Genomic DNA, 44,196 nt, shown 5'->3' on the forward strand with positions numbered 1-44,196 from the left:
GATGGAGGGACTCGAACCCACGACCTGCTGATTACAAATCAGCTGCTCTAGCCAGCTGAGCTACATCGGCTTTTGTTGTATAACAACTCCCTTTTTTAGTAAAGGTGCGCGAATGTACTAAGTTTTGGAATAATTACAAATAAATATTTTATTTTTTTGATATTATTATTTTTATGCATCTAATGATCTAGTATTTATCGGAATTTATATTGTTGGTAATATGCAGATAATAAAGTATTTAAACACCTTTCAAAGTTTAAATCACTTTAAACTGTGTCACATAGTCATTATCAATATCTTTAAAGCTATTGGTACAATATACATGGTCTATGGTTTCTTTTAATGCATCAAAACCATAGTTAAATTGTGCATGTGTAACATATAAAAAAACCTTATTTGCACCTTGAGACTTCAATTCTTGGGCTAAGAATTGAAAGGTTCTTCCTCCGTCTGCCAAATCATCAACTATTAAACAATCTTTCCCTTTAACATTACCCTGAATATAAATTACAGGAACCCCATTTACTCTCACTTTATTAGAAGGTACTAAGTCTGCCTTTAGTTTTTCTGCTATTTCATGCGTTGTCTTATAAGCGCCTGCATCTGGACTTACTAATACTGGATTTCCAATAGTTTTACAGGCTTTTTCTACATATTTAAAATGCGTTATTATATCAGAATTATGTATTAAAGCCAATGAAATAGCACTGTGCGGATGCAATAGAGACACTTTATCAAATTTCATGGTATTGATAAAATTTGTGATTACTTTTAAATCAAAAGATGCCCCTTTATTGAATCTTCTATCAGAACGTTGCCCAATTAAACAGTAGAGGGTTAAGGTGGTGATTGCTGTTTTATTTGTTGTATTTTCGGCATCCCAAGCTTCTTTTATAGCTGCTATTTTGAATAAATCTTCGTAGCTATTCCCTCTAATTTTAATGTCTAAATTCCCAGTATCAAGTATTTTGGCAGTAACCTGACCATCTTTAAAAGTATCTATTTGATAGTTCATCGTTTTATATATTTAAAGGGTTTTATTAATTTGATTTCTTATTTCTTCTAAGTTCGTTTGATTCTTAAATTGGCCGTTTTGATAAATTACTTGTAAAGCTCCTTTCTTTTCTTCTGCAGGAGTTACTTTATCAATTAAAACATATTCCTTATTTTTAATCACTACTTTTACCAATCCTTTAGCTGATTTTTTAACGCCATCATCTGTAATTGGGTCTTTAAAGATTTCTCTTCGTTCTCCATTTACAACAACCGAAGTTGCTTTCATTGCAAACCCAAAAGTATCTCTGGTATTAAATTGATAGGTGAATGAACCGATTCCTAAAACCACGTTTGTAGTTGCAAATCCTTTACTGTAAAGACGTTTGCAAATTTCTTCTGCTCTTTCTGTAGTAATGCTGTCTCCGTAAATAGCACCAATGTGTGGGTTTAAAACTTTAAACCCTTGTGCATTTATAGTCCCTCCAAATAAATCCCAAAGTAACTCTACCACACCTTTGTTTTTAGGCGACTCTGCCCCTGGTGTTTTAGTTTCTCCACAAATGATTTCTACAGGATCTCCACTATCTGGTCTTATCACTAATTTACCATCTCTCGCTAACACTTCTTCTTTTAACTGAGGTAAATATACCGTAAGAACTTTCCATAAATCCCAAGTGTCGCTAACTACAGATAATATACCTGTTGGATAAGTTTCCATTAATTGTCTAAATGTACCTATTTCATCCTCTTTGGTTCCTGCACACATCACAGAGTGTTCCGTAGCATTTACAGAACCAATAACAAAACCTTTTGCATGGTAATAATTGCGTAAGCTAGTAATTACTGGTAAGGTATCTGAACCTAAAAAGACGGTTGCATGTCCCATTCCTGAAGAAACTGCACTTTGCAAACCTCCCATGCCTCTCATAGAAAAATCATGTCCTTGAAAATCAATAAAAGCGATATTTTCTTTATCTGTTTTTAAAGCCCAATTCTTAAAAATTCTTTTATATCGCAATGCTATGGAAGCAGAAGTCATTGGTTGCCAAAGCATTGTTGAGAGTATTGTTTCTAAGAAATTAGTAATCCAATAAAAGTCTTTATTTGTGTTTACAACGGTTAGCATGGGTACACGAACCGGAACTTCTACACCTTCTGGTAATGATTTTGCTTTTATTGGAAGGTATTGTAAATCGTGAAGTTTTTCAAAATGAGTTACATCATATTCTGTACCTAAATACATTGATAATTCTTCTTTGATTTGATTACAAACAATCTCTTTAGGTTTGGAAAAGAAATATTCATTAAAATAATTATGCAACCATTTAAAAACATATTGTTGACCAAAAGATACTACTTTATCACATCCATTTGGAGCGTATTTGTTGCTTCTTGGTGTCCAATTAGAATATACTTCTGTTGTACCTTTCGGATATTGTTGGTGGTGTCCTGTTTTGTATCCGTCTGTTAATAATAGTGCGTTCATCATAATAGTGTTTGCGTAATTATAACACAAACATACATTAGAACAAATTAACCACCAAATATATTTTGTGTTATTTTTACGCTAATTACTTATTATTTTGTTTTTAAGGTATTTATATTTCAAAAATAATTCCTTCCTTTTTAAGTTGGAAGTATCTTTTTTGGTTAAACTGGAATAAATTGGCAGGTCTACCAGAACCTTTCGATACTTTTTCTTCTAGCTCATCCAATACATTTAATCCAATTATTTTCTTTCTGAAGTTACGTCTATCAATAGCTCTACCCGAAAGAGTTGCGTATAGCTTCTCTAAATCAGAAAACGGAAACTTTTTATCTAGTAACTCAAATCCAATAGGTTCATAGGTTATTTTACCTTGTAATCTTTTAATAGCAGCCTCTAAAATCTCTTGGTGGTCAAAAGAAAGATCTGGTAGTTCATTTATAGAAAACCAATGGGCTTGTTCTGCATCTGTAGATGCCATAATTTTAAAAGCATTGGGTCTTACCAATCCAAAATAGGCTATAGACACTACCCTACCTCTTGGATCTCTATCGGGTTTGCCAAATGTGTAAAGTTGTTCTAGGTAATTAATTTGAACTCCTGTTTCTTCAAATAATTCTCTCTCTACAGCTTCTTCTAAAGATTCATCGTTTAAAACAAAACCACCAGGGATTGCCCATTGCCCCTCAAAGGGAGCATACTTTCTTTTTATTAGTAACACAGAAATATTGCCTTCTTCGTACCCAAATACCACTGCGTCTACGGAAAGTTTTATTGATTGCTTGCTCATTATGTGTAGTTTGTACACAAAAATAGGGAATTATAATTAGTTTTCATTTTTATAGATGCTTAGTATACAAATTAAATGCTAGTTTCTTATACTAGTTGTAAAAAAGGATTCACTTCCATTAACCTTTAAAAATCATAAAAATAACATGAAAGATTTGCTTTTGTTCACTTATTCTACAACAAAAAAACACCAAACATTGGTAATACAATGTTTGGTGTTTTAAATAGTTCTATTTTTTTAGTTGGATTATAATCTACTTAAGAGTTCCGCTTTTTTGTTTTCGAATTCGGATTCGCTTAAAATGCCTTTGTCCTTTAAGCCTGCAATTTTCTCTATTTTTATAAAGATATCTTCTTCAAAACTATTCGCATTATTATTGAATGGGGCAACTTCTGGCATTGGTGCTGATTGCTCTACTACCGCTTGTGGTTCTTGGTTGTAATTGGTATTGTTAGGTGCCGCATTTGTATTCTTTAGATGCTCTCCTCCAGAAACAATCGGCAACTGGTTTAAGTCTACATTACCATATTGACTGGTGAAAGATACCGAATACGAACCTCCTTGTTGTTGACCCGTACCTCCTATTTGATGATCTAAAGTATCAAAAACGGTTACTTTACCATTTTCTTGTATGGCCAAACGATTGATTTGAGAAAAAATAGCATAACTGGTATTGTTCTGACTTCCTGTTGAATTCGGAAACCCTAAATCTCCCCACCAATTGCCTGCATTACCAGACATGAATCCGTTTTTTGTATTGGTTTTTGGTAAGGGTTTGTATTGGATGTTTCCTTGATTGATCATGTTTGATAGTTCGTAACATAGGCCATCTACAGTGGCTTTTAATCCGTTGTTAAACATATCGCCTACCATGGTCATTCCGCCCAACATCCATTGGCCTCCACCCCCTAATTCAGGTATGTTAAATTGTGCCATGCTGCCTCCACTTTGCATTAAGGCTTGTGTTAAATCTGTTACTGCGTTTACGCTAATTCCGTAACGATTGGCTACGTTTTGCATATTCTGAAAACTAGCCTCTGTATATATTGAATTCATAGTATTTTATTGTTTTAGTTGAGACTTATCCGATGATAAGATCTGGGGTCAAAGGTAGTCTTTAGTTGCTTGAAACTAGTCTTTTTATGTGAAATGTTTATGATGTTAATACTATCATTTTGTAAAGAAAAAGCAATGGAATTTACCTTGTAGAGTTCTTTAGACTGCTCTTAGAGTAACAAATTTAGAATGAATAGCTTGTTTATGGATAAAAACCCTTCAATTGTACTCTTTAGCACAATGGAAGGGTTTTTGTTATGATTGTTGGTTACCTGTACTATTATCTACTTGTTATCCAAATTTTACACTAGTCATTGTTAGTGAACCTCCTAAAGGATTGTTGTTAAAAATTGAAATATCATCCTTTTTACTTTTTAATCCTAAGGTGTACAATAAGGGCAAATAATGCTCTGGTGTAGGAATGGCTAGGTTAAAAGCTTGGCCTTGCTTTTTAAAGTCAATAAGGTTTTGGTGATTTCCTTCCAAAATCCATTGTTGTATTTTGTTATCTGCTTCTATTGCCCAATCATAACCATAGGTTTGGTTGATTTTTCTAAAGTCTATTCTTCGCAAATTATGAACAATATTACCACTACCAACAATAAGCACACCTTTATCTCTTAGTTTTTTTAATTGTTGTGCTAAGTTGTAATGTTGCTGTGGTGCCATCCTATAATTTAAACTCAATTGAATAACAGGTACATCTGCTTTAGGAAATAGATGTTTAACAACTGTCCAAGCTCCGTGGTCTAATCCCCATTTATCATCTAAATGAACGGATCCTGCTGGATTGATAAATTCTGAGATTTCTTTAGCCAATTCTGGATGTCCAGGTGCTGGATATTGTACTTGGAATAACTCTTTAGAAAATCCGCCAAAATCGTGAATAGTTCTAGGGTTTTGCATGGCTGTAACGAAAGTTCCGTTTGTTTCCCAGTGCGCAGAAACGACAATAATAGCATTGGGTTTGTCTAGTTGCTGCCCTTGCTTTTTAAACTCTCTCACAAACTCATTGTCTTCAATACCATTCATAGGCGAGCCATGTCCTAAAAAAAGGACAGGCATTCGCTTAGAATTGGTAAAAGAATCTGTTATGGTTTCTAATTTATTTAAGGCGGATATCATAGGCAAATGTAATGCGGTTAGTCCTGCTAATTGTAGAAACTTTGTACGCTTCATTTTAAGCGTATAGATGGGTTAAAAATTCTTTAGGAGTGGTTGGTTTTCTGCCTATTAGTTGCTCTAAGGAATTATCGGACATTTCTAATTCACCATTGGCTTGTGCTACCGAGAACGCTGTAAAGATACCAATATACTCTTCAGGTACGCCATACGATTTTAATGTAGCTTGATATTCTTCTGCTGAAGGCGATTGATAATTAATGCTTTTACCTGTAACTTGAGCAATAGTTTCTGCAACTTCTTGGTAAGAAATTGCTTGATGGTTTACTAGTGGATACGTTTTATTTTCGTGCCCATTAGAGGTTAATACCACAGCTGCAGCTTCTGCCAATTCTTGTCTTAATACTAAACTAGATTTCCCCTCTTTTGCTGGTTGCAAAATTATACCTGTTTCTAATACTTGTTCTCCTATAAACATTGGAAGCATATCTAGATAAGTAGCATTTTGTAAAATAGTATAAGTAATACCACTTTCTTTTAGCCAGTTTTCGGTTTTTAAGTGCGAATCTTGTAAAAAAGCAATAGCAGAATTATCTGGTTCTTGGTTTCTCATAAATGACGTATATACCACATGCTTTACTCCTGCTTCTTTGGCTGCATTTACTACATTTAGATGCTGCTCTGCACGGTTTTCTATTTCGCTACTAGAAATAAATAACAATTTATCTACGTCTTTAAAAGCTTCTACCAAAGAATCATAATTGGTGTAATCTCCTATTTTAACGGTAATTCCGTCTGCTTTATAATGGTTTGCTTTTTCCTCACTTCTTGAAAGTACCGAAATATCTGAGGAGCTTACCCCCTTTGCTATTAATTGTTTAACGGTATGTTTACCGAATTCGCCTGTTGCGCCTGTTATTAAAATCATTTTTATTATTATTTATTTTGAACACTATTTCAAAAGTAATACTTTTGCTATATAAAGTATAGTTAGTTACAAATAAATATTACTATACAAAAGTATAGTAAATATATAATAGTTTAATTATGAGTGATTTTAACACAATCTCTGAAGTAAAAAAATGTCCTAAGCAATATGTATTGGCGATTAATGATGCCTTAAACGTAATTAGCGGAAAATGGAAATTGCCGATAATTGCATCGTTATTGTATGGCAATCATAGGTATAAGGATATTAAAGGAAATATTGATAAAATAACGCCAAGAATGCTGTCTAAAGAACTAAAAGAATTAGAACTGAATGGTGTGGTTAAAAGAACCGTTTACGATGATACACCTGTGCGAATTGAATATCATTTAACGGAGTCTGGTAAAAACATTCTAAGTGTTTTAGATGTGATGATAGAATGGGGTTTAATGCATAGAAATGCAGTTGCAAAAACCTTATAAATTATTTATACTCATTATGCCTAACTTGTTTTATGGTAATAGATTTAATTACTATTAAATTATTGGTTAGACATAATGAGTACAAATTGTAAACTATTATGGTAATATTTTAAAACAGAAGTATTTTTATATTCTTACCTGTCCATCACCAAAAACATAGTATTTGTTGGTAACCAGTTGTTTTAATCCTAATGGACCTCTATGATGAAGTTTGTCTGTACTAATTGCTAGTTCTGCACCAACCCCCATTTGACCACCATCTGTAAATCTTGTAGAAGCATTGTGATATACTGCAGCACTATCTACATTTTGCATAAAGTTAATGGCTTCTGTTTTGTTTTCGGTAATGATAGCTGCAGAATGTTTACCTGAAAACTTATTGATAGTATCTATAGCCTCTTGTAAAGTGTCTACTTGGCCAATTACTATTTTTAAAGCTAAAAACTCTTGATACCAGATTTCTGGGTTGCTCACTTTTTCTTTTTGCGAAAGAATATGAGCTACTTGATCATCTACTAGAATTTCTACATTGTGCATTTCTAGTTTTTCTTGAAGCATTTTTAACTTTATTTCGTATTCTGGAAGGTTTTTATTGATTAAAACTTTGTCTAATGCATTACAACCTGAAATTTTATCTGTTTTGGCATTGATAATTACGTTTACGGCTTTGCTCCAATCTGCATGCTCGGAAATGTATAAAAAGTTATTACCTCTACCACTTACTAATACAGCGCAAGTTGCATGGGTTTTTACAAAATTAATTAAACGTTCGCCACCACGAGGTACAATTAAATCTAAAGGTTCTGTTGGGTTTTTTAAAAATTGCTGTGTTTCTTCGCGTTTAAGGTGCAATAGTTTAATCCAATCTTTAGAAAGGCCATTTGCTGTTAACGCTTGGTGCCAACATTTTTCTAAAACCATGTTGCTATGGTAGGCTTCTTTACCCCCTTTTAGTAAAATTTTATTATTGGCTTTAAAGGCCAATACTGCAGCTTCTATGGTAACATCTGGTCTAGATTCGTAGATGATTAGAATGGTACCAAAAGGAGCTGTGGTGTTTACGATATTAAGATTGTTTTTTAAGGTTCTGTTGGATATTTCTTGACCAACAGGATCTTCTTGTTGCATTACTTCCTTTACGGCTGTAATCATTTCATCTATTTTCTTGTTGTTTACAACAAGTCTATCGTAAAGCGCTTGATCTTCTCTTTGAAAAGCCTCTAAGTCTTTTTTGTTTTCTGCAATAATATGCTCACGTTCGTGCTCTAAAATCTCTATCATTGATTTTAAAACCTTGTTTTTTATATCAGTATTTAAAAGTTTCATTTCATTAATTTTTTAGTAATTATTATTCAGCAGTAATAAATTTAGTACCTACATCTTTATCGTTAACGATATCTACAATTACATTATCTTGTTTACCATTAGCTATGTAGGTTGTAATGTTTTTGTTAGCAGTACCTTTGGCTACTTTTAATTTAGATGCCATGCCCCCTCTTCCTTCGCCTTCGGTTTTATTAGAAGATTGCACATACTGCTCTACGTTTTCTGTGGTTTTTACTTCGCTTATAATTTCGGATTCATCGTCGTCTGGATGACCTGTATATAAGCCATCTGTATCGGAAAGAATGATTAATAAATCTGCATCTAGAAGTTCTGCAACCAAACTAGCCAATTCATCATTATCCGAAAACATAGACATTGTTAAGGATACTGCATCATCTTCATTAGCAATTGGTATAATGCCTTCTGATAACAATCCTTCGTAACAGCTTATCATATTTTCGCGGTGTTTGCCCGGATCAAAATCACGTTTTGTGGCTAATATTTGTCCACAACGCATGCCATAATCATGTACTATTTGATAATAATGACGCATCATACGAGGTTGCCCCACAGAAGAATACACTTGTCTTCTGGTAGATTTATCTTTTATCTTTATGTCTCCTAATATTTCTTTACCAGCTATAACAGATCCTGAGGATACTAGTATAACACTGATATCATCTTCGTGTAAAACTGCAATTTGTCTTACCAGTTCTCGTAATACAGGGCCTAATATTCTATTATCTTTATTTGTAAGCACGTTGGTTCCTACTTTTACAACCACACGTTTTATTTGTTGACTCATTATATTTAATTTTCTTTACCTAATTCTATAGCTCTTTCAAACGCAGCATAGGCCGCATTTTTAATTAGTTGATTTACATTATTATCTTCCATAGAGTCTATTGCAGCTCGAGTTGTGCCTCCTTTTGAAGCGACACGATTGATCCACTTTTCTGGTGTTAGGTCTGCTTGGTTAAATAATTCTATGGCCCCCTCAAAGGTGTTGCTTACCAGTATTTTTGAATCGTAGTCTGAGAAGCCCATTTTTAGAGCAGCTTCTAACATAGACTGCATAAAATAAAACACATAAGCAGGACCACTACCAGAAATACCTGTAGAGGCATCGATAAAGTTTTCGGTTTCTACGTGAATTGATGTACCAGTGGTGTCTAATAAATTGCGAACAAGAATAAGTTCTACTTTAGAAACGGCTTTAGATTCTGTATAAGAGGTAACCCCTTTACCTACTTGAGCAGGTAAGTTGGGCATGGTACGGATTACTTTTTTAGAGCCTAATTTTTGTTGGATTGTTTTTATAGTAACCCCAGCCATTAAAGAAACAAAGATTTGCTGATTATTTAACATGGGTTTCATCTGTTCGAACAAATCATCGCTATGATAAGGTTTTACAGCAATAAATACAATGTCTGCTTTGGGTAAACAATCGTCTAAAAGATGATAGGCGTTGAACCTAGGGTCTTTGTTTAAACTCTCTATTTTAATTGAATCGGTATCATATATCATTAACTTATGCTTGCTAAGCAAAGGAGAAGTTGACATACCTTCTGCGTAGGTTAAGCCCATATTACCGGCTCCAATAACTAATACTTTCATTTTTTGTTTTTTTTATACAAATAGGTTACAATCTTTACAATCTTTTACTCTGCCATGGTATGTTTCTCTATACTTATAAAGCGTTTTTATAGACACGCCTAGCATTTGTTTTTTTATGTATGTTACAGAGGTTGTGAGTACTCCCATTTTAGGTGAATACCTACTTTCTATTTTTGTTTGTCTTTTAATAGATACTAGTTTCATTTTATTTTTAACTGGTTTATATGAATGCTTGTTTGTTGTGAACACTGATAGCTCACAACATTTAGAAATGACTTATATATGTAAAAATATAGTGTTGTATTACAAACACTTTTACTTAAATAAGGATAATTTTAAAAGGAGATTAAATGGTAGGAGGAATGAATTTATCCGACTGGTTTCGGAAAACAAGAAAGTTAAAACTGAAAATTCTTTTGTTCTTTTTGTCTTTAAGTTTTTTTACCATCTGGTGCAAAGATAAAATTTAAAAGATAGACTAACAAGAATTGATTGCTTTAATCGGGATTTTAGTCATTTGCTTTTTACGATTAAAAAGACAATAAAAGGGTAATTTACCTGATCCATATCAACTGTAAAGAATTAACTATAAAGCACTTACACCTACTTATTTATCCCTTTATTTACTGTGTATGTGGAGGCAGCAGAACGTGTAATTGGCTTGCCTTAATTGCATAAGGCAATTATTAAGTTCAGGTTTCGATGTTTATTTTAACTGTATGGATTTCTCTGGATTGTTTAGTAGTAAACTTAAACTTACAAGGATTGGGTTTGGTTGTGTAAATTCTGTGTTTGCTTACTGTAAGTGCTTACAAGGTGTTATAATGTACGTGCTTTAGGTAAAACTTTATTCTATTTTAGTTGGCAAAGAGGGAATCCTTTTTAAAAGAAAAGTTGAATTTACTATAGCCAGGATAAATGTATTTTACTTTATAAGAAATTAAAGCATTTTAGGGCGTTGTATTTTTAACTGTTTTCGGGTTGAATAATAAAACTACGCTCGCTAAAGGCAGGAATAGTAGGTGTTGCTTCGTAAAAAAAGTCTAGTTTGTCTTTGTTGTCCATCATACCTAAGCTGTACAGCAATGGTACATAATGATCTGGTGTTGGAGAAGCGAGCTTGCCTAATTTATGACTAGTTAGATAATTGGTTAAGTCTTTAAAGTTTCTAGCTTCGAGTTGTTGTTTTAACCAAGCATCGTACTCTGTTTCCCATCCAAAAATAGAGTAATCTCCTGTTCTCATTTTTTGCATCACTAAGCTTAAATTGTGAATTAACGAACCACTACCAATCACCAAAACGCCTTTTTCTCTTAAAGATTTAAGTTGCTGACCCATGTTAAAATGGTATTCTGGTTGTGCGTTGTAGTTAATACTCATTTGAAATACAGGTACATCAGCAGCTGGAAATAAGTGCATTAACATGGGCCAAGCGCCATGGTCTAATCCCCATTCATCGGTTTCTTCTATTGTGGTGACCAATTTGGTAATTTCTTTGGCAATGTCTGGTGCACCTTGTGCACTATATTTTGGATCGTAATAATGCTCTGGAAAGCCATAGTAATCATAAATCTGTTTTTGCTGCACCGAATTATTAACCATGGTTTTACCATTGGTACACCAATGTGCAGAAACCACCAAGGCTGCTTTTACTTTATAGTTCTGTTTTAATTCCTTTCCTAAATGGTATAATTTCATCCAAAAAGGACGCTCTTCTTTGCTCATAGGAATATCCATAGGATTACCATGAGAAGTAAATAGTACAGGCATTTTTTTAGACTGCTTTGGTAGCTTGTCTGTATATTTTTTAAGGTCTTTTAATCCGTTCATTGTAATAAATGCATCAGTTGTACCAAGTGATAAGCTACCATAAATATAATTGATTTGTTGTAAACCCTTTTCTATTTATGGTAGCATGTTTTGTTTATTGTTTAGGTAAAATAGGTGCTTTTTTAGTACGTCCCCAAACTACAAATACAGCAAGTAACAAGAAAAAGATATTCATGCCAATTAATGATGCTTCTCCTCTTGAAATATGAAAAATACTTGCAACAATCATAAGGGCAATAGTTCCGTATGCAGCAAAAACAGATAGTTTTGGTTGAATTTTAAAAGCAGCTGGTAAAATGATACCTATACCACCAAGAAAATCTACGATTCCTGTAAATGTAAGTAGTCCAGGATTATCCAATGCCCATGGTAGCATTTTTGCTGTTTCTTCTATAGGTTGAAGTAATTTTGCGTATGCTGCCCAAAGTAAGGTTAGCGCAATAAGGCCTTGTGCTATCCAAAGTAAAATGTTTACTGCTTTTGATGTTTTAGAATTTGCTATTGTAGTCATATTTTATATTTTTAAATTAATAGTGCAAATGTCATCCATGCCATATTGTTATGCATTAATGTAGATTAAGAAATTAAAGTGCGTGATTTAGTTGCTGTTTTTTAATTGTTAAATAGTCTAGATTATACTTGTTGGGTTCAGTTCTTAGTGGCTGCACACTTGTTGAAATGCCCGTAAATTTAGAAATGGTTTTTATTTTCTCTGGATTATTTGTTAGCAGTTTTATAGATGCAACACCCAGAAAATCAATTACATGAGCAACGATGTCAAATTTTCTTAAATCGGTATCAAAACCCAATGAATGATTGGCGGCTATGGTGTCTTGTCCTTCGTCTTGCAAAGCATAAGCATTTACCTTATTAAAAAGACCAATTCCGCGTCCTTCTTGTTTTAAGTAGATAACGGCTCCTTCTTTTTGTTCTGATATCAACTTTAAACTGGCTTCAAGTTGCTCACCACAATCGCATTTTAGTGAGGTAAAAACATCACCAGTTATACATTCTGAGTGCACGCGTATAAAAACATCATCTTTTGCCCTTAAATTGCCCATAGAGACGATTAGATGTTCTTTGGAATCTTGTTCACTTTTAAATGAAACAATGTTAAACACACCATATTTAGTGGGTAATTTGGCTGTATTAGAAAACTGTACTTTTTGTTTATGAAATAACATAGTGGTAAATATTAATGTCTATCTATTTAAAATGCTTGGTGCAAAGGTTATTCTTTAAATAGTTTTAGACGTTAATCTATATTAATAAATAAAAGTATAGTGCTTAATCCTTTTTGTTAATCTTGTTTCTTATCGAACTCAAGGTTTCGGGCGTAATGCCAAGATAGGATGCAATCATTTTTTGAGGTACTCGATTGGGTAATTCTGGATAGGTTTGAAGAAAGTATTCATAGCGCTCTCTAGCTGATGCACTCATTAACGATAAAATGCGTCTTTGCATAACACCTATTCTTTTTGTTAGTGCTTCTAAAATTGAATTAAACTCATTCACGTTTTTTTCTGATTGAGAAAAATCACTTACCTCTATAATTACGACTTCTGAGTTTTCAATGGCTTCTATGAAAAGTACTGTTTCATTGTTAAAGGCTTGGGATTCTATATCTGAGGCGATCCAGCCTTCGGATGCAAACATAAAAATGTGTTCTTTTCCTTTTTCATCGATAATATAACTTTTTAAAAGGCCTTTTTTTACATAAAACGCCTTGGCTTGTTTTTGACCGGCACTTTGAAGAACAGCTCCTTTTGAGAACAATCTAGTATTGCTAGTATTTTTAAAAATATCATACATTTATTAAAAAGGGTATCTATTTGTGTACAAGTTTGATATTACTGTTTTGTTAGTTGTTTCAAGTTTCGAATTTAAGAAATTAATATTGAATAAAACATCTGTGCGAATTTTTGTGAGTAGAAATATGGTTTTAAAATTTAGTTTATTTGCCTTTGAAAAGTTTATTACAAAAGAAAGAGGCTACCTGTTGGGTTGCCTCCTACTTTTGATTCTAAGGTTTTCTTACGACCTTGTACTTTTTATTGCATTTGTATTGCTTACCCCACAGCGCTTATTCGCATTGCGTTGGTACTTGATAATTCATATAATTCGGTATTAATTTGTTGATAAAATAAAATTCCTGTTGCCATTATTACGCCCACGGTATTGGGTAACACATTGCTAAACCCTAGATCTACAGTTAGTGTTGTGTCTGCCCCTACTTGCCCTGCTATGGGTATGGCGTTGCTGTAGTTAATTCCGTTGACCGTGTTTTCTGTAGGTTCTACAGGTTCGTACTTTTTTAGGCCTGCATTGTAGGTATAGTTGCTAAGGACTGTACTTACTAAAATGAGTTTAAAGTGCGTGGCGCCTTCTGGCGGTTTTATGTAATTGGAAGCATTAAAATCTGGTACTACCCATGTGGCTATGCTTCTGTTGGCATCTAAGTTAGGTGCTGTGTATTCTGGATAAAAAACCGTGCTTAGTGGTACTTTTTCGTTGAATTCTAGGCCTTCTAAAACTTCTTTGTTGTCTAGAATTTGAAATTCTCTACGCCCACGTAAACCTGTACCCAGGCTGTTGATCCGTTTCATAACTCCGGTAATTCTGCCTGTTATGGTACTGTCTTTAAAGCTTTTAATAATAGAACTAAAGCCAACTCTTAATGCTTTGCCTACGGTAGCAGAAGCCCCAAACTCTGACATGTTTTCTCTTGTTCTTCTGTAATTGGGGTCTGAGTTAATTCTGTTTTTGTCTACACCTCCGGTAGTTTTTACAATACTATTTCCATCTCTTTGATAGAAAGTGAGCCCGCCTAAGGAGCCTTGTAACTTGATAAAGCCTTTTTGCTTTGCCATAATGTTAACGTATTATGACTGCTATGCTTTGGTACACTTTTTAGATTTATATAAGTATTAGAAATCATAGCAATCTGATTCATAAATTGATTTGTATGTATTACAAACCTTAAAAAAACATTAGTCTAATGATATTTTGGATATCCACAATTACTTTATTCTAGTAATTGTTTGGGTGTAAGAAATTTATAGCAATAAAAAGTTTGGCTAAGATAGTATTTATTTTAATACAAACCAAATTTATTTGTTATTTTTTAATCATATTCTTATTTTATTATGATTTTAATTGTTGTTTTGTGATTTTTATTTCTTTTATTTTACGGTATTCGTATTATGGGTTTTAATAGTTTTGACCTGGTGTTTTGGCTTCTGATTTTTTTATTTGGATGGTAAATTCATTCTTGTTTTTTACTTTAAAAAAAGTCTTTGCGTTACTGGCTTTTTTTTGACTTCTTTTTGGGGTGATTTTTGATGCTTTTTTTAGGGTGATTTTGGTGCTTTTTTTGGGGTGATTTTGGGGTAGGCTAAACATGACGTTTATATGACGTTAATATGACGCTGATATGACGCTGATATGGGAGTGGTATTTGGGTGTTTTTTTTAGTGGTGTTTTTGGTGGTGTTTTTTTGTGTTTTTTTGTGTGAAATTTTAGTGGTTTTTGGAGTGATTTATGGGTTTTTTTTTCTTTCTTTTTTTACTTTTTTCCATTGACCTTTTGGCTGCGCTCAGGATACATTCCAATAGTAACGAAAATCTGGAATTTTATTAGTGGTAACCTTTTTTTTAGTGGTTATTTTTATTCATTTACTTTTTTTGCATTGATCCTTCGACTGAGCTCAGGATAGATTCCAAAAGAACCAAAAATATATAGACTTGTCATAGTACAAACTAATGTTTCTGTGAGATTATTTTTACTCTTTACTTTTTTCCATTGATGAAAAAAGTAACAAAAAAATCTAGACTTATTTTAGTTTTCTGAAATTCTACTTTTTATTCCATTATCGCGTCCAGACCGTTGCACTCTTTGGACGCTTGCCATTCCATAAAAATTGAATTTTTACGAAAACGAAAAGTATGTCGGTTTGTGAGGGTTTATTAAGTTTTTTTATTTGCAGGTAATTTTTGCCTTGATTTAGGGACATTTTTATAGTGCTAGGGATTTGTATATTATACCTAAAACAATTGTTTTTTGGTGGTGTTTTTCGTTCTTCTTTACTTTTTTCCATTGAACTTTTGGCTGCGATCAGGGTAAATTCCAATAGTAACAAAAAAATCTAGACTTACTATAATTTCATTGAATTCTACAAGAAATTCCACTACCGTGTACAGATCGTTCCACTTTTTGGACACTTAGCCGTTTCATTTCTTTTGAATTGCTACTGAAATTATAGATATGTCAGTTGTGAGGGTTTATTAAGTTTTTTTATTTGTAGGGGATTTTAACTTGATTTAATGCCATATACATAGTGCTATAGTCTTGAAGATATTATTGTAAAAATTAATGGTTTTTGGTGTGATTATTCTCTTTTATATTGTTTTATTCTTCTTTACTTTTTTCCATTGACCCTTCGACTGCGCTCAGGATAAATTCCAATAGTAACAAAAAAATCTAGACTTACTACAATTTCATTGAATTCTACAAGAAACTCCACTACCGTGTCCAGATCGTTCCACTTTTTGGACACTTAGCCGTTTCATTTCTTTTGAATTACTACTGAAATTATAGGTATGACGGGTTGTTTATTTGTAATTAATTTATATTTTTTTTCTCTTCTTTTCTTTTTTCCATTGATGAAAAAAGTAACAAAAAAATCTAGACTTATTTTAGTTTTCTGAAATTCTACTTTTTATTCCATTATCGCGTCCAAACACCTGGCGCAGGCTGGCCCATTCGCTAAAAATGTCCACTGGACATTTTCTTAACGCTCTGTCCTCTTTGGACGCTTGCCATTCCATAAAAATTGAATTTTTACGAAAACGAAAAGTATGTCGGGTTGTGAGGGTTTATTAAGTTTTTTTATTTGTAGGGGATTTTAACTTGATTTAATGAAATGCATATAGCTATATAAACTTGAAAATATTTTATTGATTAATAATGTTTTATAGGTAGTTTTTTTCTTCTTTACTTTTTTCCATTGACCTTTTGACTGCGCTCAGGATACATACTAAAAGGATTAAAAAAGTAAGACTGATTATAATTGTGAGGATAATTTGGTCTTGAATAGTTTTTACTATGTATATATTATGTTTGTTTTTTTTTAAAGCATAAAAAAAGTCCTACCGAAGCAGGACTAAAGATTTTCATCTACGGCATATAGCCTTATTGTGATAAGATTAAAGATTAGAAATTTTAATCTAAAGTAAAAGTAATAAGATTTTATTAATTATTCATAAAATTTTATTAATTTTATTGTTCTTATTACAAAAATTGCGAAAAAGACATGAATAAAATACTTGGATTAGATCTAGGAACTAACTCTATTGGTTGGGCTTTAATAGATACAGAAAATGATTCTATTTTAGGAATGGGAAGTAGAATTTTCCCTGAAGGTGTTGTTAACTTAGGTGAAGGCGAAGGTAGAGAAACCTCAAAAAATGCTAGCAGAACAGAAGCTAGGGGAGTTAGACGACAAATTTTTAGAAGAAGACTTCGTAAACGTTATTTATTAAAAGAACTAGCAAAACACAACTTATGCCCTATTTCACCTACTTTAGTAAAAGATTGGAATGGAACTGATATTTTTAAAAATGCACTCATAAAGGAGTGGTTTCAATTAAACCCTTATGAATTAAGAGCAAAAGCAATACAAGAAAAAATTTCTTTGATAGAATTGGGTAGAATCTTTTACCACATGATACAAAGAAGAGGTTTTTTAAGTAATAGTAGAAGTGCTGGTGCTGATGTGAAAGAAACGAGCACAATATTTAAAGGAGACGCTAAAATAGGTAAAATAGGAATTAGTGATACATTAAAAAGTATTGAACAAAATAAAACTCTAGGTTCTTTTTTACATAGTATACAGCCCAAAGAAAGTGAACCTTTTTCTGGCGAACTAGAACGTATTAGAAATAGATATACTACAAGACAAATGTATATTGATGAATTTGAAACTATTTGGGAGTTTCAAAAACAATATCATAGTGAGTTAGATTCTAATTTAAAAACAATACTAGGTGGTAGAAAAAAAGATGGTTATAAAGAAGATGGAGTTTTGTTTCACCAAAGACCTTTACGTTCTCAAAAACATTTAGTGGGTTATTGTTCTTTTGAGCCTAAAAAGACAAAGTGCCCTATAAGTGCAATTCCTTTTGAATTGTTTAGAGTTTATCAATGGATAAATACACTTTCTTATGATGTTAATGGAGTTAAACAAAAAATCACAAAAGAAGAGAGAAAGAAAATTATTGACTTATTACTGTCTAAAGAAAAAATTAACTTTAAAGAAATTAGAAAAGTAATTGGTAAATTAGATGGAAGTTATCAGTTTAATTACAAAGACGATGATAAAATAGTAGGATCTCACACTATTAGTAATCTATCGAATAAAAAGTTTTTTGGTAATAAATGGTTTGAATTTTCCGAAAAAGAAAAAGAGAATATTTGGCACGTACTATCTTTCTTTGATGACAGAGAAAAATTAAAAGAATACGCTATAAAACATTGGGGCTTTGATGAAGAAAAGGCCATTAAAATATCTAAGTTTAATTTAAAAGATGGCTATGCTAATTTAAGTAGAAAAGCAATCAATAATATATTACCTTTTTTAGAAAAAGGTTTTATGTATGATATTGCAGTTGGTTTAGCCGGAGTAAGAAATGTATTAGGTAAAAATTGGGATGACCATAAGTATTTTGTATTAGATAATGTACCAGAAATAATACGCTCTAATATTATAGGTGGCTATATAGCACCTTTAAAAAATATGCTAAAAATTGAATTTAATTGTACAGAACAACAATTAAAAAAACTATATCATCATAGTAGTGCTATTGAAACAGCTAGCATACTAGACAAATTACCTGTTGATATAAATTCTGATAGAGAAATACAAAAAATTAAAAACCCTGTTGTTATAACAGCATTGTTTGAAATAAGAAAATTAGTAAACGAAATTATTGATGCTTATGGCAAACCCAATGAAATAAAAGTAGAATTAGCCAGAGATTTAAAAACATCTAAAAAGAATCGTAGAGAAACTAGAAGAAAACAACAGTTTTTAGAGAAAGAAAACGATAGAATAAAAGATGAATTAGAAAAATTAAATCAACGTACTAACCATATCAATATTTTAAAATATAAATTATGGGAAGAATGTAATCATACTTGCCCATTTACCGGTAAAACGATTACTATAAGCCAACTTTTTACAGGAGAAGTACAAATAGAACATATTTTTCCTTGGAGCAGGTCTTTAAATGATAGCTTTACTAATAAAACGCTATGTTTTGCAGATGAAAACAGAGCCAAAGGTAATAGAACACCTTTTGAATTTTATAGTGCACAAGGAGAAAAAAAATGGGAGGCTATAAAATTGCAAGCCTTAAGCTGTTTTAAAGACAAATACCCAAGTTACCCAAATGCTTACAAAAAATTTAAACACTTTGTAAAACAAAAACACGATGAAGATTTTATAAGTAGACAATTAAATGACACTAGATTTATAAGTAAGGAGGCTAAAAATTATTTATCTAAAATATGCTCTAATGTAATGGTAGCACCGGGCCAAATGACAGCTGCTTTAAGGCATCAATGGGGATTAAATAGTATTTTAAACCCGAAAGATGAAACAAAAACAAGAGATGACCACAGACATCATGCCATAGATGCTTTGGTTATGGCTTGTGCAACAAGAAGTCATTTACAAGAATTAAGTAAAAGAAACAGATACCATAAAAACTATGATTTAAAAGATTTTCCTGATCCTTGGCTGAATTTTAGACAAGATGCTGAAAACGCTATAGCACAAATTTTAGTATCTCATAAAAAACATCAAAATTTACTTACAATTAGAACGCATAAAACCAAAAAAAATGGAATAGTTTATAAAAATATTGGTGTTGCTGCAAGAGGGCAATTGCATAAAGAATTTATTTATGGGTTAAGAAAAGCCCCAAACTCACAAAAAGCATTTCATATCAGAAAACCTTTGGAAAGTTTAACCACAGAAAAGCATTTAGACAAGATTGTTGATGATACAATTCGTTTTCTGATATTACAAAGAATTAACAAAATAGGTGGTTTTATTAAAGGAAAAATACCAAAGGAAACTTTTTTTGTAGTTGATGAAAACGGAATAAAGCAACCTCAAATATTTTTACCTAATAGAAATGGTAACCCTGTTCCTATCAAAAAAGTTAGAATTAGAGAAAATATAGGAGGGGCAGAAAAACTAAAAGAAAATATAAATCAGTATGTAAATCCGAGAAATAACCATCACTTGGTGGTTTACTTAAATGAATCTAATTTGTTAAAAAGTAGAATGGTTACTTTTTGGGAAGCAGTTGAAAGAAAAAGAAATTGTGATAATGTAATTCAATTTCCAGTAAAAAGTAAACTTGTTGCAACGATTGCAAAAAATGACATTTTTATTCTTGGAAAACATATAGATGAAATTGACTGGAATGATAACAAAGTATTATCTAAAAATTTATTTAAAGTTCAAAAACTTTCGAAGAAACCAGATTTATCAATGAAAGAAGTTTGCTTTAGAAAAGTGGAAGACTCAAGGCCAGATAAAGAAGCGAGTAAAGATTATGTTTATATTAAAGGTTTTGGGTCCGGAATAACCGGCTGGAAAACATTTAATCCTATTAAAGTAAAAATTAATAGTATTGGAAAAATAGAAAAATTTTAAATACCATTAAAAGTAAAAGTTCTTTGACATACAATTTTCTTACTCTTAAACGACCAAACTACAACTACAAATCTACCAGATTTTTAGCAGCTGGTTTGCAGCAGAGGTTTGATTAAAGATTAGAAAAAACGATATTAGGCACAAAATGCTACCCATTACCAGGCACGTTGTGGTTTGATTAAAGATTAGAAAAAACGATATTGAATCCTTTAGATAATGTTACAACCGATTGTTGTGGTTTGATTAAAGATTAGAAAAAACGATATTTTTCTTTGGTGTTCTTATAGCTGACGGCAGTTGTGGTTTGATTAAAGATTAGAAAAAACGATATCAAAAAAAGGCTTTCAATTGTTCAGTTTGTGTTGTGGTTTGATTAAAGATTAGAAAAAACGATATTATTTCATGATATTATTTATTTAATGTGCAAGTTGTGGTTTGATTAAAGATTAGAAAAAACGATATTCTGGTTTTGGGTTAAGAAACCAAGCTAAAGGTTGTGGTTTGATTAAAGATTAGAAAAAACGATATTTATCTAGATCTGCCAATGCCTCCTGCCTCAGTTGTGGTTTGATTAAAGATTAGAAAAAACGATATTTTTTAAAACCTTTGTCTACTTTAGCTAACAGTTGTGGTTTGATTAAAGATTAGAAAAAACGATATTGGTTTAGGAATTTATGGTTATAAGCGTTATGTTGTGGTTTGATTAAAGATTAGAAAAAACGATATTAAATTATACAATCATCTTTGATAGATCCTAGTTGTGGTTTGATTAAAGATTAGAAAAAACGATATTGTGATTATCGCCATTTTGATAGCCCAGCTTGTTGTGGTTTGATTAAAGATTAGAAAAAACGATATTTGTGCCTGGTAAGTTGTTCTACTTTCATTGTTGTGGTTTGATTAAAGATTAGAAAAAACGATATTTTTAGATGTTGAAACAATAGAAGATGCAATGTTGTGGTTTGATTAAAGATTAGAAAAAACGATATTTAATATAGGTTGGCTTGGTAACGTTAATCAGTTGTGGTTTGATTAAAGATTAGAAAAAACGATATTAAAAATCAGTCAAAAAATATACTACAATTCGTTGTGGTTTGATTAAAGATTAGAAAAAACGATATTAAAACGGAAAAACGATTTAGATCCTGGGCGGTTGTGGTTTGATTAAAGATTAGAAAAAACGATATTAACCATTCAAATTTACAGTTCTATTTTAGGTTGTGGTTTGATTAAAGATTAGAAAAAACGATATTTTCAACATCACCTAAATACGCACTTACTTGTTGTGGTTTGATTAAAGATTAGAAAAAACGATATTTGAGTATACTTTAAATAATTTTAGTGGTTTGTTGTGGTTTGATTAAAGATTAGAAAAAACGATATTCTTGAGCAATTAATTTTGTTTGTGTATCTTGTTGTGGTTTGATTAAAGATTAGAAAAAACGATATTAATAGTATTATTATAATGGTTTTTATGTTGTTGTGGTTTGATTAAAGATTAGAAAAAACGATATTAAATAGAAAAAGAAGATGCTAGGTTGGCGGTTGTGGTTTGATTAAAGATTAGAAAAAACGATATTTTGCTCTAAATCATAAGCACCACCAGCACTGTTGTGGTTTGATTAAAGATTAGAAAAAACGATATTAAAATCTAAAATAAAACAACTGGCAGCTAGTTGTGGTTTGATTAAAGATTAGAAAAAACGATATTAAGGCTATCAAAAAAAAGAAATAGCAGATAGTTGTGGTTTGATTAAAGATTAGAAAAAACGATATTGTGGAGTTTTAGCGGCTTTTGCAGCAATACGTTGTGGTTTGATTAAAGATTAGAAAAAACGATATTTCGAAGGTTCGAATCCTTCAGGGCTCACAGTTGTGGTTTGATTAAAGATTAGAAAAAACGATATTTGCTTTGCGAGTAAGCGAATGCATCAATCTGTTGTGGTTTGATTAAAGATTAGAAAAAACGATATTTATCTTCTTTGTACATATTTTCAGTATTACGTTGTGGTTTGATTAAAGATTAGAAAAAACGATATTTGTAACTTTTGATGCATTAACAATTAATGTGTTGTGGTTTGATTAAAGATTAGAAAAAACGATATTAATCAATTACTCTTTGTTTTGCGTTAATCTGTTGTGGTTTGATTAAAGATTAGAAAAAACGATATTTACAATCTTAATAATTGCTTAAAACAATACGTTGTGGTTTGATTAAAGATTAGAAAAAACGATATTAGGTTCGTAAATCTAAATACTTTATTCCTAGTTGTGGTTTGATTAAAGATTAGAAAAAACGATATTAGATGATGATAACTATGCAAATCACGAAGAGTTGTGGTTTGATTAAAGATTAGAAAAAACGATATTTTTTGAGTATTCAAAACAGCGTCAGAAGCCGTTGTGGTTTGATTAAAGATTAGAAAAAACGATATTTTTTTAGCTACATTTTTAGCATAGGTTTGTGTTGTGGTTTGATTAAAGATTAGAAAAAACGATATTAATGTTTTCGCCTGTTTTAAGACTGGTAAGTTGTGGTTTGATTAAAGATTAGAAAAAACGATATTACGACGGCTAAAAATGAAGAAACGGCTTTGTTGTGGTTTGATTAAAGATTAGAAAAAACGATATTTTTAAATCTACGCACGGAAACAAGATTCATGTTGTGGTTTGATTAAAGATTAGAAAAAACGATATTTATGTAAAACTTGGTTGGACAGCTGTAGTAGTTGTGGTTTGATTAAAGATTAGAAAAAACGATATTTGGTAACTGTTGCTAAACTTTGATCTGGTAGTTGTGGTTTGATTAAAGATTAGAAAAAACGATATTAGTTGTTGTGTTAACTTCTGATTATCATGGTTTTAAAGTATGATATCGTATATAAAAAATGCTTCTTATAAAGACCAAATTGCTTTGTTTGGAGCATTTTTTGTTTTCTATATATATGACAATTTTAATCTGTACGAACCATATTTTATTTTATAGTTAGATTGTTTCTAGACACAATTTCAATAAAAAAATAATAAAATCACTCGAACTGGCATTGTGTAAGTTATTTTTAAAACAATTCTAATTGCATTGGTGGTGGTTCTTTGGGTTCTTCTACTCTACCCCAAAAGTTCATGATATTGCCATATTGTTTGTCTGTTATTCTTAAAATACTAACTTTTCCGTAAGGTGGTAATAAAGCTTTTATTCTTTTTTGGTGAGCGTCTGCAGATTCGCTACTTGCACAATGCCTCATATAAACAGAATATTGCATCATTGTAAAACCATCTTTTAAGAGATTTTTTCTAAATTGTTGTGCATTTCTTCGGTCTTTTTTAGTGTCTGTTGGTAAATCAAAAAATACAAATAACCACATGATCCTATACGCATTTAAATCCATAATTCAGGATATAGAATTTTTCTAGATTTTCCTGAAAAGCATTGCTGTAAAGAATTGGTTGTTCTACTTAATGCCACCATTAAAGGACTTTTTTTATCATCGAAATAGACCGTTTGAGTTAACACGTTTAATAGTTCTAATTTTATGGGAGTAATTAAATCATGTTCGTCATACTTTTTTATAATTTCTAGAACTTTAGCATCTATTAAAGGTCTGTAGGGTTCCATAATGTCATCTGCTAAACAAAAGGCATTGTATTTGTTATGGTGATGAATACCTAATGTATTCAGTAGCCCACTACCTGATAATGCCCTTGCCACTGCTGCCCTTAAAATAATGTAACCATAATTTAAAAAGAGATTTGGATAAGTGCCTTTTCTTTCTCTAGTAAAATTAAAATCAAAAATATTTTTCCAATAATAGGCTGCTGCTACTGCTTCTCTATTATCGCTATCACCACTTAATACTTTTGTTTTATAATGATTTAATGGGGTGTTTGTTTTGCCTTGTTTATTTAAAAGTATTGCCTGATTATCTATTTTATGTTTTATAATTTGTTGCCATAATTGTTTTTTTAATGGCTCTGATGCATTTATTTGGTAGTTGAATAATTCTTGTTGAATATGATGACTTTCTAGGTTTAGCAGCATACTTTGTGGCATGTGTTTATTGTCGCAAAAAATTACACTAACATTATTTGTAGACAATTTGGATAAGGCCGGAATTGAAATATAGGTTTCTTGATTTTCTATAACTATAAAGCCAATATCTTCTATTGGAATTGTGGTTTCTCTACTTGTAGATTTAATTTTTAATTGTTCGTATTGTGTAGTTAATGCACACTTTTTTTCGAAGAAAAGGGTTCTTTTTATCATCTTTTTCTTTAAATATAAGCATTTTAGATGATTTATAAGTGAATATTGGTTTGTGGTTTATCAAAGATTAGGAATAAAAATATACCTACATTTTTTTAAGGATTTTTGTTAATTATAAAGATTAACCAGCAAACCGCAAACTAATTTATAGGGTTTGGTATGGTAAAATTTGGATTAAACTATCTTAATACCTTGGAGTACTGCTTGCAGCACTTGTGTTTGTGTGTGGTTTGTTGTGTGGTTTAGCAAATAAAATTGAATAGAAAGTCTGTGTGGATTTTTTGAAAATTTAATGGAATTTGGTGTTGATTTTAAAGGGGTTATCCCCTAGCCTTTTCCTTAAATTCTGGACAGTCTAATCTAATTTCATTATTTAATAATTCTTTTTGAAGTAAATTACAATAATCTAATTCTTGGTTTTTTTGATAAAACTTGCAAGCATAGCAAGTTCTTTGAACGCTTAAAATTCCGTTTCGGTTTAATTTATAAATCAGTTGACTTAAAGTTGCAAATAGGCTTTCTAATTCTGATGGTGAAAAACCATCAATTTGTTTTTTTAATGGATTTGAATAATTATAAGTTTGGGAAACTATGTCTGATCCTAAATCTGATAATATTATTGAATACCTGCGACTATCGGATGATGAATAGTCTTTTTTAATAAGTTTTTTTTTGTCTAAAATTTTAATAGCATCACTTACTGTTGGTTTGGTAACGTTAAATTCTTTTGCAAGATGACTTACATTGCATAATTCTTGTTTGTGAAAAGCTATGAATATGAGTATCTGAATTTGAATTGGGCTTAAACCAACCTTTTTCGCTTTTTCCCAAAGCAGGATTTTAAATACTTCCGAAACACGTTCCATTCCTGCAACGATTTTACTAGAAATGTCTTTTACTTGTTGTGCTGGGTTAAATGTACTATCATTCATAAAAAAAAGCCTGTCAAAATTTGTTTGACAGGCAAAGTTAGTCATCCTAATTAAATTAATTACAATTTTCTATTTCTATTATAGCATATCCTTTGTTTTGAATTGTAGCAATTATTTCTTTTGTTGCTTGTTCTATATGACACAGGCGACATTGATTTGAGGTCAATTGCCCTGTTTTAAAAGGTTTTGTTTTTAGATAATCTTTCCCGAAATTAAATATGATTTGTTCGTTAGTTATGTTATCCGGAACGAGAATATCAAAATGCATGCTATTGCCATTTTCTATATTTACATAAGTGTCCCAAACGGCTACTTTCATTTTATTGCTTTTTTACTTTATAGGGTAATGAAAAATCTCCACTTGCTACACTAAATACTTCGTAAACACCTAACATGGGTAAATTTTGGTTTGATGTATTTACTTTCATAAATGCAGTAACACCATCAAAACTAAAATCTGTGCTATTGTTGATACGATAGTCTGGAACAACTACTTTTATTGTGTTGTTTTTAGTAGTAACCGGGAATCCTGGTGAATCCATGTACATTGGCATTCCTGGGTTTGTTGGTGGTAAAACAACTGTTTTATCTGCTTTCTTAAATTGTTTAACCGAAAGTCCTCCAGCCACTCTTTTATCTTGGTGAAGTATTACCCAATGTGGATGCCAAATAATACCATCATTATCAAATATTTGATCACTATTTTCGTCCCAAAGAGGCGTATCATCAAAGTCTGGATGAGATGTTAAAGCAAGTGCTACAATGCCTTCTGTTTGATTAAATCCTACATCAGTTGGTTTTAAACTAGTAGGGAACACATATCCTAAAACAGGTGCACCATCAAGTTGTCCTACTTTTGTTGGCGTAGTTTTTCCTGCTGTTCCAGTTACACTTATTTGCCAAATGGTAATTCCTAGATTGGGTTTGTGAGTTACACTAACCTTGTTAATTTGGAAGTCCTTATTTTTATATTGACTTTCTTGAGCATCAGCTATGGTTGTGCTGAATAATACAATTGTTGTAAGTAAAATTATAATTGATTTCATTTCGATTTGTTTTAGAAAGTTAGGATTCCTTTTAAATTAGGATTCCTAACTATTTAATTTAAAAATTAGCCTTTTACATCTGCCAAAGAAGCACCAAAATTGATGTGAAGTGTATTTCCGTTAGGTGTTACCAAAGCTGGCACAGAATTTACTCCGGCATTTTCAGCTTCTATTATTCTACTTCTATCTTCACCTATGTTTACTACTTCTACGTTTTCGGCTCCGATTAAATTGATAATGTCTTGTTCTGCACTTATGCAAATTGGACATGCTGCGTGATAAAAAATTGATTTACTCATGTTATTCTATTTTAATTAATGCATTATTGCATTGCAAATGTAGTAAGGATTCCTAACAATTAAAATATTATTGAATTATTTTTATTGATACTGTGATCAATTTTTTATTTTGAGAATAAAAATAGATGTTGTTTTTTAATGCGGTTCGTTATAATTAAACAAAAAGTTTTGTGAAATTAACCTTGTGTTGTTTAAGCATTTAAGTTGGTAAATACAACACAAACTAAGAAAATACGCTAGGAATTTCTTTAATTGGCTAGAATCAAGCTATTAATTGCACAGGGTGTTGTGTTTAGTTATTTAATTCCGTTAATATCTTTTCTTTATCATTATTCCAAATGGTATAAGTAAATGTTCTTTTATTATGAAAAAACATTTCATCTTCTAATATTGTCGCACTAGATAACACATAAAATACTATACTGAAAAGTTGAAGTAAATTTTTAATGAATGATGTTAAAAATGATGGATTTTCACCAAAGTCGTCAATAACTCTCATTCCAAACGCAAATTTTCCAAATGTTTTACCAGTCAGTGATTCAAAAACCGGATTGGCAATGAACAAAGTCAAAAACGCCAACAAAAATGGATAAATATTTACTTCAGTCAGAATTCTTTCAAGTAATAAAAAGCCACACAAATAAATTCCATAGTCAAACAATTTCGCAAACAGTCTAATCCAAAATCCGTCAATATTTGGGTTTAAAGGAAATTCATAGTTATATTTTTTACCTCTTCTTGTTATTGTTTTATAAGTTTTTACGTTTGATATTCTATTTGTTTTTTTCTTTTTCAGTTCGTTTTTGATTATAAATTTTGACAAATAGTAGACCAAAAAATACAAAAGTATTAGTACTCCAAAAAAGATTACTTCAAATGTATTGTCGGTCGTCATAATTAAACAAAAGGTTATTGTGTAATAAAAGTTGCGTTGTTTAAGTACTTAATTTAATAAATAAAACACAAACTAAGAAAATCCGCTAGGAATTTCTTTAATTTTCTAGAACCAAGCTATTAAATTGCACAGGGTGTTGGTAGTAGTACTTTATTCACGATTGTTTTCTTGAAATGCACTAATAGCACCTAAAGCTTCAAAGACATCATCTTGGTCAGACTTTTTATTCCAACCCTTTTGTGCTAATTCTGCTCTAACTTCACTTTCTTGTTTACCCATTTTAAAAAGATAGATTGTGTATTCAAGAACTTTTTCAGGGATTTTTTCAATCATATAATTCATTGTAATTCCTGCAACTTTGGCTTGAGCCAGAAAGAATGGGAAAATAATTTGAAGAAGCCAAAAAATTAAAAGGCCAATAGCGCCAATATCTAAACTTTTAATTCTTAAACCACGTGCCCAACGAAATCTCATAAATTCTATGAAATTAAATTTTACCATATCGTTCTCAATTGAAGCGATATAATATTGAGTATATAGGCTTGTGAGGAAAAAGATAACCATCATACCTCCAATAATGAACTGAATTGGTCTAAATTTAATATAGTTTGTTTGTTTTAAAACCTGACCAAATAAATAACCAATTCCGATTCCAATTCCAACTTCGTATAAACCTATGAAATAGGTAAATTCAATAGTTAAGAAGCCAATTAAAACTCCAAATAAAACTGCTATTCCTATTCCACCAATTATTGAGAGAATTAAATTCGGTTTTCCAAATTGTTTAGGTTTAGGTAATTTAGAAGGAACTTCGTAATCAGCCCAAGTATTTTGTTTTTCAAATTCAGTTTCTAATTCAATAAGCTTTCCGGTTTCTTTATATTCGGCAGCCAATTTTTTAAAAAGTGCAATGAACAATCCTGTTCTTTTAGAGTTTTTACCAAAATCAAAAAAATTCCCTTCTAATGATTTGCTGTTCACTTCAATTCTTCCAGAGCTATTTTTAGTAACAGTTAATTTTCCAACCAATTTACTAAAGTCGCCTTGACATTTTGCTTCTACAGACTTTTTGTTTTGAAAAACTATTGGCCATTCCAATTTTTCAAATACTTTGATAATTAATGGTATAATTTGATTTTCATTAATTTCTGTTTTGAATGATTCCGAAAATTCAGGTTTGTATTTAAAGCTGTGTTTTCTTTTGATTGTATTGCGTAGATTATCGTATTCTATGTTCATTTCAATATTAATGGCAACAATCTAGTGTATGAAAAGTTGGCGATTTTGAAGTACTAAATTTTCAGCTAAGCACAAAGGGTAATAAGAGCCTAAAGCATTCAATTTATTACTGTTTTGCCTGTTATTTATATACATAGTTGGCCATAGTAATTATTTGTTGGTTGTAAAATTGACTCTTATAAAATCTGATTCATCTGGCGGACCAGCAAGAATCTGAATATACGGTTTTTCTGAAAAGGTCATAATAATAGATGCAAATGTAAAGCCATACCCATCTTGATTGTTTGTATTACAAACGGGATGTTCTTTATTATCTCTAGAGCGTAACGTTTCTTTAATTAAATCATCATCTATATCTAACCTAGAAATCATTCTTTTTTCAACAGCTTTTAATCGCAAATGACTGTTAGACTTAGATTGTTCTAACTCTTCCAATAATTTCGGGTCAAATTTTTCAAATCCTTTTTTTATATCATCATTTACAATTGGGTGATTTGTATGATAAACTGTTCCATTTTTATTCTTTGGATTAAAGCGAACTACTTTATTTGCAGAGGCTTCAAAATCAAAAACTTCTCCTTTAATACCAATGATATAATTCTGCCCTGAAGCGTGATTTACCTCTTGAATAAAGGATAGTAATTCTTCTTTTTCTGTAGAATTAATAATTCTCCTAATTACAAAAGCTACAGGTAGCCCTTTTGAGGAACTCTTTAACTGCAAAATGGTATTTACGCATACACCTATTCCTTGCTCATTCATTCCATTTAAAGCTATTAACCCAGGATGTGTTAGAATTAATTGCTCAGGACGATGTTCTGTTTTGTTTAATCTCATGAGTACTTGAAAACCATCAGTATAATTGTCCAAATCCATGTTTTGTGATATATAAGCAGGGTTACCATTTCTTGCAGGCACACCAACAGCACTGCAATGATGATTTTGATGAAGACTGACTATGTAGACCCAAAATTCGTCTAGCAGATTCAATACCATAATATCATTGAATTTCTGACCTGACCCATCTGCAATTCCTCTAACTTCTTCATATAGTTCTGGGGTCCATTTTTGAATGGATTCCTTAAAATCAGCATATTCAAAAAAATCTTTCAGTACTAGATTAGCATCTTTTCGCAATATAGTAGAGGTGTTATTTTTCCAAGCTTTTATAATTTCGTTAATTTCCTTTTTTAATTCTTTACCATGTTGAAGTCCAAGTTCATAACCACTTCCTGAAAAAGACACCGTCTTTAATATTCTATCAGTTTGTTGTCCATAACACCCTATAGATATAAGTAGTCCTATTACAATTGTTAGTTGTTTCATATTGCTCGTTTTTATTATTGCCAATGTGTATATACACAGAACTTATATCCGTTTATCAACCCTAATAACTAGGTTATGCTGAATACAACTACTAAATTCTATATTGTGCTTTTTTCTTGCTAAATATAAAGATTAACCAGTGAACCGCAAACTTATTTGTGGGGTTTTGGCTTACTTTTAAAAAAATACAGTACTCCCCTATTTTTTTTGTTTTATAGCAATATTGTGGTATTTAGATTCAACAATCCTATATCCCTTTAAATACTGCTTTGGTACACGTGTTTGTGTATGCTTTGTATGGTGGTTTGGCAAATAAAATTTAATAGAAACTATGTAGGGTTTTGTGAGTTAATGGGAATAAGTTTTTGATTTTGTAGGGAGCAAAACATTTAGTTACAATCATTTCTTTCATTCATTATTGCTCTTTCGTTTACATATTTTTGAGTGAATTCATTAGATTTACCTTTACGATTATATGATGTACTTCCTATAATGAAATGATATTTTTCCGAATTTCTTTGTACATAAATTGTATCAGAACATTTATTTTTAATCACTCTGTCATTTTCTTGTATAAAATCATATAAAAATGCAGGTTCGTAAGCGTAATTCCGACTATTTTCGATTTTATATCTAATTTCTTTATTTGTTAGTAATAAATAAGTATTTCCTTTTTCTTCAAAAATGTCTACAACACTATCGTTAAAAGTTGTGCTTAAAAACACTTCTTCAAATTCTCCTTTTCTAACAGCTGTATAAATTGCAAATCCAATAAGTAAAGGAAATAGAAAAATAACTGGAATGTATTGTTTTAGTGCATGTATTTTACTGTCAAGTTTTTCAATACTATTTTTCAATTCCTTTTTTTTTTAGTTTAATATTTTCAATTTGAAGCTTCGATACTTAACGTGTTAATGTAAGGAAAGTTACCTGTTTTAAGCTCCAAATTTAGTAAATAAATCACAGATAGAAAGTCCGCGAGGACTTTCGTAAATAGACTAAAACCAGCAATTAGTTTTATACGGTGTTGGCTATAGTTAATTTTCATAAAATCCAAACCAACTAATTTCTTCATTCCACTTATTTTCTTTGAAATCGGTTACAATAAATACTTTGTCAATTATTTCAGTTAATAATAAAGATTTGATAGAATCAACTTTCCGATTTGAAATATTTTTATCGATAAATAATGTATACTGTAAGTACTGATGTTCTTTTTCAGGAATTCTATCTAATAAAGTGAAAACATCAGGAGCCAGTCTGTCAAGGTTATTAGAATAATCATTTTTCGCAACCAACTTTCCATTTATTCTACTGATATAGATATTAAAATTATACTTATTTTTTCCTATTAGGGTTGTTTTTTTCTTTGTTTTTGCAAGTTCAATTTCTAAACCAATTTTGTTTTCAAAATATTCATACGCAGTTTTAATTTTCAAAAATTTATAGTAGGCTGAGTCATTTTCAAATTTTAAGCATAAAGTATCCTTTTTATACTTAAAGTCAAGTGATATTTTTCTACCTTGTAATGAACCATATTCTCGATATAAAATTAATTTATTTTCTTCCACTTTCCATTTTGTAGAATAATGGTTATCGTAACTTGATTTTTGAACAACTGAGTCCGTAAAAAATTGTAAATCTGTAATTCCTGGATCTATTCCAGAAATTGTACTCCAATTCCCAATAAAATTAGACTTATCGTATTCTTTTTTACAAGACATAAAAATCATTGTAAATATTAGAAGTATTACTATCTTTTCCATAATTATAGCCAACTTGTATATACACAAAACTTATATCCGTTTATCACCCCTAATAACTAGGTTATGCTGAAAATAACTACTAAATTCTATATTGTGCTTTTTTCTTGCTAAATATAAAGATTAACCAGTGAACAGCAAACTTATTTGTGGGGTTTTGGCTTACTTTTAAAAAAATGGAGTACTTCGCTATTTTTTTGTTTTTAACAATATTGTGGTATTTAGATTCAACAATCCTATATCCCTTTGAATACTGCTTTGGTACACGTGTTTGTGTATGGTTTTATGAGTTAGCTGGAATTAACTATAGATTTTGTAGAGGGCTGTGGGCTAGTTTTTTTTTAATACTTTAATACCAAATGCTATTAAAATTACTATTAATGCCATAAAAAATATACTTGTTGAAATGCTTTTTATAACTGAAAATATATTTGTTGTATACACTGCAGTGGCTTTTAATTCGGGATAGTTTTTAAGCATTATGATGATGCCGATATTTTCTAAATAATCTGCAATTCCGGCAATTATTGGTATTGCACAGAGATAACTATATGGGGATTTGAATTTGTTGATTTTTTTTAAGAAATATCCCAAAAGCAAACAGTAAGAAAGTCCGAATAATAGTGGATATATCATATCTGCAGGTATTTGATTTGTTAGATAGGTTAAACGTCCCTTTTCTCCAAGAGAAGTGAATAATTCACTTACATAATTTAAATCATATCCTGTGGGCATCATATCCAATAATTTCATTCCGTTAGCGAATTCCATTGTTTTGGGAATTGTCACCATCAACATAAAAGCGTACACAAGATTGGTCAAGATAAAAAGGCTTAAAACCTTTTTTCCTGAAATATTATTCTCTATGAATTTTATAAATCGTTTCATTTTTTTTTGAATTAAGTGCTAATGGTTTTGTGTTTGGATTTATTTCTTTGGTTGCACAAAGCCAAATCAACAAAATTTGGCAACTTCATAAATATAGACAAACTTTGAGCAAGCATAGCACCCGTATTCCACTTAGCCAGTGTTATTTATAGTTTAATTTACAAAATACATTTCCAATTCTCCTTTTCCTTTTGCAAAAATCTTTCCACGAGAAAGACAGGTAAAATCATTTTTAATCAATTCATAGGTAGATGAAGATATATTTATTTTACCTACCTCACCAGCAGATTCTATTCTACTGGCTGTATTTATGGTGTCTCCAAAAAGGTCGTATGCAAACTTCTTTTTACCTACAACACCAGCAACTACATTTCCTGAATGGATGCCAACCCTCATTCTCCATTGTATTTCGTGGCTTTTATTTCTCTCCTCTAGGTAGGATAGCATCATTTGTGCTGCTCGAATACAGTTGGTAGCATGATTTGTCATTTCTTTTTCTAGGCCACTTGCGGCCATATACGCATCACCAATGGTTTCAATCTTTTCAATTTTCATTTCTTCCATGATTTCATCAAATCTCCCAAAAATAGCATTGAGTTCATTTACCAAAGTGATTGCTGATATATTGGCTACAATTTCAGTGAAATCCTTAAAATCAGTAAACAAAATAGTGACATTTTGATGTCTTTTAGGAATAGTGGTACCACTTTTTTTTAAGTCGCTAACGATATTTGCTGGTAGAATATTATGGAGAAGATCTTCTGATTTTTGCTGTTCAGCCATTAAAGATTCCTCTGATTTATCGATTAAAAGAGACATACTGGATATGAGTATAAAGCAGATGAATCCAGTAATGCTAATATTGACTATTTGTGATATATAAGGATCTAACTCGCCAAAATGAGCGGTTATATTCGATTGAAATAGTACAGTAGCAATCAATGTAAGGCAGGCTAGAATACTAAAAGCATGGGCTATATTTCTTGCCTTTCTAGGGAAAGTCATGTATGGTAGTATAATAATTAGGAAACAAATGGCTTCAACACCAGATGCATATCCCAACAAATAAAGAAACAAGAAAAGAGACATATAGGATGCCAAAATAAGCCATATGGAAGCCAAGACTCGCCATCCTTTTCTGTTGAATATTAACGCCATTAGAAATAACAATCCCAACAAAGCATTGCTCCCGTAAATGACTACGGAGTTTGTGTAAAAAAAGGCAACTACCCACCAAATTGCATTATAAATTACTCCTAAAACCGATGCAATATTGGTTACACGAAAATATCTGATTTCAGCAATGGAAGCGTAATTTTTAGCTCTAAAATCAACCATTTCTTGAAAGAATCTGGATTTGTTATTATCATTAGTTGACATAAGTTCTTCTTAATTTCTATGGATGATTAACTTTTTTCTATTCTAGTTAACTTGTATATGCCGAACCTATATCAAATAATTAACCCTATTCGATGTATTCTACTTAGTACTATTACTAACTTTAATATTGTGCATTATTTTGATAAAAATAAAGATTAACCACCATATAGCAAACTTATTTATAAAGTTTAGATAAACACATTAGAATAGAATAAGGTACTCCCCTATTTTACTTGTTTTATCCCCATATTGTAATGTGTAAAACGGGTTTTAGTTTTGTGAAATTTGGATTTATGATCTAATAATTAGAGTCATACTATCATTAAAAATGAATGGATTTTACTTGATGATTGGTATGATGGATTGCTGAGCTCTGTTATTTCTTATCAAATTTTAGATTTTTAACTCTTCCTGCCGCTAATCGAAAACTTGATACTTTATTTTTAGCATCATTATTAAATTGGAAGATTCCATAATCATCATTTAAAAATAAATTCTTCATTATTGGACGTATAGATGACTTTTTAGTATCATTTATATAAAGCATTAACATTTGGTCTTCGAGTTTTAAGGAATAATTGACATCAAGTTCAGCGCTATAATAGCTACCTGAAAATTGTAATAGTTCCTCTTTTGTATACACTATAGGCATATATTCATTTGAAATGGATGGTTTGCCACCATTTACAATAAAGGACATTGTTTTTTGTTTGAATTCATTTACTTCAAATTTTACGAGTACATCTGCTTGCACATTGATCATCTTAAACTCATTCTTGCTTATGGGAATCAATTTACTTTCATTAGTTTTAGAACGAGCATATCTTAACGTATCATTCTTAACATAAATCCTTCTGGCTAGTGAACTCGTAGTATTCCAATAATGGCCACTATAACTTTCTAGTTCATTTGTTTTTAAATGAACAAATTGATTTTTTCTTAGGTCTTTTTGATCTGGTTTTTCTATTTCAACATTTTTAAAATGAGCTTTAAGTAATACATCAGCAACTTGTTTTGCCTTTATGGATGGATTTGCATCACTTCTATTGGCAAAAATTGCAATGGACAAGCGTTGTTCTGGAAAGCGCAATAATTCAGCTCTATACCCAACAAATGCACCTCCGTGAGAAATTGTCTTTAAACCCTTGAATTTATCTATAAATAAACCGGAAGCATACTCAATAACTTCTCCATTATTTAGTACAGCTTGGGCAGTCATCATATTCCAAAATCTTTTACTTAAAACGTTTGAGTTGTAATATGAATCATCCCATTTTTTGATATCATTTACAGTGGTAAAAATTCCTCCATCGCCAATCATATCTAATGTTGTCCTACTAATTTTGTAGTCTTCTTTGCCACTTGGCATATATCCAGTTGCTCTATTCTTAACAATTTGTGTATGGTCATTATGAAAATGCGTATTGTTCATGGCAAGAGGCTCAAATATTTCTTCGCGAGCAAAATCTGCCATATTTTTTCCGGATACTTTTTTTACAATTTGACCTAAGAGCCAATACCCTGAATTGCTATATAAAAATTCATCGCCAGGATTAAAATTTAAATCAGATTGATTGGTTAGCCAATTCATAACATCGCTGTCTGTGTAATAATCATCCTCTCTAAATCCTTTTAAATAAGATATCATCAAATAATCTCTAATTCCACTGGTATGATTGAGTAAATGTTTAATGGTAACCTTTTTAGCATAATCAGGAAAATCTGGAAATATACTTTTTAAGTGATCGTCTAGGCTAAGTTTGTTTTTTTCTGCGAGTAGCACAATACATGCCGCTGTAAACTGTTTGGAAGTTGAAGCAATTCTAAAAACAGTAGAATCTGAGTTTGGAATATTATATTCCATATTCGCCAGCCCATAACCTTTTGAGTAAATTAATGCTCCGTCTTTTATAATCCCTAAAGCACAACCTGGTACATCTGCCTTATTCCATTCAGCAAAAATACTGTCTATTGCCTGACTCTCTTTAATTTGACCCAATCCACCTTTAGAAATACAGATAAATATTATTAGTAGTACTGTTCTTTTCATAATTTAATTTTTAGTTATTATTTGTATTTACGGTTTATGCATAACAAAGTTAGCGGCCTTAAATGCACAAGTATTTCATTTCAACTTTTACTATTCTAAAATTAGGCAAATATTAGCTATGCATTATTCATCTGTTACTTCTGGCATTGAGGTAAAAGGTTTAATACCAAAATTAGGATACACCTCACTTGGATAGTAAAAAGTACCACCTTTAGACACCATCGATATGGTTTTAATGGCTTTAATATCTTCTACTGGATTGCCAGGAACTAAGAAGAAATCGGCCAATTTACCTGGTGCAATACTTCCAAGATGCTCATCACCCAAATATTGAGCCATATCATAGGTGGCAAGTTTTACCAACTCTGCTGGGGTATACCCCAATTGTTGATAAAGCTCTAATTCGCGATGGTAAAAAAAAGCGCCTCCTAAATCGGTACCTGGTACTATAAAGATTCCTTTATCCTTCATCATTTTTAAGGTAGCTACAATTTTATCATATCCCTCACGATATTCTTTGTCATCTTTTTCAGTACTAATGTCTGCTAAGGCAACCTTATATTCGCGTTGAATGTTTGGCGGCATATGATCTATAAAATCTTTTGTACTTTCCCATGCCTCACCATCCCTAGCCTTCATTAATATTTCATGAATTGTTAAAGTGGGGTCTATAGCTGTCTTGTTTTTAATAAACAAATCTAAAGTTTGTTGCACCTTGGCGCTATTTAAATCTAAACTACCAAATCGTTTTAATGCGGTAAGTCTAAGTAAAGTACGCGTATCTTCTTCAGGTTCTAACACCCACCCCAACATGGTTTGATTAATATGAGTCATTTCATTAAAACCAGCGCGTAACATTGCATTGGCATTAGAAAATGCAGGTACATGTCCGCATACAAACATCCCATACTCATGCGCTTTTTTAACAATGTCCGGGGCCCAATCTCCATTCATAGAATTGTATAATTTTACTCCATAAAAACCCTTGTCATGATATTTTTGCAAAGCAGCCAAGGCCTCTTCTTTACTAGACACAATGATGCCCATATTTGCGCTATATTCACTTTGTCCTTCTATAAAACCCAATCGATGAACCCTTGGCCCTGCCAAAACCCCTGTATTGATTTTTTGAATTAATTCGTCTAATACCTCATTATCATTCCCCATATCTCGAAAGGAAGTAATTCCGGCCAAAATATTTAATAAGGCATCTTCATCCCAAGTATGGGCGTGCATTTCATACATACCAGGGACTAAGGTACCACCTGCCCCGTTAATAAGCACTTCGTCTTTACCTTTGGTGTTTGGGGCATCTATACTTACAATACGCTCACCATCTACCAATACAGACGATGGTTTTGTAAGTGACAAGGTATTGGGGTCGAATATTTTTACATTAGCTATTCGTACTTTTTTTCCATAATTATGGGCATATTTCTTTTGTAATGTTTCAAATCGTTGGGTAGAATAATTTTCTGCATAGGTTCTAAGTTCTTTTTCTTTTGCTTCAAATCCTTCACGAACAATTACAAACGAAGGACTAATTATGGCAAATAAACGTTTCTCATTATCGGCTATAAAATAATAAGGATTTAAATATGCCCCAGACACCGCATAATTGGTAAGGTTAACAGTAGTTGAATCTACAGTAACGCTTATTTTATCCATTTCTGTAAGCTTTAGCCTACCTGCTGGAAGTACATTTGCTGAAAAATTGGTTGATTTTAAAAGGCTACGTGCAATAAGAATTGACGAATAAGGGCTACCAGATTGATCTACATACCACAAAGCCTTGTTTACAGAAGTACTATCGCTACCAGTAGCATCGGTCCATGATGCAATATTTTTATGTAATGCAAAATGTTCATTGACTTTACTGCCAAATGTAGTGCTTCCATTAATTTTCCATTGTACAGGAAAACCATCGGTATTTAACACAATGGTTTCCTTTAATGTAGGTCCACGACCATTGTTTTTATAATCGTAATCTACCTGAATGGTATCGCCTACGGTATGGGTTTTAAGATGACCTACAGTGGTACCACTCATAATAACAGAAAAGTTTTCATCTCCTTGATAATCGATTAAAGAAGATATTTTGGATGATTCTTGCTTACACGAAACTAGTAATAAGATCAGGGACAGGTAGAGAAATTGTGTTTTCATATTGTTTTTTTTTAATTTATATATCGGTTTCGCAATTTTTATTTTTATCCATTCTGGATGATATATCTTAATGTAAGCATCATTAAACAACTAAATCAAAATCATAGCATACCATCTTAAAGACCCTCTTTATTCAATTTATAAATCGTTGTACACTTATGCTACACAAATACCTTTATAATATAATCGTTTAAAAAAAACTTCTTTTCTAAAGGCATTGCATATTGTTTCTAAAAATAAATAAATATATTGAATAAACACCTGATTATCCATTTTTTATGAGTCATTGCATTAATTTTTACGCATGAATTATTCAACAAATAGTATGGAGGATTTTTTTAAAATTAATCACTACAATACCTATAGTTTCCTTTTCCTTGTAAAACTTTTGTACTGCTATATTTAAAAAACACCAATACTTTTCATTTTTATTTACTACATTAGGTACTTAAAAAATGTAAAAACCTACATATAAACATCTTAACCTAAAAAAAAGCACCTATTATGAAAAAGAATTGTATTCAATTTAGCACATTTTCGCTGGTATTGCTCTTGTTTTATTGTGCGCCAAAAAGCACTACACCTACAGAACTACCAGAGGGAACAATTACAGAAAAACTGAACTTTATTAAGAATCCCAAGAATTTTAATAGTGAAAGTGAGCGACTAAGCCTACTTTTTGAAGTCTATAGCCATTACAAAATAGAGGCTTCTCCTATAATGTCCACATTTTTTGGCAAACCCGGATATGACCACCTTTGGAATGATTTTTCAGCAAAAGGATTGGAAAAAGATTTGTCTGTGTTAAAAATTTTTGATGAATCGACAGATTGGTTTCAACCCGATGAATTAACTGAAGAAGACAACATCAACTTGAATATTTTTAGTAGATCTATAGGCAACGAATATTCGCTATCCAGTCAATTTCCAGTTCAATACCTTATAATAGATCAAATTCAAGGTATTCACAGTGTTATTCCTGCCATTATTCAAATGATGCCAACCAATTCACCAGAGGCTATTGATAACCTCACCTCTAGACTTGAAGGAATTTCAGCACTTTTAGCAGATGTTGAAAAGCTCCTTTCTGAAGGGATTGATAAAGGAATCGTGATGCCCAAAAACACTGTATTATTAGTACCAGATCAATTAAAACAGATGTATTCTGAAAATCCAGAAGAAAGTGTTTTTTATATGCCTTTCGCAAATTTAAAAGATGACACCAATATGGAAGGACAGCAGACTACACAAGAAATTGTTAGCCATATAATCTCCACCAGCATCAACCCTGCATTAAAGCGCTTTACCACTTTTATGGAAGAAGAATACCTGCCCAATGCACGCGAAAGCTATGGACTTAAAGCATTACCAAACGGAGAGGCATGGTACAATGAATGTATAAAATACTTTACCACCACAGCTATGACCGCTAAAGAGATTCACGATTTAGGGCTTTCTGAAGTAGCCAGAATACAGCTCGAAATGGAAAAGATTATTTTGCAATTAAATTTTAATGGAGACCTAAATGACTTTAATGATTTCTTAAGAGAAGACCCACAGTTTTACTATGATACCCCAGAAGAATTATTAGCTGCTTATCGTGATATCTGTAAAAGAATTGACCCTGTTTTACCTCAGCTTTTTGGTAAACTACCAAGGCTTACTTACGGTGTAAAGAGAGTTCCTGCATATTCCGAACAAGCCACCACAACCGCCTACTATCAGTCTGGTTCGTTAAAATCAGGCATCCCTGGGTATTTCTTTGCCAACACCTATAATTTAAAAAGTCGCCCAAAATGGGAAATGGAAGCTTTAAGCATTCATGAAGCAGTACCTGGGCATCATTTGCAGATTTCAATTGCGCAAGAATTAGAAAACGTACCCGAGTTTAGAACCATGTTATCCTTTACTGCTTTTGTAGAAGGTTGGGGACTTTATTCTGAGAGCCTAGGCCCTGCTTTAGGAATGTACAAAGATCCCTATGCCAAATACGGACAATTGACTTATGAAATGTGGCGCGCCATACGCTTGGTTGTGGATACTGGTATACATGTATATGACTGGTCTAGGCAAGACGCCATTGATTATTTTAAAACCCATTCTGGTAAAAGCGAAAATGATATTGCTGTGGAAGTAGATCGTTATATTGCATGGCCAGGACAAGCTTTGGCTTATAAGATTGGGGAACTAAAAATTAAAGAACTTAGAAAGCGATCTGAAACCACGCTTAAAGATCGATTTGATATTAGAGCATTTCATGATGTGGTTTTGGGCAGTGGAGCTATCCCTTTAGATGTTTTAGAAAACAATATAGATCAATGGATTAATGCGCAAATGGCCATGGAGGAATAATATAACCTAGCCATTGATAAAGCACCAACCTTTACAACGAGTCCTTTAAAAATATGCTTGGCATAAAAACTATATTAAACTGATATTAGGTGCTTGCTTGTTTTCTAGTTTATTATTGCCTACTTGTTTGTACAAGGTTAGTTGCGTGTTTCAGCAACTAATCTTGTACAAACAAATCACGGATAGAATATCCGCGAGAATATTCGTAATTTGGCTATAACTGGCAAAGAATTATGCACGGTGTTGGCAACTGGCTTCATTCGATTACAATTGTTTCTCCATCATTCGGAATTCTTGTTTTTTCCTTTAACCCTTGTCTTTCAAATTCTTTTGCTAATTGCGTTCTTGTAGTCGGACAATGATTAACAGCTTCCAAATGATTTGCTATAACAGTTCCTGTTGCGTTTTTGGTAAATTTAATAATATCGTCCATTGTCATTAATAATGGCTTAAAAATATCTAATTGTGCAGTTCCGCACGCAACAACATTAACCTCTGGTTTGTATTGTTTTAAAACTTTATCTACATCATCTGTGTAAATAGTGTCAGCACTCAAATAAATGGTTTTTTCATTTGGTAATTGAATGTAAAACCCCATTACATTACCCATTGGTTTAGCTACAAAACCGTAACCATGTTTTGCTGGAATCCCATTAATAGTTCCATCTAAAAACTGTGATTCTTCCCAATAATTTACTGTACTAACAACATTTAAACCTCTTTTTCTTAATATTTTTTCGTCTTTAATACTGCAAGTAATTGGTGTGTTATGTGACTTTAAAAATTTCTCTGCTTCTTTATCTAAATGGTCAGGATGTAAATGTGTAATAAGACAATGTGTTGTTTTATTCACAATTTCCATTGCATTTAATGGCAAATCGAGAATTGGATTTCTGACAGGTTTAAACCTAAATAGTGTAAAAGGTGGTCCTGCTGTTCCTTTTTTTCCTAACATTGGGTCAACTAAAATAAATTCTTTTTTAGTTTCTATGACCATTGTGGCATTTCGTAAGTGATGTATTTTCATAATTTTATTTTAAGAAACAAAATTAAATTACCAAATCTTACTTTTCATTGATTTGAATCAAGAAATACGTTTACGAATTCTGCTTAAAGTTTCTGGTGTAATGTTTAAATAAGATGCAATATGATATTGTGGAATTTTTTCGAGCCAATTTGGTTTGTAAATAAAAAGTTCATTATAAAGTTCTTCTGCACTCTTTGTTATTCTGTTATACTCAAAAAGTTCTTTGTTTTTTAACAATCGTTGAAATGATAAATCTATAAAAGATTTTCCACAATCATAATCATTCAACAAATTTCTAAAATTACTTTTATCGATTACAAGAAGTTCGCTTTCACTCAACGTTTCTTGATATTTTTTTGTTTTAGAATTACTATTGAAAGAAGATAAGTCTGTTATGAATTGAGGTTCGGTATAGAAGTTAATGTTAGTTTCTTTATCAGAAGTTGCATAATATTCCCTTATAACACCTTTATTCAAAAATCGTAAACTTTTTTCTTCAGTTCCTGCGTTGAGAATTAGCGTTCCTTTTTTTATTTTTTCCATTTTAAACAAAGACAGTAACTTCCGTAAACCATCTTTATTTAACGGATATTCGGTTTCAAAAAATGACGATATTTCTTTTAGCTCGATGTTCATTTAGCTTGTTGGCCAACGTGTTTATATATGATTTGTTGCGTGGTTTAAGCACCTAATTTAGTAAATAATTACCGACCAAGAATGTCCGAGAGGACTTTCGTAAATTGGCTAAAACCAGCAATAAATTTTATACGGTGTTGCCCACAGTATTTTATTCGTTTATAATTTTTTCCGTTGCAATTTTTGTCAATTCTTTAATTGAATTCAAATATTTTCTTTTCGGTTCCGTACTTTGTTTAATTCTCGAATTTACTTCGGTGAAATATTGGTTAATTTCAGCGTTATGTTCACTTTCAGTAAAATAAAATTCATAAGCCATAAATTCGATAAATTTTTGTTGTTCCTCAAGTTTAAATTCTGAATATTGCTCAATAAAAAAGTCAGGATTAAATTTTATAAAATTCATAATTTCAAGTCCAATAGCTTCTGATAAAGCTCCGTCAGATTTCTCAACAATTACTCTAAAGACTTTGAAATAAAATTCTAAATCATTTTTCTCTTTTGTAAACATTTGTTTTATACACTCAAAAGTTTCGTCATTGTCAGAAGGATAAATTTCATTTTTGAGAATTAATTCCGCATATTTTCTGATTTTTGTTGTGTCAATTTTCGGTTCAATTTCAATAGTTTTAGATTTTTCTTTAGTCAATGATTTTTCAATTGTGACTTTTTTATTTTCCGCTTTCTTATCGCTCTTTTTCTCGCAAGAAATAAGAACAAATTGAACTAAAAATAATATTTGAAGCAGTTTTTTCATTCTGACTAACGTAAAATTAAATTATTATTATTCAGTAAGTTGCAAATCTTTATTTGTGAGTCCATATTTATCAATTTGCTTACGCATTCTTTTTACTAGTCCTAGTTTTCTTTTTTGGTCAAGGTAAAGATAACCTTTTGGATTATTGTATGCAATGCCCTTAACAACCATGTTCCAAATAATTACGGCTAATTTCCTTGCAGTTGCTGTAATAGCAGAGACTCTACCTTTCCTAAAATTGATTTTATGAAAAAAATCTCTAAGAGGTGTGCTATCCTTTAAATTTCCAATAGAATTAGCAGCATTCCTTAGTGCTATTTTTAACCTACTACTTCCTTTTGCTATTTTGCTAGAGAGTACTTTTCCACCACTTACTTTATTATTGGGAGCAAGTCTAAGCCAAGAAGTAAAGTGCTTTGCTGTTTTAAATTTTTTATTTCCATCATAACCAATTTCACTCATTAGAGCAAGAACGGTATTATAACTCATACCTTCTATAGCCATTAAATCTACACCTTTAAACATTTGGTAAGATTTTAAATTTATATCTATGTTTTTTGGGGTGTTTTTATTGAGTCTTTTCTAAGGTTTCTTATCAATATAATGCTCACCTTTTTCAGGGTCTTTACCAATAATTTCATCAAGTTTACTGGCTATTTGATCATCACATTCTCTAATCTTTTTTTGAATAAACTCATAAGTGTCTAGTTCATCTTTTAGAGCGTATAAAAAATCTTTTCGTCCATTGCTATGTAGTGCTTTAGCAATTTCTTCTTCACTTTTTTTACAGTTGTAATGTCTAAGACTCGCCAGTTTTT

General features: G+C 31.5%; 36 protein-coding genes, 1 pseudogene and 1 CRISPR repeat array. Of the genes and pseudogenes, 3 read left to right on the plus strand and 34 right to left on the minus strand.

Annotated features, from left to right (window positions below; translation table 11 throughout):
* Nucleotides 1–256: 256 nt before the first annotated feature.
* The 6 genes from ACWYN7_RS15340 to ACWYN7_RS15365 all read right to left on the minus strand — a co-directional run bounded on the left by ACWYN7_RS15340 (nt 257) and on the right by ACWYN7_RS15365 (nt 6,378).
* Nucleotides 257–1,015, minus strand: a complete 759-nt coding sequence (locus ACWYN7_RS15340; RefSeq protein WP_462860852.1) for a phosphoribosyltransferase family protein — start codon at nt 1,013–1,015, stop codon at nt 257–259.
* 12 nt (nt 1,016–1,027) lie between these two features.
* Nucleotides 1,028–2,482: a nicotinate phosphoribosyltransferase gene (locus tag ACWYN7_RS15345; RefSeq protein WP_462860853.1), complete on the minus strand. Its 1,455-nt coding sequence runs from the start codon at nt 2,480–2,482 to the stop codon at nt 1,028–1,030.
* A 112-nt stretch (nt 2,483–2,594) separates the two neighbouring features.
* Nucleotides 2,595–3,272, minus strand: coding sequence for an NUDIX hydrolase (locus ACWYN7_RS15350; protein ID WP_462860854.1), 678 nt, complete (start codon nt 3,270–3,272; stop codon nt 2,595–2,597).
* A gap of 246 nt (nt 3,273–3,518) precedes the next feature.
* A complete protein-coding gene (locus ACWYN7_RS15355; RefSeq protein WP_462860855.1) occupies nt 3,519–4,328 on the minus strand; it encodes an SHOCT domain-containing protein in 810 nt (269 codons plus the stop codon).
* Between the two features lie 291 nt (nt 4,329–4,619).
* Nucleotides 4,620–5,453 (minus strand): 4,5-DOPA-extradiol-dioxygenase, encoded by an 834-nt coding sequence (gene ygiD, locus ACWYN7_RS15360; RefSeq protein WP_462860887.1) that lies wholly within the window; start codon nt 5,451–5,453, stop codon nt 4,620–4,622.
* 55 nt (nt 5,454–5,508) lie between these two features.
* Complete coding sequence (locus ACWYN7_RS15365) at nt 5,509–6,378, minus strand: SDR family oxidoreductase (RefSeq protein ID WP_462860856.1); 870 nt, start codon at nt 6,376–6,378, stop codon at nt 5,509–5,511.
* 119 nt (nt 6,379–6,497) lie between these two features.
* Here ACWYN7_RS15365 and ACWYN7_RS15370 point away from each other — a divergent pair, with 119 nt between their 5' ends.
* Nucleotides 6,498–6,860, plus strand: a complete 363-nt coding sequence (locus tag ACWYN7_RS15370; RefSeq protein WP_462860857.1) for a winged helix-turn-helix transcriptional regulator — start codon at nt 6,498–6,500, stop codon at nt 6,858–6,860.
* Nucleotides 6,861–6,986: 126 nt separating this feature from the next.
* On the opposite strand, the gene ACWYN7_RS15375 is transcribed toward ACWYN7_RS15370, so the two are convergent.
* From ACWYN7_RS15375 to ACWYN7_RS15410, 8 genes are all read right to left on the minus strand, one after another.
* Complete coding sequence (locus tag ACWYN7_RS15375; protein WP_462860858.1) at nt 6,987–8,186, minus strand: glutamate-5-semialdehyde dehydrogenase; 1,200 nt, start codon at nt 8,184–8,186, stop codon at nt 6,987–6,989.
* Nucleotides 8,187–8,208: 22 nt separating this feature from the next.
* Complete coding sequence (gene proB / locus ACWYN7_RS15380; protein WP_462860859.1) at nt 8,209–8,991, minus strand: glutamate 5-kinase; 783 nt, start codon at nt 8,989–8,991, stop codon at nt 8,209–8,211.
* A gap of 5 nt (nt 8,992–8,996) precedes the next feature.
* A complete protein-coding gene (gene proC, locus ACWYN7_RS15385) occupies nt 8,997–9,803 on the minus strand; it encodes a pyrroline-5-carboxylate reductase (RefSeq protein WP_462860860.1) in 807 nt (268 codons plus the stop codon).
* Between the two features lie 966 nt (nt 9,804–10,769).
* Nucleotides 10,770–11,633, minus strand: coding sequence for a dioxygenase family protein (locus ACWYN7_RS15390; protein WP_462860861.1), 864 nt, complete (start codon nt 11,631–11,633; stop codon nt 10,770–10,772).
* Between the two features lie 94 nt (nt 11,634–11,727).
* Nucleotides 11,728–12,144: a DoxX family protein gene (locus tag ACWYN7_RS15395; RefSeq protein WP_462860862.1), complete on the minus strand. Its 417-nt coding sequence runs from the start codon at nt 12,142–12,144 to the stop codon at nt 11,728–11,730.
* A gap of 73 nt (nt 12,145–12,217) precedes the next feature.
* Nucleotides 12,218–12,817, minus strand: a complete 600-nt coding sequence (ribA, locus tag ACWYN7_RS15400; RefSeq protein ID WP_462860863.1) for a GTP cyclohydrolase II — start codon at nt 12,815–12,817, stop codon at nt 12,218–12,220.
* Between the two features lie 103 nt (nt 12,818–12,920).
* Nucleotides 12,921–13,445, minus strand: a complete 525-nt coding sequence (locus ACWYN7_RS15405) for a Crp/Fnr family transcriptional regulator (protein WP_462860864.1) — start codon at nt 13,443–13,445, stop codon at nt 12,921–12,923.
* 257 nt (nt 13,446–13,702) lie between these two features.
* Nucleotides 13,703–14,503: a hypothetical protein gene (locus ACWYN7_RS15410; protein ID WP_462860865.1), complete on the minus strand. Its 801-nt coding sequence runs from the start codon at nt 14,501–14,503 to the stop codon at nt 13,703–13,705.
* A gap of 2,441 nt (nt 14,504–16,944) precedes the next feature.
* Between ACWYN7_RS15410 and cas9 the strand changes: the two genes are divergently transcribed.
* The gene (gene cas9, locus ACWYN7_RS15415) at nt 16,945–20,358 is read left to right on the plus strand and encodes a type II CRISPR RNA-guided endonuclease Cas9 (RefSeq protein ID WP_462860866.1); all 3,414 of its coding nucleotides are present in this window, start codon (nt 16,945–16,947) and stop codon (nt 20,356–20,358) included.
* Nucleotides 20,359–20,458: 100 nt separating this feature from the next.
* Nucleotides 20,459–23,188: direct repeats of the CRISPR family, unit length 36 nt; unit sequence GTTGTGGTTTGATTAAAGATTAGAAAAAACGATATT.
* A 229-nt stretch (nt 23,189–23,417) separates the two neighbouring features.
* Here cas9 and cas2 read toward each other — a convergent pair.
* The 15 genes from cas2 to ACWYN7_RS15490 all read right to left on the minus strand — a co-directional run bounded on the left by cas2 (nt 23,418) and on the right by ACWYN7_RS15490 (nt 38,606).
* Nucleotides 23,418–23,747 carry a CRISPR-associated endonuclease Cas2 gene (gene cas2, locus ACWYN7_RS15420; RefSeq protein WP_462860867.1) on the minus strand — a complete coding sequence of 110 codons (330 nt, stop codon included), beginning with the start codon at nt 23,745–23,747 and terminating at the stop codon, nt 23,418–23,420.
* Nucleotides 23,738–24,622, minus strand: coding sequence for a type II CRISPR-associated endonuclease Cas1 (gene cas1 / locus ACWYN7_RS15425; protein ID WP_462860868.1), 885 nt, complete (start codon nt 24,620–24,622; stop codon nt 23,738–23,740). The genes cas2 and cas1 overlap by 10 nt, the downstream gene beginning before the upstream one ends.
* A gap of 320 nt (nt 24,623–24,942) precedes the next feature.
* Nucleotides 24,943–25,599 (minus strand): MarR family transcriptional regulator, encoded by a 657-nt coding sequence (locus ACWYN7_RS15430; RefSeq protein WP_462860869.1) that lies wholly within the window; start codon nt 25,597–25,599, stop codon nt 24,943–24,945.
* A 10-nt stretch (nt 25,600–25,609) separates the two neighbouring features.
* Nucleotides 25,610–25,873 (minus strand): DUF2024 family protein, encoded by a 264-nt coding sequence (locus ACWYN7_RS15435; protein WP_462860870.1) that lies wholly within the window; start codon nt 25,871–25,873, stop codon nt 25,610–25,612.
* Between the two features lies 1 nt (nt 25,874).
* A complete protein-coding gene (locus ACWYN7_RS15440) occupies nt 25,875–26,600 on the minus strand; it encodes a hypothetical protein (protein WP_462860871.1) in 726 nt (241 codons plus the stop codon).
* A 65-nt stretch (nt 26,601–26,665) separates the two neighbouring features.
* A complete protein-coding gene (locus ACWYN7_RS15445; protein ID WP_462860872.1) occupies nt 26,666–26,899 on the minus strand; it encodes a thioredoxin family protein in 234 nt (77 codons plus the stop codon).
* A gap of 292 nt (nt 26,900–27,191) precedes the next feature.
* Nucleotides 27,192–27,722, minus strand: a complete 531-nt coding sequence (locus ACWYN7_RS15450; RefSeq protein WP_462860873.1) for an RDD family protein — start codon at nt 27,720–27,722, stop codon at nt 27,192–27,194.
* A gap of 222 nt (nt 27,723–27,944) precedes the next feature.
* Complete coding sequence (locus ACWYN7_RS15455; RefSeq protein ID WP_462860874.1) at nt 27,945–29,033, minus strand: hypothetical protein; 1,089 nt, start codon at nt 29,031–29,033, stop codon at nt 27,945–27,947.
* 150 nt (nt 29,034–29,183) lie between these two features.
* Nucleotides 29,184–30,359, minus strand: a complete 1,176-nt coding sequence (locus ACWYN7_RS15460) for a C45 family autoproteolytic acyltransferase/hydolase (RefSeq protein ID WP_462860875.1) — start codon at nt 30,357–30,359, stop codon at nt 29,184–29,186.
* Nucleotides 30,360–30,748: 389 nt separating this feature from the next.
* Nucleotides 30,749–31,216 (minus strand): hypothetical protein, encoded by a 468-nt coding sequence (locus ACWYN7_RS15465; RefSeq protein WP_462860876.1) that lies wholly within the window; start codon nt 31,214–31,216, stop codon nt 30,749–30,751.
* A gap of 180 nt (nt 31,217–31,396) precedes the next feature.
* A complete protein-coding gene (locus ACWYN7_RS15470; RefSeq protein WP_462860877.1) occupies nt 31,397–32,125 on the minus strand; it encodes a hypothetical protein in 729 nt (242 codons plus the stop codon).
* Nucleotides 32,126–32,452: 327 nt separating this feature from the next.
* The gene (locus ACWYN7_RS15475; RefSeq protein WP_462860878.1) at nt 32,453–33,010 is read right to left on the minus strand and encodes a hypothetical protein; all 558 of its coding nucleotides are present in this window, start codon (nt 33,008–33,010) and stop codon (nt 32,453–32,455) included.
* 153 nt (nt 33,011–33,163) lie between these two features.
* Nucleotides 33,164–34,390, minus strand: a complete 1,227-nt coding sequence (locus ACWYN7_RS15480) for an adenylate/guanylate cyclase domain-containing protein (protein WP_462860879.1) — start codon at nt 34,388–34,390, stop codon at nt 33,164–33,166.
* Between the two features lie 376 nt (nt 34,391–34,766).
* Nucleotides 34,767–36,440 (minus strand): serine hydrolase domain-containing protein, encoded by a 1,674-nt coding sequence (locus ACWYN7_RS15485; RefSeq protein ID WP_462860880.1) that lies wholly within the window; start codon nt 36,438–36,440, stop codon nt 34,767–34,769.
* A 123-nt stretch (nt 36,441–36,563) separates the two neighbouring features.
* Nucleotides 36,564–38,606, minus strand: a complete 2,043-nt coding sequence (locus tag ACWYN7_RS15490) for an amidohydrolase family protein (protein WP_462860881.1) — start codon at nt 38,604–38,606, stop codon at nt 36,564–36,566.
* A 504-nt stretch (nt 38,607–39,110) separates the two neighbouring features.
* On the opposite strand from ACWYN7_RS15490, the gene ACWYN7_RS15495 reads away from it, so the two are divergent.
* Nucleotides 39,111–40,958 (plus strand): DUF885 domain-containing protein, encoded by a 1,848-nt coding sequence (locus ACWYN7_RS15495; RefSeq protein WP_462860882.1) that lies wholly within the window; start codon nt 39,111–39,113, stop codon nt 40,956–40,958.
* Between the two features lie 256 nt (nt 40,959–41,214).
* On the opposite strand, the gene ACWYN7_RS15500 is transcribed toward ACWYN7_RS15495, so the two are convergent.
* The 5 genes and pseudogenes from ACWYN7_RS15500 to ACWYN7_RS15520 form a co-directional block, all read right to left on the minus strand.
* Nucleotides 41,215–41,985, minus strand: coding sequence for an MBL fold metallo-hydrolase (locus ACWYN7_RS15500; RefSeq protein WP_462860883.1), 771 nt, complete (start codon nt 41,983–41,985; stop codon nt 41,215–41,217).
* Nucleotides 41,986–42,042: 57 nt separating this feature from the next.
* Nucleotides 42,043–42,528 (minus strand): Crp/Fnr family transcriptional regulator, encoded by a 486-nt coding sequence (locus ACWYN7_RS15505; RefSeq protein ID WP_462860884.1) that lies wholly within the window; start codon nt 42,526–42,528, stop codon nt 42,043–42,045.
* 244 nt (nt 42,529–42,772) lie between these two features.
* A complete protein-coding gene (locus ACWYN7_RS15510; RefSeq protein ID WP_462860885.1) occupies nt 42,773–43,378 on the minus strand; it encodes a hypothetical protein in 606 nt (201 codons plus the stop codon).
* Between the two features lie 27 nt (nt 43,379–43,405).
* On the minus strand, nt 43,406–43,903 hold the full coding sequence (locus tag ACWYN7_RS15515; protein WP_462860886.1) for a transposase: 498 nt from the start codon (nt 43,901–43,903) through the stop codon (nt 43,406–43,408).
* A gap of 57 nt (nt 43,904–43,960) precedes the next feature.
* A pseudogene (locus ACWYN7_RS15520) lies at nt 43,961–44,196 on the minus strand (IS110 family transposase); the annotation flags it as partial.

Source organism: Polaribacter sp. M10 (genome assembly GCF_054968445.1).

Excerpts from the sequence above, each read along its gene's own strand:
- ACWYN7_RS15480 (WP_462860879.1), bottom strand. The coding sequence starts at position 34,390 with ATGTCAACTAATGATAATAACAAATCCAGATTCTTTCAAGAAATGGTT.
- ACWYN7_RS15505 (WP_462860884.1), bottom strand. The coding sequence starts at position 42,528 with ATGGAAAAAATAAAAAAAGGAACGCTAATTCTCAACGCAGGAACTGAA.
- ACWYN7_RS15460 (WP_462860875.1), bottom strand. The coding sequence starts at position 30,359 with ATGAAACAACTAACAATTGTAATAGGACTACTTATATCTATAGGGTGT.
- ACWYN7_RS15510 (WP_462860885.1), bottom strand. The coding sequence starts at position 43,378 with ATGAAAAAACTGCTTCAAATATTATTTTTAGTTCAATTTGTTCTTATT.
- ACWYN7_RS15350 (WP_462860854.1), bottom strand. The coding sequence starts at position 3,272 with ATGAGCAAGCAATCAATAAAACTTTCCGTAGACGCAGTGGTATTTGGG.
- ACWYN7_RS15515 (WP_462860886.1), bottom strand. The coding sequence starts at position 43,903 with ATGTTTAAAGGTGTAGATTTAATGGCTATAGAAGGTATGAGTTATAAT.
- ACWYN7_RS15455 (WP_462860874.1), bottom strand. The coding sequence starts at position 29,033 with ATGAACATAGAATACGATAATCTACGCAATACAATCAAAAGAAAACAC.
- proC (WP_462860860.1), bottom strand. The coding sequence starts at position 9,803 with ATGAAAGTATTAGTTATTGGAGCCGGTAATATGGGCTTAACCTACGCA.
- ACWYN7_RS15390 (WP_462860861.1), bottom strand. The coding sequence starts at position 11,633 with ATGAACGGATTAAAAGACCTTAAAAAATATACAGACAAGCTACCAAAG.
- proB (WP_462860859.1), bottom strand. The coding sequence starts at position 8,991 with ATGAGTCAACAAATAAAACGTGTGGTTGTAAAAGTAGGAACCAACGTG.
- ACWYN7_RS15490 (WP_462860881.1), bottom strand. The coding sequence starts at position 38,606 with ATGAAAACACAATTTCTCTACCTGTCCCTGATCTTATTACTAGTTTCG.
- cas9 (WP_462860866.1), top strand. The coding sequence starts at position 16,945 with ATGAATAAAATACTTGGATTAGATCTAGGAACTAACTCTATTGGTTGG.
- ACWYN7_RS15410 (WP_462860865.1), bottom strand. The coding sequence starts at position 14,503 with ATGGCAAAGCAAAAAGGCTTTATCAAGTTACAAGGCTCCTTAGGCGGG.
- ACWYN7_RS15475 (WP_462860878.1), bottom strand. The coding sequence starts at position 33,010 with ATGAAACGATTTATAAAATTCATAGAGAATAATATTTCAGGAAAAAAG.
- ACWYN7_RS15370 (WP_462860857.1), top strand. The coding sequence starts at position 6,498 with ATGAGTGATTTTAACACAATCTCTGAAGTAAAAAAATGTCCTAAGCAA.
- ribA (WP_462860863.1), bottom strand. The coding sequence starts at position 12,817 with ATGTTATTTCATAAACAAAAAGTACAGTTTTCTAATACAGCCAAATTA.
- cas1 (WP_462860868.1), bottom strand. The coding sequence starts at position 24,622 with ATGATAAAAAGAACCCTTTTCTTCGAAAAAAAGTGTGCATTAACTACA.
- ACWYN7_RS15440 (WP_462860871.1), bottom strand. The coding sequence starts at position 26,600 with ATGAAATCAATTATAATTTTACTTACAACAATTGTATTATTCAGCACA.
- ACWYN7_RS15345 (WP_462860853.1), bottom strand. The coding sequence starts at position 2,482 with ATGAACGCACTATTATTAACAGACGGATACAAAACAGGACACCACCAA.
- ACWYN7_RS15375 (WP_462860858.1), bottom strand. The coding sequence starts at position 8,186 with ATGAAACTTTTAAATACTGATATAAAAAACAAGGTTTTAAAATCAATG.
- ACWYN7_RS15430 (WP_462860869.1), bottom strand. The coding sequence starts at position 25,599 with ATGACTAACTTTGCCTGTCAAACAAATTTTGACAGGCTTTTTTTTATG.
- ACWYN7_RS15445 (WP_462860872.1), bottom strand. The coding sequence starts at position 26,899 with ATGAGTAAATCAATTTTTTATCACGCAGCATGTCCAATTTGCATAAGT.
- ACWYN7_RS15495 (WP_462860882.1), top strand. The coding sequence starts at position 39,111 with ATGAAAAAGAATTGTATTCAATTTAGCACATTTTCGCTGGTATTGCTC.
- ygiD (WP_462860887.1), bottom strand. The coding sequence starts at position 5,453 with ATGATATCCGCCTTAAATAAATTAGAAACCATAACAGATTCTTTTACC.
- ACWYN7_RS15470 (WP_462860877.1), bottom strand. The coding sequence starts at position 32,125 with ATGGAAAAGATAGTAATACTTCTAATATTTACAATGATTTTTATGTCT.
- ACWYN7_RS15405 (WP_462860864.1), bottom strand. The coding sequence starts at position 13,445 with ATGTATGATATTTTTAAAAATACTAGCAATACTAGATTGTTCTCAAAA.
- ACWYN7_RS15355 (WP_462860855.1), bottom strand. The coding sequence starts at position 4,328 with ATGAATTCAATATATACAGAGGCTAGTTTTCAGAATATGCAAAACGTA.
- ACWYN7_RS15365 (WP_462860856.1), bottom strand. The coding sequence starts at position 6,378 with ATGATTTTAATAACAGGCGCAACAGGCGAATTCGGTAAACATACCGTT.
- ACWYN7_RS15500 (WP_462860883.1), bottom strand. The coding sequence starts at position 41,985 with ATGAAAATACATCACTTACGAAATGCCACAATGGTCATAGAAACTAAA.
- cas2 (WP_462860867.1), bottom strand. The coding sequence starts at position 23,747 with ATGGATTTAAATGCGTATAGGATCATGTGGTTATTTGTATTTTTTGAT.
- ACWYN7_RS15435 (WP_462860870.1), bottom strand. The coding sequence starts at position 25,873 with ATGAAAGTAGCCGTTTGGGACACTTATGTAAATATAGAAAATGGCAAT.
- ACWYN7_RS15485 (WP_462860880.1), bottom strand. The coding sequence starts at position 36,440 with ATGAAAAGAACAGTACTACTAATAATATTTATCTGTATTTCTAAAGGT.
- ACWYN7_RS15340 (WP_462860852.1), bottom strand. The coding sequence starts at position 1,015 with ATGAACTATCAAATAGATACTTTTAAAGATGGTCAGGTTACTGCCAAA.
- ACWYN7_RS15395 (WP_462860862.1), bottom strand. The coding sequence starts at position 12,144 with ATGACTACAATAGCAAATTCTAAAACATCAAAAGCAGTAAACATTTTA.